Origin of the sequence: Segetibacter koreensis DSM 18137 (assembly GCF_000374045.1) — a bacterium.
Classification (GTDB): domain Bacteria; phylum Bacteroidota; class Bacteroidia; order Chitinophagales; family Chitinophagaceae; genus Segetibacter; species Segetibacter koreensis.
This window is the reverse complement of sequence record NZ_KB893335.1, coordinates 1-51,855: the sequence shown is the minus strand read 5'-3', so window position 1 is coordinate 51,855 and position 51,855 is coordinate 1. Positions and strand designations below refer to the sequence as shown.

Sequence of the window (51,855 nt, the reverse complement as noted above, 5' to 3'; positions counted from 1 at the left end):
ACTATTAGTTATGAGTCGTAAGGTTTGTGCATTTAGTGATCCCATTTTTTCTGTTCCCTTCAATACATCTCCAGACTTAGACCATTTATCAAGAGCGACAGAGTCAGTCACAAATCGTTGCCATATGCCTGCCTTTCGAANGTATAACCCTCTTCCTGCCGCTGCCGGTGAGGATAGGTAAATTAACATACCGTCAGGTGGGGTGAGCGTGTTAATAGTTGCAGTATCAGTTAATCGAGGTAGCAAAAAACCTTGTCTGTCACTTTCCAATTCCAGGATGGAGGACTTGTTTATTTGTGTTGGGTTAGAGCCGATCTTTAATTGGGAAAAAGCAGAACTGGCCGTTAAAACAGAAGCAATGACAAGAAATATTTTAATTGCATGAACTGAATAAAGTTTTTTCATGAGATATTGTATTTTCTAATTTTTGTATAAACGTTTGAAAAGAAAGAATAGTATCTAAAAATCACCAGACGCAAAAGTTAAATGCAAATCGCTCTTCATTTATTTCAGGCCTTGTCAATATTACATAAATAGTTATAATGAAAACTTAGCAGAAGCAGAGTAAACCTCTTTGGGGTACTATTAAAACTTCGGCGGTTGGAGTATTTTGAAGAGGACAGGGGACATGTAATTAAAACCGAATGACTGATGCAATATTTTGCTCCACTGGTCTATATTCTTTCTACCCCTTACTTATGATCTTTTTCATCGCATTTATGAAAATAATATTTTGCACCATTTTCAGTACAAGGAAAACTATTTGAATATTTGTTATTACACTTAATTTAGTCCTTCCTTTGCGAGTCAAATATTCTTAACCCAACTATAGCTAGTCAATGATGGATTTTAGAGCGTATGAAGCAACACCAGGTATAAGCGTGATCGTACTTCCTGATGCACCTGTTTATACTCACGTTGCTGTAAGTAATGACTTTATCAAAGCGTTTGGAATGAATCGAAAGGATGTAATTAAAAAGGGACACTTTACAGTCTTTCCAAAAAACCCTGAAGATCTAAACTTCAATGGTGAAGAAAACCTGCAGGCTTCATTTGAATATATCATTGCCAATAAGACATCGCACGAGATAGCGGTGCAGCGATATGATACCCCTAACCCGGATGGTACTTTTTGTAAAAAGTATTAGAAGATTAACAACGCACCGATCTTAAGTGATGAAGGTGATGTACAATATATCATTCATTCAGCAATAGATATTACCGACTATGTAAAGGCAGAAAAAGAGATAGCAACAACAAAAGGTATCGAAAAAGCTTATAATCTTTTTATGAGTGCACCTGTTGCGGTTTGTATTGTAGGAGGTCCCGATTATGTAGTTGAACTTGCAAACAAAGATATGCTCCTATTTTTGGGCAGAACATCTTCAATAGTGGGTAAACCAATCATTGACGCACTACCAGAAGCTGGCCTTCAGGGCTTGATCGGAATACTGGATGAGGTACGCAATACAGGCCAGCCGTACCATGTTGGTAATTTTCCTGCAGTTATACTTATTGACGGAGTAAGGGAACTTCGCTACTTTGATCTTGTATTTAAACCTCATTTTCTTAGCCCGGAAGACGTGGTGCCCGCCAGTATTTTTTGCGTAGCTCATAATGTAACTGTGCAGTTCCATTACCAAAAGAATATAGAAGAAAGTGAGCATCGTTTTCGCACCTTTATTGAGGAAGCTGCTGTAGCTACCGGCTTATATCTGGGTAGAGAACTGCAAATACAGCATGCAAATGACATTATGCTAAGTTATTGGGGCAAAGACAATACAATAATAGGGATGCCGATAGGTGAAGCCTTACCAGAATTAAAGGGGCAACCGTTCCTTGGTTTGATAGATGAGGTTTATTTAACAGGGATACCTTACACCGGTATCGAAGAGGAAGCATTTTTGCGTGTAGATGGAAGGTTGCAACCCTTCTATTTCAATTTTACTTATAAAGCCTTGCGTAACAAAGAGGGCAACATTTACGGTATTCACCATACGGCTATAGATGTAACAAAAGAGGTTAGGTCTCGAAAGAAGGTAGAAGAAAGTGAGCAAGATCTGCGTAATATGGTTTTGCAGGCACCGATCGGTGTTTGTGTAATAGACGCTACGAGCTTAATCGCTCAAATAGCAAACGATCGCTTTATTGAAATATCTGGCAAGACGATGGATGAGATTGTAGGAAAGTTTTTTTGGGATGCTTTTGCCGAAGCGCGTATACATTATGAAGACGCTCTTAATAAGGTAATAAACGAAGGTGTTACTTATCGTGCTGATGATGCCGAATTAATGTTGATTCGGCATGGGAAAGAGGAAATGGTATACATTAGCTTCGCTTATGAACCGATGAAAAACAACCAAGGCATTGTGAAAAAAGTAGCTGTATGGGTTCTTGACAACACGGCAAAGGTAATGGCTCGTAGAAAGGTAGAAGAAAGCGAGAACAATTTTCGAAATATGATTCTGCAATCACCGGTTGCAATGGGTATCTTAAAAGGACCTGAGTTCGTTGTTGAAATTGCTAATGAGCGCATGTTTGAATTATGGGGCAGAAGCAAGGAAGAACTACTTCATAAATCTATATTTAGAGGATTGCCAGAAGCTACCAACCAGGGGTATGAGGAATTGTTAAGGGGCGTGTTTACTACAGGTAAAACCTTTTCTGCGCTTGGTATTCCCGTTAACTTACCACGCAGTGAAAGAGTTGAAACAGTCTATATAAACGTGCTATACGAAGCTTTTGCAGAAAGTGAAGGCAACATATCTGGCGTTATGGTGGCAGCAACCGATGTTACTGAACAGGTCGTGTCGAAAATGAAGGTGGAAGAGAGTAACCAGGAATTTAAGTTTGTAACGGATTTTATGCCTCAAATAATTTGGGCAACCAAAGCTGATGGTTATCATGATTTTTATAACAAGCAATGGTACGATTACACAGGTTTAACGGATGAGCAATCCAAAGATGGGGGCTGGAATACTGCAGTGCATCCTGATGATCAGGAGAGGGCGTGGGATGTTTGGCTACATAGTTTAAAAACGGGTAGTCCATACGAAATTGAATATCGTTTTAAGCGCTTTGACGGTCAGTATAGGTGGTTTCTAGGAAGGGCATTGCCGTTAAAAGACGAAGCGGGTGCTATTTTAAAATGGTACGGCACTTGTACGGATATAGATGATCAAAAGAAAGGGTCTGAATTGTTAGAAGAGAAGGTGAAAGAGCGAACCATTGAGTTGGAGGACCAAAAAAACCTGTTGGATAATATTTTAAAAAATTCCTCTAATGGTATTTCCGTTACCGAAATGATAAGGAATGAAAGAGGCGAAATATATGATGCCAATACAATTCTTGCCAACGCCTCTGCTGTAAAATATGTTGGTCTGCCTGAAGACATTTATTTATCTAAAACAGCAGTTGAACTAGATCCCAATATTTTAAATTCCTCTTACGGCCAAACGTGTTTAAAAACATTAGCAACAGGTGAACCTTCGCTTATTCAATATTATATGGAGGTAACAGACAGATGGCTGGAGCTCACTCTTTCTAAAATGGATAATGATCACCTAATTCACATATTTACAGACGTCACCTCAGTAAAGGAATCTCAGTTGCAATTAGAAAGAACTATGAATGAACTTAAGCGTTCTAATGCTAACCTGGAAGAGTTTGCCTATGCTGCCTCACATGACCTTAAAGAACCTATCAGGAAGATTCGAACTTTTTCAGAAAGGTTAAAAAAGAATTTGCAAGGGAGATTATTGGATGATGACCAACATTACTTTGAGCGGATGGAGAAAGCAACTGAACGAATGAAAAATTTGATCGATGATCTTTTAGAATATTCGCACGTTTCCACCTCAATTAATTATTTAGATGAAGTTGACCTTAATAAAAAAGTGACACAGGTTTTGGAAGATCTTGAATTGGAAGTTGCTGAGAAAAAAGCTCGGGTAATGGTAGGTGCTTTACCTGTTATTAAAGGACACAAAAGACAAATGCAGCAGCTATTTCAAAATTTAATTACCAATGCTCTTAAGTTCAGTAAGCGTAATGTTAGTCCGCAAATAAGTATTTATTCTGCTGTTGTAAGCGGAGAAAATATCAATTCGTCTGATCGGCTCGAGGAGTCCAAAAACAAGTTGTATAACCTGATCGAAATTTCAGACAATGGAATAGGGTTTGAACAAGAGTACGCCGATAAGATTTTTAAAATGTTTCAACGCTTGCATGGTAAGACAGAGTATGAAGGCACCGGTATTGGCCTCGCTATTGTGCGGAAGGTAGTAGAAAACCATAAAGGATTTATTGAAGCTGTAAGTCAACCTGGCAAAGGAGCAACCTTTAAAGTTTTTTTACCTATTGAGTAAATTGTTTTTTGTTAATGCTTTTAATCAATACAAGTAAGATCAAAAATCTTTAGTTAAGCCTCTGGCATTGTTAACTACGGCTTTTTTATTTCTTTCTTCTCTTACATTTTTGTTATGGACTTGCAATATAACAACCTTATAGTTGCTTATATTATATCTTGAAAGTTATTAAGAAATGGATATTAAATTCCTAACACGCTTCATACGGCTTCATTTTTAAATTGCTCATAATGTCTATCTATCTATCTATCTATCTACTGGATGCATATTATTAAATGAACTATTTCGATTTTATTTACTTTTTTTCTGATATTAACTCTCATCCCATAAGTCGTCTACAAAAACTGGTGGTAATATTTATTTGGAATTATATCAACTTTTTATTTTAAGGTTTTTAGAGAAATGCACCGTGCTTCTCTTGATAGTTTTTAATTTTTTATTGTAGCCAACGAGCTGTGGCGGCTCTTCTGCATTTGTTATCAATGAATAAGAAATAAATTCAAAAAAAATAATAATCTCTAAATCCGTTTAACAAAATTTTACGTTAGTAAAGTTATGGCGCTTAGTTCATCGTTTCAAAGCCGGCTTACTTCGCTGATACTGCCCCTATAATTCAAATTTCTTCTATGAAAAATCTCGCATGTCATCAGACTTTAAATTAATTATTTAAAACTTTTCTAAAATGAAGAACAAAACCTTATTGCCTCACAGGCATAAATGGTTATTGGCATTGTTGTGCCTACCGGTTTTTTCTGCTATTCTCATGTCTTCCAGTCATAGGGAGGCACCCATGATTGCCAATGATCCCCAGGCGGACAACACAGACTTATATGCTTTCCGAAGCCCGACAAATCCCAACAAGGTAGTAATTATTGCTAACTATATTCCACTCCAGTCGCCACAAGGCGGTCCTAATTTTTATCATTTCGGCGAAGACGTACGTTATGAAATTCACATAGACAATAATCCGGCAACAAAAGGCGATGATATTATTTATCGTTTTCTGTTTAGTACCGCAAATTCAAGAAGAGACCCAAATACTTTTTTCAATATACGATTGGGAAAAGAAAACCTACGGACAAGATATACAGTTGACAGAAGTATGGATGGTGGTAAATCATGGCTAAGAGTACTGTATGACGGCATTGTGCCTCCTCCCAACATTGGACCTCGTTCTATCAGTTCGCCGGTCGGTTTAAATGCACCAAGCTATGATTCATTAATGTATAAAAACATTCAGGATGATGGTGATGGTGAACGCATTTTTGCCGGTCCTGTTGATGATCCTTTTTTTGTTGACCTTGGAGGCATTTTTGATCTTGGTGATGCGCCCCGGCAAATGGGTCGCCCTGTAGATGGATTAAAATGTATGAACGTTTCTACTATTGCAATGGAAATTGATATTTCGAGGTTACAAAAAGATCATAAGAAGGCTTCTCAGGCTAAAAATATACTTGATCCTGATTTTGTTATTGGTGTGTGGGCCAGTGCAAGCCGCCAAAGAATTAAAACCTTGAATAACGCTACAGATCATATTTCAAAAAACTTTGAATCATATTCAGGAGACTGGGTGCAGGTATCAAGATTAGGTATGCCTTTAACTAATGAAGCGGTTGTTCCTATCGCTTATAAAGATTATTGGAATCGCTTAACTCCTTATGATGACCTCTCTGAATTAAAGGAATTTGGCAATTTTTTTTACAATCCCGAGCTAGCCCTTTATATGGATGACTCCCAGTTTGGAGGTGCAATCCCTGCGTTTAAACCATTGCGAATTCAAAGAAAATCTTTAGGACAATTTGATTTTGGAAATGGTGGAAATGGTCTATACGGATTGAAAGGAAGCGCCGCTCTTAACGGAACAGCGCTGGCTGAAAATGCTTTTGGCAGTCTGCTTTTGCCTGCATCCAAGTCTCCTCGATCAGTCGACCTATGGCCTATTTTTCATACCGGTGTTCCTAATTTACCTCCTTATCAGTTAGCAACGGGCAAAGGTGGCAATCCTTTAGCGGCAGGCAAGCCATTTATTAGTAATTTCCTGCCTAATGGTGGTGACATGTTACGCCTTAATATGGCTGTTCCTGTAACGAAAAGAGATGATCCTGATTTTAGTTCTTTGGGTTTAATCCAGGCTGCAGTATTAGGATTAACAGATAAAAGGTTTAATGGATCTTCAAAAATTCAATTTATTCCAAATATGGATGGCTTTCCTAACGGAAGGAGGCTGGAAGATGATGTAACCCGTATAGAGTTGCAGGCTGTCAGTGGAATAGTGCTCGCTGCAATAGGGTTGTGGTACGACGATTTTGACGGAACTAATCCTGTTACAAAAAACCTGCTAAGTGTGTACAACTATACCACGGGTATTGAAAAAAATGACACAGCTTTTAAATCAAAATTTCCGTTTGAACAAACGCCGTGGGCAGGTACGCACGTGTGCAGTTGCAGCGAAGATAACAATCAGAAGGAGGAAAAAAGAACAATGGGATCATTTCCGGTAGCACAAAAATTAGGTATAGCAACGCCGGAGGTTTCGGCTATTTCTTCACCAAATCCTGTCGTTAACACCAGTACATTAAAATATAGAGTCGATGCACCTTCGCAGGTAAAAATCCTGCTGTATGATGTATCTGGAAAGGCATTGAAAATTTTGGCAGATAAAAAGCAGGATGCCGGAACTTATACCCTTCAATGGAATGCCTCATCTTTAACAAAAGGAACTTATTACATAGCTATTAGTAAAAACGGATCAGTTACTCAAACACTATCACTCGTTAAAGCTAAATAACGTCCTTATTAGCAAGCCTATGGTTTCTAATCCTTAGGCTTGCTATCCTTTCATTAATTATCAATAAAACATTAGGTATGAATAAGAAGATTATTTATCGTGTTACATTGCTTTTGTTTTTGATTGCCATTGTTTTTATAATAGTAAGATCTAACAAAGAGCAAGGCATCAGTTATGAATTAAAAGAAAGAAAAGGAAATCTTGCAAAAAGTAATGAATACATACTAACCCGTGCCTCGGCAGACCGCTTACAACTGGCGATAAAGGAAAATCCTGAAGATAAAAAATCTTTACTTGGCTTAGCTGCATTATATATACAGGAAGCAAGAATTACCGGTGATCATGTTTATTACGACATGGCTGCTCTGCAACAAGTAAACAATGTTTTGAAAATAGAACCTGAGAATTTTGAGGCTCTGACTTACAAGGCCCTTGTTTATTTATCACAGCACCATTTTGCGGAGGGGCTTGAAGTTGCGGAAAAAGCAAGAGAAATCAACCCTTACAATGCATTCATTTACGGTCTTTTGGTAGATGCCAATGTTGAAATGGGAAATTATAAAAAAGCAGTAGAAAACTCCGATAGTATGGTCTCTATCAGACCCGATATAAGATCTTACTCCAGAATTTCCTATCTGCGTGAAATTTATGGAGACAACCCTGGAGCAATTGAGGCTATGAAACTTGCCGTAGGAGCCGGCATGCAAGGCGAGGAGGGAACTGAATGGGCACGGGTTCAGTTAGGGCATTTATACGAAAATACAGGCGACATCAGGAGTGCAGAAATGCATTATACAATTGCACTTGACGAAAGACCTGATTATGCGTATGCAATAGCAGGAATGGCACGGATTGCCACAGCTAAAAAAGATTATACAAAAGCAATACATTATTATTTAAAAGCTTATTCCCTCGTAGAGGATAATGTTTTTAACGAAGAATTGGTTGACGTTTACCGTCTTGCCGGGCAAAATGAGAAGGCAGAGGCACTTGCACGATCAGTCATTGAAAATATGAATAGAGCCTCTAAAGCAGAATTGACTAACGGAAATATAGGTCATTATTCAGATAGGGAATTAGCTTATGCTTATTTAAAAGTAAATGATAATGATAAAGCTTTAGCGCATGCGCTTGCGGAGTACAACCGCCGTCCAAATAACATTGATGTAAATGAAACGGTTGCGTGGGTGTATTATAATCAAAACAAAGCAGGTAAAGCAATACCATATATAAAAGAAGCTTTAAAAACGAACTGTAAAAATCCTACGTTGCTAGCGCATGCCGCCTTGATTTTTGCCAGGGCAGGGGATAAGGTATTAGCTAAAAATTATCTTGAACAAGTATCTTCTTCAAAGGCTTATATAAGTGCTTCTTTACAAACAGAAACTTTACATGTCATACAAGACCTCTTAATAGCAAAAAGATAATGAAGCAGAAAAATTCCACATTACTGCCTTTTTTACTATTGTTATTCTTTCTTATAGGAAATACTTCGAGCGTATTTGCTCATACAATTAATTATGCGCTTGAAAAAGCTCCGATACAGAATGCAATATTATACTATCTTAAGTTAGGTTTTACTCATATCATTCCTAAAGGATTTGATCATATTTTGTTTGTTATCGGCCTTTGTTTGCTCAGCAATAAAATAAAAGTTATTCTATGGCAAGCTACAGCATTTACTGTTGCTCATTCAATTACCCTTGCTCTCAGTATGAAAAGCATAATTATTGCTCCAAGTGCTGTTGTGGAACCGATCATTTCCCTTTCTATATTATTTGTTGCGGTAGAAAACATGTTGCTTACAGAACTTAAACCGTGGCGTATAATACTAGTGTTCATGTTCGGATTGATTCATGGAATGGGGTTTGCCAGCTCTCTAAATGAAATAGGATTACCTCGTAATAAATTTCTCACTTCCATACTTTCTTTTAACGTTGGTGTAGAACTGGGTCAAATAAGTATAATCCTGGCTGTTTTTTTACTAATACTGTTTCCCTTAAGCAAGAAACAGCATTATAGAAAATGGATAGTTATTCCTCTTTCCATACTTATTGGTTCAATTGCATTCTACTGGACAGTGCAAAGAGTATTTTTCATTTAAACTTAATAGGACAGGAGATAGTAGCGGATCAAAATGATTTTTACACTCGGCAGTTCTTCTGCCATCTTTGCTGCCAACCTTGCTTCAGTCAGCATATCAACGTCTTTTAGCGGAATTGTAGGAAAAGATATTTTCGGAAAATTTGTTCTTTTAGAAAGGAATTTTTTTGCCGTTTTATTTTTCAGTACAAATCTAGTTATGCTACTTTTTTATTAACAAGCCTACAACCTTAAAATCCTATCGGTTACAAAGAGTACTATGAGAAATATCAAAATTTCACATGATGGATATCATTAATGCGTATAGCGGGGAAGCATACTTTTGATTGAGTCTATAAATTATATAGACAGATAATCATCAGTTATGAAAAATTCTATTTTATTCATTACAATCATTTTTTCTTCTTTAAAACTTTGCTATACACAACCTACTGCACTTAACTCGTCACTTAAGAGTAATGAGTTTACCATAGTTACTTCGGAAGCCGCTTCTCCTTCCAGCTTGCCCAATGTCAACTACCACTTGACTGCAAGAGCCTGGAAGGCCCTGAATATTTCAAGAGATGCTTATCTAACCAAGGTTGAAGGGGTAGTTCGTGAGATTGCGAAACTGCAAAATTCGAGTGGAGCTATTATAGATTCATATGCTCATCGCGAAACTCAGTATTCTACGCCTTATTTCGCTTATGCTGTGGGTGCTTTGATATCAACAGGCCGGGCTGTGGATTTACTAAGTGCAGGAGTAGCAGCAATGAATAGTGCTACCTCTGATCTCGCAGGGGGAACTGCCTCGGTACCTGATGGCCACGGCGAATTTTTCATCGCCCCTCTTAGCAGTGCCATCACTTTTTATGCTCCTCATGTTTCTGCTGCTCAGTTGCAAATATGGAAAACAAGAATGGCGAAACCTATAGCAGGCATTCTTAGTGCGCGGACTCAGAATTGGAGAACGTATGCTATGAAAGGTGAATGGAGCCGGGCTGTAAATGGGTATGTAAATAAAGATACTGCCATTAATTGGATAGAAAATAGTTGGATTAATACTCAAAGATTTCGCTTCCTTAGTAATTTATGGAACTTTTATCACGACGATACCACAAATCCAAATACATGGGCCTATGAGTCCGTTGGAAGGAGTAATTTATTAGCCATGATTGCTGATGGATACAGCGGACCCTCCAGAAATGAAATGTTGACGTTATTAAAAAGGGGAACCCAATCCAGTCTTTTATTTCAAGAGCCCTCAGGCCAGATAGCCACGGGTGGCAGAAGTGGCGATCATACCTGGAATGATATACTATTAGCTAGCGGTTATGAAACAATGGCTGAAACGACGAATAAGGAAGGAAACGCTCGTTTAGCCGGCCAATATCGTCATGCTGCTGCTCTTGCATTTCAAAGTGTAGAAAGATGGAGACAGTCTAATGGAACTTACTTTGTGACTAAAAACCATTTTAACCCTGCAAGCAGGATAGGATATGCAACCTACAGCTATTTTAGTACCTACAATGGTAACATGATGTATCACATGGCAGAGAATTATCTGAGGCATAAAAGTTCAATAACAGAACAGCCAGCCCCTAATGAAATAGGTGGTTATACAATTGTAACAGATAATGAATTAGCAACAGCAGTCGCTAATGCAGGAGGAATGCACATGCAAGTAAGCCTAAGGGGGTCGAGTGGAGTACAATATGAACGATATTGGTCTACCCTGGGAGTTCTCCGTTTTTCTAGGCCCGGTTGGGATTCTCGCCTTGGCCCTTCAGATGGTGTAAGAGAAACAGTAAATAAATTGGGTGTTTCTTTTGCTCCTACCTTTTTAGAAAATGGCAACTGGTTGCGCCTCGCAAGTATACCGGAGCGTTATGAAGCTTTTTTTACAACCCAGTTTACTCACCCATTACTAGTCCGTTGCAGGGTAGTATATAAAGCTAAGAGTGGTAAAACAGGACCAACTTTTACCAATGATTTTATTATTACTCCAGATGGCATTCTCTCAACACTTACATCTACCAATACAAATTTTGGTATCACCTGGCCTATACTAACTTTTGATGGGGCCACCAACCTTAATACAAGTGTTACATCACATATTGCAAGTACTTCATTTCCGGGACAGGGAGATCAACAAAATTTTATTGCATTGCATTCTTCGCCGGCTATTACTGCCACAGATGCCGTTAATAGAAGTCCTTATGGTGACTTGCGACCTGTAAGAATGATTTCCGGGAGCACGAATAACGTGACATTTATTTATCCCCGCAGCGCTGCAGACCCTTCTGCAGAGACCGTAAGAAAGAGCTTTACGCGTGTAAGAGGTGATTTTTCAACAGTACTGGGAAGTGTAAAGGGAAATATTTATGTCGGAAGAACAGCAGCAGGAGGAGTTGGAACATCTATAGATATAAATAATGATGGAAAGCCGGAAGCTACTTTCAATATTTCCAACGGGTTTGTTATGCAATTAGCAGTTGGTGAAATAAAAAAAATTGAAACTGACAGAGATGTAACCGCAGTAATCTATGGAAAAACTCTTAACCTCAAAGCTTATACTCCGGTGTCTGTCACTAACCCTGCAACAGTGAATATCGCCAAAGTAATTGCAAGTTCAGATGATGGCAATGTTGCTTCCAATACTTTAGATAAGGATTATAATACCCGCTGGTCTGCGTTAGGAAACAACCAATGGATAAGATATTTTTTTGATCCGATAACAACGGTTAATACAATAAACATTGCCTGGTATAAAGGCAATGAAAGACAATATTCGTTTGATATTCAAACATCTGTAGACAGTGTTCATTGGACAACCGTTTTTACCGGCAAGAGTAGCGGTAAAACAACAGCTTTTGAAACATATAGTATAACCGCCACCCCTGCCCGTTATGTAAGAGTGGTAGGTCATGGTAATAATCTAAACTCATGGAATGCTGTTACAGAAGTAGAAATCTTAAAAGATACAGCACAAACAACGTTTGACCCGAAGATGGCTTTGAATAACGTGATGGGGCATTTGGAGCGAGCGCAACAATTTGCTAATAAAACTTCATATCCACGTTCTACAAACCCTGACGGAACCATTAAAAGGGTTACTGCAAGTGACTGGACAAGTGGGTTTTTCCCGGGATCGCTGTGGCTAATGTACGAAAATACCAGGAACGAAATCTGGAGAACAAGAGCAGAGCAATGGACAGCAGGACTGACCAGCCAGCAATATAATACTTCAACTCATGATGTTGGATTTATACTCTATTCGAGTTTTGGCGCAGGATACAGGTTGACAGGCAACGAAAAATACAAAGCAATCTTGCTGCAGGGAGCAAAATCTTTAGCTTCCCGTTATAATCCTAAAGTCGGCTGTATAAAATCGTGGAATAATTATCATTTCCCGGTAATTATAGACAATATGATGAATCTTGAAATCTTGTTTTGGGCTACCAGGGTTAGTGGAGATTTCTCTTATTATAGAATTGCAGTAAACCATGCGCTGACAACTATGGCTAATCATTTCAGACCCGACAATAGTTCTTATCACCTGGTAGATTATGATCCATCTACCGGAAAAGTGCTTTCTAAAATTACTGTTCAGGGGTTAAATGATTCGTCAGACTGGGCACGGGGACAGGCTTGGGGCTTGTATGGCTTTACGATGTGTTACCGTGAAACAAAAGACATCAGGTTTCTTAACATGGCTAAGAAAATAGCTGATTTCTACACTTCGCATCCTAAAATGCCTAAAGATTTAGTTCCCTTTTGGGATTTTGATGCCTCTGACTATCGTGATGTATCTGCTGCATCTATTGCAAGCTCCGCTTTACTAGAACTGAGCCAGTACGTGCCGGAAAAACAAACTGCTTATTATAATTATGGCATAAATATTCTAAAATCGATTTCTTCATCAGCTTACACTGCTTCCATTGGGACTAATAATGACTTTGTATTGAAACATGGAGTAGGAAGCAAACCTAAAAATTACGAGGTGAATTCTCCTCTTTGCTATGCAGATTACTATTTCTTACAGGCCTTACTTCGGTATAAAAAACCAGCACCAATGCTTACAGCAGCGAGCGGAAACGGGCAAATAATTTTAAAATGGGATTCTTCTACAGGAGCAACTTTTTACAGCATCGAAAGAAGTACGGTGAGAGGGGGGCCATATACGGTTATTGGCTCTAAAATCACTACAACCAGCTTTGTTAACGCTGGCCTAAATCCTGGCAAAATTTACTATTACAGAGTAACATCGTGGAATGAAGTTGGACAAGGGGAAACGTCAGGCGAGGCTAGTGCAACAACCAATGCTCCTCCAATAGTTAGCATTATAAGTCCTGCTAATAATGCCACTTATACTGCGCCTGCAATTATCACTATAAATGTCCGTTCGGAAGATAAGGATGGTGCAATCAGGAATGTTAAGTTTTATAATGGTACAACGTATATTAAATCTGTTGCTACAAATCCTTATACGTATACCCTTAATGATTTAGCAGCAGGCAATTACTCCTTTACTGCTAAAGCAACTGATAACGCTGGCGCTGAAACTATATCTGCAACGCTTACAATAAAAGTAATGCCCGCAAATACAACACCAGTAAATAGAAAGCCTATCAATTTGGACGGCCAAAGTGTTATTAGTAATACTGCCGGTATAACACTTGCTCCTAATCCCGCAAATAATACTATAAACATTTATACAGGAAGTTTGCAACAAAATAAGCCTCTAACTCTATTAATTATATCAACCTCGGGAGTTTTGCTTCAAACTATTCAATCAAACAATTCACCTGCAAGAGTTATACAGCTTGACGTATCATCAGTAACAAGCGGAGTATATACAATAAAAATAATGAGTGGAGATAAGGTTGTGTATAAGCGATTTGTAAAATTGTGACCGTTTCAGCAATCTTTTTCATAAATCTTTAAGTCTTATCATTGATTTACATAAGATATTGGTAATGGTCTGGGATTTCTATCTCAGCCATTTTCTTTTGATGATCTGGATATATCCCATTTGGCGGAATTGTAAAAAACAACTGCACAGTTAGAAAGTGATTTATAATAAGATTGTTACAAGCGATAAAACAAGTTTAGATATCCGCAGCTAAAAGATAAATGCGTTGCTGATTTAGAAAACCCTACTAAATTAAAGAGTAGTCGTTGGTTGGTAGCAGCGGATCTGCGGGAAGTTTGTATGGAGACGAGGAATGCGAAAAAAATCACATTACAACTGTTTATATTTTTATGAGTGATCCGCTCATACACATTTGTTATTACTCTTATATAAATATTAAAATAAGAAATGTAAAAAAGGTTAGTAGATTTTTTAAAAACGTTTTTGGTTGAGAAGGAATAACCTGTATATTTGCAGCCCAAATCCTGATAACAACAGGGATAATTTTTGGCTGCGTAGCTCAACTGAATAGAGCATCTGACTACGGATCAGAAGGTTTAAGGTTTGAATCCTTACGCGGTCACCAGATAGCAATTCAAAACATATTAAAAGCCAGCTAAATCATTGATGTGCTGGCTTTTGTGTTTTTAGCCGTGTCAAAACTATTCAAATAATATCAAACTGCTGGTGCCCTATTCGGATACCTATTTCTAAAAATTAAATTTAGGTATCGAATCGCACTCAAAATCTTACCAGCAGTGCGTTTCAGCTTATTAAATTCAAAACTTTTAAAGCGTCTTTTTTAATCGTTTTTGACTAAAAAAGATACCAAAAATTGAAACGTATGATACAGAAACACACATTTTCGCTACTCTCTTATCTAAGACGAGACAAAGCGAACAAGGATGGCCAAGCCCCGGTTTATTTACGAATAACACTTGATGGCAAACGAGCGGAGCTTTCTACCAAAACGTTTGTAGATCCTCTCAAATGGAATGCAGCTAAGGGCAGAGTAAAAAGTCCCTTTCAAGAGAGTAAAAGACTTAATCAAACAATTGAAACATTTGAGCATCGTGCAAGAGAAGTTTACAACGGATTGATTGAAAAAGGCAAAATCCTGAGTGCAGACGATATTAAAAATGAATTGTTAGGTTCCTTGCACAAGCAAAGAACGCTTGTTTTATCTTTTTCAGAATACCTGGCGGAAATGGAGGCAAGAGTTAATATAGATTTCTCAATTGGAACCATTAAAAACTGGAGAGTGACTTTAGGGCATTTAAAAGAATTCCTGGTAAAAAAATATCGGCGTTTAGATATTTCTTTTAAAGAATTAGACGAAAACTTTTTAAGGGAGTTTGATAGCTATGCACGAAGAAACTGGGGATGTGGTACAAATGCTATCATCAAACATATTCAACGAATTAGAAAAATTGCAACAAGAGCGGTAAGTAAAAACTGGCTTGACAAAGACCCATTTATAGCATTTGAGGCAACAGCGGAAAAGACCCACAGAACTTTTCTAAGGCCGGTAGAATTGGATGCTATTGAAAAGAAAATTTTTGAATTAGAGCGGCTTGAAAAAGTGAAGGATATTTTTATTTTTTCTTGTTATACCGGCTTAGCATATGTTGACGTAGAAAAACTGACTCCTGATAATTTAGTAGTTGGGATTGACGGTAAAAAATGGATTTATACTTTCCGCGAAAAGACAAATGAAAAATCGAACATTCCCTTGTTACCAAAAGCCCTTCAAATTATTGAAAAGTATAAAAACGATCAGCAAAGTATAAACAGAGGTAAACTTCTGCCTGTTATCAGTAATATTAAAACTAATGCTTATTTAAAAGAAATTGCTGATGTATGTGGAATTAGGAAAAATCTTACATTTCATATGGCTCGCCATACGTTTGCTACAACGATAACGCTTACTAATGGCGTACCAATAGAAACGGTAAGCAATATGTTAGGTCATTCAAAAATTACAACCACTCAAATTTATGCGAAGGTGCTTGAGAATAAAGTGAGCGCGGATATGGGTACGTTAGAGCGTAAGTTGTCTGGCTTATCATACGAGTAAGGGACGGCTGGTGTGTAACAACTTTGATAAATTAAGTAACGGTAGATGTAATAGAACATGCGGTGCGAACTATGTTACAAAATGCATTGTTCCCCCTGATCAAACAATTATCAGAGCAAATAGTAGATCGCCACATACTAATTAACCAGCCTGACCAGGTTATCATTATATGTCATACCGCCAAGGAAAAAAGATATTATTGACGGAGCTGTGCAACTAGGGGAAGGCACCTTAACCTTAGATGAAGACACTATTAAGGTAAATACCGGAGATGTCGTTTTTGTTCCTAGGGACACTTGGCATGGGTTGGACAATACCGGCAACGAAAATCTGCAAATGGTTTTCCAGTATTCACCGGCCGGTTTCGAAGAATATTTTATAGAGAATGGTACGCTCACTGGAATGGCAACTAAGGAAAGAACGGCGGAAGAATATGCAGCAACAGAGAAAAAGTATGGAATGATTTATAAAGACAAATAAACAATAGCTCGAACGCACAACATAGCGTTTGTAAAAGAGCTGAAGTGCTAAATTGAACAGCAAAACTTTAATAAACTGCAAAGCGAGAGTGAAACTGACGAATTCCAAATGCCACTCCTTCACAAACGCGTTTACCGTTATGCGCAACCTGAATTCAAACAGGTTCTAATGGCGGAGGGCTTGAATCGGCTAAAATTTAAATCTCTTTTGTGAACGAGAAGACAAATCTGACTGTGATAAGAGCTTAAAAACGATTCGAGAAAACCAATGATGTACATTCTAAAGATTAATAAGTTTATATTTTACTTATACTCTCTTGTAACACTTGTTATTATTATTCTGCTAAACCTACAAAAAATATCATATGGCGCAGACTCTACAGATTCCATTATGACTATCATATTTTTATTAATTGGATTTGGAGTAATGCTCTTGCAATGGTTATTTGCGAAGACAAAAAAGGTTTTGAAGATTGTACTTCTGTTAATAGCAGCAACAGTATTGCCTTAACAAAGGAGTAAAGTTTGTAGGAACTGAATATCAGCAAAAGTATCCTGATTTGAAGGTGGGGACCGATATACAGGTTGATGATAATAGATACATTGTCATCGAACCTGCGTCATCCCGGGCAATTTCTCGAGAAGCATTACCTTGATCCAATTCCTTTACAACAAGTTCAATTATCTAATGGTGCGCTCGCGCAAAACCCAGGGTGGTCAGCAATTGTTGAATAAAAATTATCAATATAAGATTGATGGCAAGTTAAAGGGGGATATGAATGGAGCCCGGCAATCCTTCGAATCAATTACAGAGAAATGGCTTCAGATACATCCACAGGTAGTTGTCGAAAGAGACAAAGTGCTTCGTAACCTTGGTATGCAAACCATTCCTGAACGGGAACAATGGTTGTCAAAAGTTGCTGCCTTGAAAGATGAATGGATAATTGAAAGAAGCGTGCAATTGCTAATTGATAAGGGTGAAGTGCAGAAAGCCAAAGATGTATTATTATCAACATATTTTCAAAAAGTGCATCAAACCTACGCGCGAACAGGACTGTGGAAACAAATTACAGAGAAGTTAAATATTCCTTTCATTCCTATACCGGCTCAATTGGGAGAAGATCGGTTGGCTAATTTCGGAGCGTACCGCGAATATGAATAATGATTTAACCATCTATTATTGTCATTGAATAAATACGTTGGTGTCCGTTCAGAAAAAAAATTAACTGGTTTGTTTAACTCCATGCCACTTGCTGCTGCCCCATTCATTTTTTTCATTCCTCCATTCTCCGTGATGGCTGACTGCATTACTGTAAAGTGTACAGTAAGAGATTGTCCCTTTTCGCCTTTCCCATTGCTTTGACTATAAGGAGTAGCAGTGAGGGTATGACTACCCAAGGTTAAAGTCATTGGGAAATAATTGCCGGCTATATCTCCACCTAAAGCATAAGGAGGTCCGTTCTCTATATGAGTCTTTCCGTCTAGATTTAACATTACACTTCCAACTTGATGAGGACGCACATTTGCCCTGATATTAACATTTGGGGTCGGAAGGGTATTAAGATCGATGATAGCACCGTCATGAATGGTCTGATAGGCGGAAATGTCTTCTTCATTATCTGCATTGACAAGGGTAAAGCTGCTAACAAGGAAAGGAGTAACTTCAAAGTGTATGGTGAGCGGTGTGCCAGCTACTCCATTAAGATACGGGGTAGCAGTGAGAGTATAATTACCAGCAGCAGGGGTCCAATTGTTGTAATTCCCCCTGTCATCATTGAACAATGCATACGGGGATGCGTTTTCGGTATGCTGCCGTTCTTCTATTCCGATAAGAGTAAAATTTACACTATCTACTTTATAAGGAGTGGTATTAGCCCTAACATTTAGATGAAGAGTGTAGAGGGAAGCTAAATTGATAGTTAACCCGTCTTTAAGTTCCTCGATGTCTTTATCATTTCCTGCGTCAATCAAAGTGTAAGTATTGATAAGAGAAGAAGGAGTTGCCTCTAGGTTATATGCTGCTATCAAGCCTCGTTGATTTCTTGGTAGTCCATTTGTACAAGGTCCTCCTACATACGCCCTTTTTTTGTTACTTATAAGAGTAGTAACCTCAAAATTATCAACTGAAAATTTGGTAGTAATTTTTCCATAATTGCCAAAACTACTATCTAAGGAGCCATTAGGATTGTAACGAGCGAGAGTAACGGCTTTATTGCTTATACCAGCCACCGTCATCTTTCCATCATTTTGAAGAGCCAAAGAATTGGTAGCCTTTATAAATCCAACCTTTCCTGCTAACTCGGTAATTAATTTTCCGTCTTTCCCAAACGTACGATCTAGAGAACCGTCTGTATTATAACTAGCAAGGGCGTAACTATAATTATGAGATCTGAAATCATAAACATAGCCTCCCTGTACTATTTTGCCATTTGTCTGAATGGCGAGGGAGAAAGCACCGTCATTACTTACTCCAAAATCAGTAACCGACTTACCGCCGTTCCCAAAAGCCTTATCAAGAGATCCATCAGGATTATAGCGGGCAAGCACAAAATCCCCATAGGTGCTATCAAAGTAAACGTTTCCTCCTACCACAAGTTTGCCATCGTCTTGAATTGCTATTGAAGTGGCAGAAGAGCTACCTCCTCCAAAATCAGTAATTACCTTGCCATTGTTACCAAAGGTATTATCTAAAGAACCATCCTTATTGTAACGAACAAGAGTAAACTTGCCTTCATAGCCCGTATATCCTGCCACTATTAGTTTTCCATCCCCTTGAATAGCTATTGCAAAAGCAATATCTGTGTATCCAAAATCAGTAAGAACCTTACCAGTAATGCCAAAACTACTATCTAAGGAGCCATCGGGATTATAGCGGACAAGAGCAATATCAGCACCAGTCTGAGTATTTGGATTACGACTGCCTACTACTACTATTTTACCATCTTCCTGTATAGCTGCATAAGTAACATTGCCATCACCTCCAATGTCAGTAACGACCTTGCCTCCCTTTCCAAAAGAAGAATCTAAGGAGCCATCAAAATTGTAACGGGCAAGGGCAAAATCAGAATATTCGCTATGGGGAGTTTGACTATTTCCTGCTACTACCAGTTTCCCATCTTTTTGATTGGCTAAAATTTTAATTGTAAAGATACCTGTTGGGTAATAACTAATTAGCTTTCCGTTATTTCCAAATGTAGTATCTAAAGTGCCATTAGCAAGGTAGCGCGCAAGGGCTAAATCAGAGTTGATATTATAGGCAGTATCTGTTGGATTATAGGCAGTACCTATGGCAACTATTTTTCCATCCTTCTGAATAGCGAGGGAATTTGCAGCATCGGCATTACTTAGAAAATCAGTACTTACTTTACCGTCTGTACCGAAAGTGTTATCTAATGTTCCATCATAATTAAAACGAGCGAACATAAAGTTAGTGTGGGGATTGTCAGGCAGGTCGGCCCCCATTGCCACTAGTATTTTTGCGTCTTTTGCAATAGCAATAGAACTAGCTCTATCAATAGATCCAAAATCTTCTATTACTTTGCCGCCTTTTCCAAAGGAGTCATCCAGAGAACCGTCGCTATTATACCGAGCCAAAATGAGATTGCGGTTTACATGATCCAGATCCTCATTGCCTCCTGCTACTACTAGTTTTTCATCATCTTCTATGACAACAGCGCTAGCCCAGCCAAAACCTCCAAAATCCGTCGTCACCTGACCCTTATTCCCAAAGCTGGAATCAAGCGAACCGTTTGGATTGTACCGAGCTAATACAAAATCAGAACCGCTTATATCAGGTTCTTCTTTAGACCCTGCCACTACTAGTTTTTCATTATCTTGAATGACAGTCCCGGAAGCCCAACTTGAGCCTCCTAAATCTGTTATCACCTTGCCGCCATTTCCAAAACTTTTATCCCGGGAGCCATTACGATTGTAACGAGCCAATGCAAAACACGTCTTATAATTATTACTCGCATCTTGAGTCCAACCGGTTACTACTATTTTTCCATCGCCTTGAATAGCTATTGAAGTAGAGCGATCAAAACCTCCAAAATTTGTGCTTACTTTTCCACCAGTTCCGAAGCCAAGATCTAAAGTGCCATTAGCATAATAGCGAGCAACATCAAAAGATTCTCCAAGCACTACTATTTTCCCATTAGTTTGCTGTATTGCTGTTATCGGATTTATCCGAAAGGGCTCAGAAAAACCTTCTGAACCAAAGGTTTTGTCTAAAATTCCGGTAGAATTATAACGGGCCATTAGAGTATAGCCGTTCTGCATAAATATCACGATATAACTACCGTCAGTTTGCAACAACACTTGTCTGCCGTTTTCACTTTCATAGTTACCTCTTCGAAAATCAAGGTAAGTGCGCCCTTTATTACCGAACGAGCGATCAAGAAAGCGATCCTGTCCAAAACTACCTAGTAAAGCAAGTAAGCTTGTAAGAAGCAAAAACTGCCGTTTCATATATTAAGAATATTAGTGAATGATTTGAGTGAAGAAGCAGGAGAACACTCCGGTTCAGCATTCCCGTTAAATCTCGAACTACTTTCTTTTTCCTGGCCAACTCCGTTAAAAGACAGTGGTTCGTAGAAGTGATTTAATCAAAGAAAGCTATTAAGCTATTAACAGGATTGCCAAGAATGGAAAATTATAACCAAGTTCTGGCGAAGAAGTTAATTGCGAAAGGACGACGGTTAACTGACTGTATGACTTATATCAGCAAAATCGGGTCCTGTCGCAACTGTGATTTGTATATTTAGTTGTAAGCAGATTTGTGTGATGTTAAGGGTCATAGTTTCCCTAAAAATGTTATTCTACAAGCGGTATATTTTAAATTAAGATTCAGTTTAAGTTATCACGATGTGGAAGAGTTATTATCTATTAGAGGAGTAAGGGTAGATCATGCTACAATACAAAGATGGGTATATAAGTTTACTCGATTGATTGAAGTTGAATTAAAAAAGAAGAAAATTGGTTGGTAATAGCTGGAGGATGGATGAAACTTATATTAAGGTGAAAGGAGAGTGGATGTAGTTGTATAGAGCTGTTGATAAGGAAGGAAAGACAGTTGATTTTCTATTAACCAGGAGAAGAAGTAAACTGGCAGCACATAAATTCCACGGAAACCAATTAGTAATAATGGCTGTCCCAAAGTGGTTAATATCGATAAGAGTGTAGCTAATAAGGAGGCTATCAAAACTTACAATAAGAGGCGTTTAAAGAAAATCAAAATCCAGCAGAACAAGTATTTAAATAATAGGGTAGAGGCAGATCATCGATTTATACAATGGCGAAGGTTTTTAGTATTAGGATTCAAAAATTTCGAATCAGCACAAAGGACATTGGTAGGTATAGAAATGATAAGGATGATTAAGAAGGAACAAGTAACTTTTCCTAGGTGTACTTATTTCAAAACATTTTGTTCTCGGGCAGCATAATTATCAGGGAAAAGGATAATACATACTTTTATTTTTACAGACGCGACAAAGCCAATTTTAGTAACATCTAGGTTGCCAATTATTTACTTAGTCTCAAATCTTCCTTTTCCACCCACAAATCGACGGTAAAGTTTGAGTTAATTTATAAAATTATTCAATGACTTTTATCTATAAGTAATGATTACCAACTCATGATTTGGCTACTTACCCTGTATAGATTATAGCAGTAAATTCATTATGACAGCAATCATTTTTTAGTATTACCCCCATCATTGCCGTTATTGTTTTCAACTTTTAGGTTTGTACTACAATTCAATATTTAACTCTTATACTGCATTTTTTATGAAAAAGACAATTTTAGCAACTATGGTAGTTTGTTCTTCGATAACTGTTTTTTCTCAAAGTACTCCCTCAAAAGTTAGCCACGATGGGTTTTATTTATCAATGGCCGCAGGGCCCGCTTTTGGCAACATCAACGGGGATGATAATACCGGGAAGGATTATAAGGTTAAAGGTGAAGCATTCGGCCTGGATGTGCAGATTGGCGGAGCCATAAAACCTAACCTTATATTGCATGCCACACTTCAAAACAAAACATTAGTCGGCCCTAAAATAAATGGGGTAAAAATGGATAATGATCACACTTTCCAGGAATTGTTTTACGGTGCAGGACTTACAAAATATACCGCTGATAACTTCTTTTTTACAGGAAATGTAGGATTAGGAAATTTTTTGCAAACAGAATCTGCCAATAATTCTAATTCTGGCGGAACAACAACTGATCCTGGTTTTTCCTTCAATATTAAAGCAGGGAAAGAGTGGATGGTGTCTAAAAAATGGGGACTCGGAGGGGCTTTATTTTATGGCAGAACCTCCTTAAAAAATTCAGGCGCAGGATATTCGGAAAAGTGGAACAGTAACAGGTTTGGCCTTTATTTCCAGGCAACATTATGTAGATCAAAATAATAAAATAAACCTTTAATAAAGCAAACCTTTAGTTAGGTGTATCGGCCTGGTTTTCCTGCTGTAACGCTGTTCCCATCATTGCTTGGATTGAAGGAGGAGGCCAACAATTCTTACTGAAGACCTAGCGGCCGAATGGATAAGCGCCGGGCTTTCAGAAGACGTATCACAAATCGCTACCTACCAAACTGCCATGTAAAGAAATGCACGCACACAGCCTGCAGAAAGATTTTATGAAGTCAGAAGATCCGTTGAAAGAAACCACTTATTCTTATATAAACGCACTAGTTTTCGAAGATGCGGTTTAAGATCAGTTTAAACTTTGACGGCAAGTTTTACGAAATGCAGGTAAAGCAAGTATACCAAGGTGATACTATTGACCCGCTCGAGGTGTCGGGAGGTGGCAAGGTGGTAGTAGTTCACACGAACAACCATTATTTTTAAAAAAATTAACTCACGCACAAGTGCTGATTGGAAAATCATTAGCGGTGAAGTAAGAAACGGAGTAGGTTTTGCGCTGGCAATACGCGAGATAGAAAGGCACTTCAAAAACGAAGAACAGGATAAAGGGTAATTATAATTACTAATACTCAATGATGAAAGAAGTGCAATCGTACAAAGCTTTGGTTGGCGAGATAGGGGCGTTGCTGTTGGATGCAAGAAAGAATGCCCGCAGGGCAGTGAATACTATTTTAGTAAACACTGACTGGCAATTGGAAAACATATTATTGAATTTGAACAGGGTGGAAAAGAAAAAGCGACATACGCCGCAGAACTACTGGAGCGTTTGTCAAAAGAGCTGACGCTACCATATACCAAGGTTTGAGCCGCTCTAATCTTTTCCTGATTCGGCAGTTCTATCTCAAATTCCCAAAAATCCGGACACTGTCTGGAAATTATCCTGGAGCCACTATGCAGATATCCTAAAACCGGACAAAGGACTGGAATAAGTTTCTACGTGCGACAATGCGAAAAAGAAAACTGGAGTGTACGAGAATTAAAACGCCAGATGAAGGGCATGCTTTTTCACCACTTGGCCTTAAGCAAGGATAAAGAAGGTATTTTGAAAATAGCCGAAAAGGGCATAGAGATGCAAAAACCAGAAGACATCATCAAAGACCCCTACGTGTTTGAATTTTTAGGCATACCCAGAAAAGCACTTCAGTATTTTGGTCACAATGTAGAAACACTACAAGTAGGCGTACATATACATTCGTTTTTTGGCGAGAATAGCAGGCAAATTGAAGACGAGTACTATCCAACCTATGCAGCTCAGATGAACCGCATTGGCAAGCAGAGGGGAGGGCCAGCATACACAAAGCAACAGTTTGAACAAGGGCGTTCATCACAAGGCCATCTCATTATTGGCGATGCTAATGAAGCTGTCGATAAAATACTTCACATGCAAGAGATGTTTGGCCTCACCCGCTTTTCCGCCCAGATGGATGTTGGTGGACCATCACATGAATCAATGATGAAATCTATTGAAATCTTTGGGACGAAGATTGCACCTAAGGTGAGAGAAGCTTTGGGAATTAGGGCAACAGAGCAAGTTTAAGGGACGGATTTTGTTTTGGGAAGTAAAGAACACTAATTTGCATTTATTATAATTCAGGGACAAGATTTGAAATAAGTAGTCAAGACGCAAAAACTATTTCCCCAACAGCTTAACATTAATACTATGGATGAATACTTATGCATTAATGATGTTTTTACAGCTGAGCAAAAGCGTGGATTTGAAAATTTGCCGGTAAAGGGTGAAACTTACACTTTGAAAGAAGAGGTTAAATCTACTATTGATAATAAGATAGGTTTAGTATTTTACGAGCTTCCAAACCCTAGCCACCCAAACGCACAAGAGTATTCTTTTAGACCAAGTAGATTTGTGAAAGTTGATAAAACAAAACGACAAACTGAATTAGTTGAAGAAAAGGAACTTGTCTATGTTGAAAAGAGCAAATGACTTTAAGGCAGACCATAATGTTTATTCCAAAAGGTGAAACCGAAGTTGTAAAAATTGAAATCTATGTTTACGAGGATAGTTCAGGCGACAACGGCTTTTGGAACATAGATACAAATAAGGTAGCATTAACGCCTTCACTTTATTCTCAATTCCGAAGCCTTGATACTCAGGCAGCACAAGGAAAGTTTTTTAACCAGCTAAGAAAAGTTAGTTCAACGTCGTTAAGCTAGAGTTTTCAATTTAGTAGAAGCGCTGCGTTCTGCTATATCATTACCTGCCATTCATTGCAAGTTGTCTGCCGCTCATTCTCCTATGCCAGAAGTAATAAGACAAAGTTCCTGGTAGTATCCATATTGCCATTGTAAGCATCATTGGGTCAAACTTACCTGAAGAAGCAATGCCAGAATAAATAGCACCAGCAAGGTCAAAAAACAAACCTGCGTATGCCCATTCTTTTATTCTGTCTAAATTTGGAATTAGTATAACCATAGAACCAATCAACTTTGCAACGCTGAGAAATTGTATAAAATAAACCGGATAACCGAGGAAGTCGTGCATTAATTGAATTGCCTGTTGCGAAGGTTTAATACCGCCAACAGCAGAGAATATCATTAACGCTGCGAAAAGGATAGTACATATCCAATAAGTAAGGTTTGTAGATTTTGTTGTCATTGTTTTGGCTAATTTTAAAATTGTCGTGTAATTTGTTTTACCAATTTAGTACATGTAGTACCTATCACAAAAATAATCGTGCAAATAAGAATTGTATAGGTGGCATTACGACATCTTAAGGTATAAATGCGACAAGTAAAAGCAAGGAGTAGCTACATTTTGCTGTGCCGTCATTGAAGTTTTTTTAGGCTTTAAAGAAAGGCACCATTCAAAAGAAATACTGGTTGACAACTATGCAGAACTACCTGCCCATTGTTACCATTTAATTGAACTTGGTATGCCTTATATTACATGGTACCAGGTTCAAAAAGAAAACTTTGCTAAAGCGATAAGAGATGCAGGCGCTGTTTTCAATAAATTTGGTGTTACACCTGTACTCAATCCCGATTATCTTGCCCTTGTTGGCGATAGCACGGATGGATATCCCAGCATCTCGGGTGTTGGCAAGCGGAGTGCAACCAGGCTGTTGAACAGATATGGGCCAATCGAAAATTTCCCGCCAGAGGTACTGGGACAACAACGTGAAAAAGCATTGCTGTTCAAACGCCTTGCTACGTTGAGAATGGATGAACCGGTATTCACCGATGTTAATGAGCTAAAATGGCGGTTTGTTTGCGTTAGGTGACCACGATCTTGCGCATGCAGCGATCACCCTGCGGTAATATGTCTTATCCAAGGCATCTTTTGATTTGATAGCAGCAAGTTGTTTATAGGAATCTCTGTTGGGTCCAAACTCCTTTAAAAAAGCAAGCAAATCCGGACTCAAGGCATATACACAACTGAACACATCCGGATAGAGCATGGCAATTTTTAACGCGCCGTATCCACCCATTGAATGGCCCCCAATTGCACGTGCGTCGCGAGTTGCGATTGTTCTGAAATTTTTATCCATATAGGCAACCAGTTCTTTAGCTTCAAACTCACTCCAGTTGCCGGTGAGGGAAGAATTACTGTAAAAGCTCCCTGAGTATAAAGTGTTATTGTCTGCGATGACCAATATGTAAGGTCCGATTTTACTTTTTGCAATTGACATGTCGAGAATGCTTTTCATATTGGTCGCAATACTGTCTGTACCCATAAAACCATGCAGGTAATAGATGACAGGATAACGGTGCTTTGAGTTTGCATAACCTGCAGGAAGATAAACCGAAATAGCCCTGTCAGGATTTTCGCCGCCCTTGTTTTGCAGATAAACTGAATGGATAATGCTTGTAACAACAGAGCCGGTAGTAGTTTGGGCAACAGTGATGTTAATAAAGATCAGTACACATACAACAGAAAATATTGTTTTCACATCACGAGCACTATACAATAAATGAAAGATACTTATTAACTGTTCAGCAACCTCCGGCGTTAGTAAAAATATGAAAAGAAAGAGTAAGTAGTCCGCAGATTTTATAGCTGCGCCCGATAGGGAAGCTTCCACTAAGAAGGACCTTAATTTAATATCAACATCTGCAAGACCGTTAAAGTCATTCGTTCAGCTACGGGAGAAGAACGTACCCTCACTGAGGGAATTAAATGGTATGACTGTATTTGAAACAGTGAAGACTAAACATTACAGCAACAAATGTGAAGGACTAAACAGAGCAAAAGCCATGCAAGTTTTGTCCAGTTAATCCCGGACGTTCTAACTTATGTGCGGGTAGTCTTATTCCTGCAAGGTCTTTAGGTGCCCTAATTAGACAAAAATTCCCCCTTTTCACTTGCAATTGCAAGGTAAAATTTGTATTTTACTACTGGTAATTCTCCTGAATATTCATTCGTTTCCAATGCTTTCCTTATCCTTGTTTGTATCAAGTTTCGGACTCCTGTTAATATACAGAATGTTAACACAAATTTTTCTTAATGAGAAATCTAAACACAATGAAACATTTACATAATATATCTGCTTATGGCAGCTATTGCTTTTTTCGGTTAAGACTTTTTACATGTTTCCTTGTTGCTGCTATTTTGTTTACCGGTTGCAAAAAGGAATTAGGTTACTCCTACGAAAAGAGCGGCAGAAAAAGCACCAATTTAGTTACCGCCGCTTTAACTCAATCCGAAATTCTTGAAGCGGAACTGGCTGTTTTAAGTGGAGCAGTAAAAGCGTCCGGTCAAACTGGTTATACAGGCTCCGGGTACGCTGATTTCGTAAATACTACTGGTGATTTTATCGAATTCACAGTTAATACTTCTGCTGCCGGTCCTTTTTTGCTAAAATTCAGGTTTGCAAATGGAGCAACGACTGATCGGCCTTTGCAACTGAAAATAAATGGAGCCGTAGTTGCAACTACGCTTGCCTTTCCTCCAACTGGCGCCTGGTCAACATGGGCTCTTTCTTCGACATATGCAAACTTAATTAGCGGAGCAAACAAAATACGACTCACTACTATTGGTTATAACGGACCCAACGTCGATAACCTTAACTTTAGTAGTAATGGTTTAAAGCACCTTCTTTACATGGTAGACAATGGCTTCAACCAACTCATCTTTCTTAATCAAAAGGACCCTTCCAAAAACTGGAAAATTTCTATTCCTACTGGTTCCCGAGACTTGCAGTTGGTCGCAAACAACAAGATATTGGTCAGCCATGGCAACGGCGCGGCGGAATACGACCGCACTACTGGTGCCAGGGGTTGGTCCATCAGTACATATTCTGGGGTTTCCACCGCGCAGCGATTGCGTAACGGTAACACATTGTTGGGCTGGTCAAGGGTGGCTTCTGGCAGTACTCCTGCCAAAGTGGTACTATCCGAAGTGACCAGCGCAGGGCGGGAAGTCGCAAGGGTGACTATAAATAATATTACAACCTTTCGTCTTGCTCGCCGGTTACCTAATGGCCACACATTGATCACGGGCGACTTTAACAACGACTTAAAGTATAAAGTGTTCGAGGTCGATGGGGCTGGCACGGTTGTGTGGCAGCAGTTGCTTTACGGTGGTAAGGGCTACGTCGCCAACCGCCTTACCAATGGCAACACGCGAGCAACGATGTGCCCTGTTGGCAACTTGTACCAGCCGGGGAAGGATGACAACAAGCTGCTGGAGTTCGGTTCGACCGGCGCGGTTGTCAAATACTGGGGCGGCATGACTAAACACCCGGCAGCGCGACTGCGAAAGTTTTCAGGCTATAGCGTTGTTCCTGCTAACGGCAATATCCTCATTGCTAATTGGCTTGGTGACGGCAATACTGGCACAGGTCCTCATGCTGTAGAATTCGATGCCTACAATCGCCTGGTTTGGTCTTGGACGGACTTTTCGTACGCCCAAACCGTTACCAACGTTCTTGTAATTGAGTAGGGCTTAAGGACCTAATGATGAGTATGGCATTTTTGATGTTTTTCCTGACAATGGTGCCCGTTTAAAACACCTCACTGGCCGTATTCCTCAGGAATTAACCAAACATGCGCTTTCGTTGCTTGGCAGTTTCCCGGATATGGATTTGCTGAAGGTTACCGCGGAGAATTTTAATCCTTAATTAAATCAAAAACAATCGTACAGCTTCGGTCGATAACGGCTATTTCATCAGAGGTCTGAGGCGGATCTCTTTATTGCTTCTCGTTCGGAGAATAGTTTTCTTTTCAACCGGGATGGAGAATTTACCTCTTTATTCAAGTTCAAAATTAAAGGCTTGCTCGCAGATTTCATGATGAAAAGAGTGGCCGGGATGATAATGGACACTTTAAGTTCAACTATAAAAAGCAAGCATAAGCACGTATTGACCTGTAAAATTTCTATTGGTAACATTTTAATTAAAACGATTCACTCATGAGTACAAACAGTAATCAACTTGAAAAAGTTTTTTCAGACGATACCTACCAGCTAACAGGTGTGGCGGTATCAAAAGACGGACGTGTGTTTACCTGTTATCCCCTATGGCCTGGCCCACATAAGTGGAGCGTGGTCGAAATCGTTGGACCTGATACATGCAAACCATTTCCCGACGAACAGTGGAACAGCTGGAAAGACGGTGACGACGGAAAGAACAAATGGGTTTGTGCGCAGGCCGTGTATGTTGACAATGAGAATTACCTCTGGGTTGTTGACCCTGCATGCCCTTTTATGGAACAGGTGTATGACAATAGTTATAAGCTGGTAAAGTTCAACCTTGCCACTAACAGCATTGAAGAAGTGTACAGGTTTGATGGGATACTAAGTAACAAAAGTTATATTAACGATGTTCGCGTTGATACGCAAAGAAAAGTAGCCTATTTAACCAATATGAACGAAGGTGGAATTGTGGTGGTTAATCTTGAAAACGGAACAATCATACAGTTGCTCGGCAATCATTATTCGGTGAAGCACGACCCATCCTTTAAGCTGATAGTGGATGGGAAAGAATTTAAAAAACAGGGCCAACCGGTGCACCTTCATTCGGATGGGATCGCGCTGTCACCCGACGGTGAATTGCTTTATTACAAACCACTCACCGATAATAAACTGTACCGCATAAGAACCAAGTTTTTACGTAATGAAGAATTAACGGAAGATAAAGTGGAGGCTGCGGTAGAAGATTTGGGAACGTTCGCTGTTACTGATGGGATGATCTTTGACCCCACCGGCAACCTTTACCAGGGTGATTACCAGAACTACAAAATGGTAAAAATAACGCCTGAACTTAAACAGGAAGATTTAGTAGCAGACGAAAGGCTGATTTGGCCCGATAGTTATTCCATTTCGGCCGACGGCTTTTTATACATCAGTTGCTCGCAGATCAATAAGCAACCCGATTACAATGAAGGCGAAAATAAAAGAACAACACCTTATGCCATTTACCGGATGAAGTTGCCTGCCACATAAAACGAGCCGCGACAAAACCAGAGTGCGACGCAACCAAGGCTAAATTGTAGCACAAAAGCTAAGTACATAAAAGCTCTACTTACCACAAATCCGAAGGAACGAACTGCGGTTAGGCCTTGTAGTACGTTGGTGAATTGCTGATGTCAGCATTGAGCCCGGTGCTACAACTGTACTTGATATACCTGCCAACTTCAACACCTTCTTACCGGTTTTAGACGGAAGCGTGGTGATTTGTGAAGATGAAAAACAGTTGAACAAGTACCAGGTGGGATGGTTAGATATTGCAAACGATGATGCTGCAAATGAGCTGAAGTTAACAGCAGGTAACAACGGAGCTTGGGCTGTATAGCGGTAAACCAACCAGCGACTCCATTGTTTCACATGGTCCCTTCATTGCAGATAGTTCACAGGACATGATGCGTTTTTATAGTGAATACAAGCAGGGGAAAATGAAACATATTTCAACGGTAGGCGAAAGCCAAAGATCGAGTTGGTAGGCATAAAACAAAAGCAATAAAGCAGAGCAAGTATCTTCGCAAAATTAAAAATCATTAGTATGGAATTAGGGGTTGGAATGTTTGGAGATCTGCACATAAATAGTAAGGGTGAGGTGCAGCCTGCACAGCAGCGGATGCAGGAATTAATAGAAGAGATCAAATTGATGGATGAGGTAGGCCTTGATTTTTTTGGCATAGGTGAGCATCACCGTCCCGATTATGCAGTCTCAACGCCTGAGATTTTATTGGCTGCAGCAGCAACCGTAACAAAGAACATTAAACTGGGAAGCGCTGTTTCTGTATTAAGTTCGTCTGATCCCGTGCGGTTGTACCAGAGTTTTGCTACGGTTGACCTGATTAGCAATGGGCGAGCTGAACTGATGGTAGGTCGCGGAAGTTTTACCGAGTCCTTTCCATTATTTGGTTACGACCTGCAACATTACAACGAGTTGTTTGAGGAGAAACTGGAGCTGCTCTTGCAGATCAATAAGCAGCCCAATGTAACATGGAAAGGCAAGTTCCGGCCGGCATTGGAGAACCAGCAGGTACTACCACGTGCAGTGAATGACGCATTAGATATTTGGGTGGCTGTTGGCGGCACACCGGAGTCGGTAGTTAGAGCGGCAAAGTTTAACCTGCCTGTAATTTTTGCTATTATTGGCGGAAACCCCTCACAATTCAAGCCGCTATTCGACTATTACAGAAAAGCACTTCAGCATTTTGGTCACAGTGTTGAAACACTACAAGTAGGTGTACATATACATTCGTTTTTTGGCGAGAATAGCAGGCAAATCGCAGACGAGTACTATCCAACATATGCAGCGCAAATGAACCGCATTGGAAGGCAAAGAGGATGGCCAGCATACACAAAGCAACAGTTTGAACAGGGGCGCTCACCACAAGGTCATCTTATCATTGGCGATGCTAATGAAGCTATCGATAAAATACTTCACATGTTTGAGATGTTTGGCCTTACCCGCTTCTCAGCACACATGGATGTTGGTGGACCGTCACATCAAACAATGATGAAATCTATCGAAATCTTTGGGACGAAGATTGCACCAAAGGTGAGAGAGGCGGTGCGGAAGTAGGGAAAAGCGTACCATTTTTGTTACTGATGTGCCAATTATCTTTCTTTTCAAAAACATTTTAGGCTTTGAATTAAAGTTTTTCAAAGCCTCGCATACACTTATTTAGTCGTTATTCTACCCCGAAATCACTTTAGCAAAGCTTAACTGTTATGCATCCAGTAAGCTTGTTTGTGTCTCACGAAGCTCCACTTCATCTTCTCCCTCATTCCCACAACTTCTTTATGCAAGAAAACGTTATCAACGCTATCACTTCCAAAAGTAATTTCTGTTTCTACGCTTTTTGTTCATAATCAGGAATGATTGTTGTTTTATGCGTGTCATTCGCTTTTCTCCGCCACGCTACCATTTTGCCTAACATGTTCATCAGCATTTTAATACAACTCGCAATTGCTTCTACGCCCACTCTTTTTAATATTCATTTGAATTAGCTCCTACGTCAACATCTTCTGCAAGGTTAAAGGCGCTAACTTTTCTCTCCTGTTTAAAATTTGAACAGGATTGTTTGAGCTACCTCTAGTATCTAATTTCGTCTTCCTATTAAAGTGTTTCAAATAGTTGCTTGATTATTAAGATTAAGAACGTAAATAAAATTGAGACTAATTGACATTAAACAATCTGAAGGTCGAAGCACTAAAACTATTTTAAAAACATGAATTAGCGTAGTGGACTATATAAAATTTTGAAATAAAAAATGAGGTGTAATGGAAAGAGCATTCAGAAAAACAGTAGAGGATACTTATCCTAGGAAAATCTTCGCTCATCAACTTATAACTGTTGATGATTTAGTGGAATTTAAAAAACAATTATTAGAAGAGTTGTTGAGGGTACTAAAGCCAGCACCAGGTATAACAACAAAAAAGTGGCTGAAGTCTCATGAAGTGAGACGACTTTTAAAAATTTCTCCTGGCACTTTACAGACTCTTAAAACTTCGGGTGTCATTCCTTATACTAAAATAGGCGGAGTGCATTATTACGACTACGAAGAAATACAACAACTACTCGAAGCAGGAAAGACCAACAGGCAGTAATAAACTCTGTTTGAAATTCATTGACCCTAGCTCGAGTTACATTCATCTTCTTTTTCACCCGCAAAATCAACTATAGAAATAGTTTGTAAAATCGCCGTATCAGAGGCTTTAAAATAAGGTTTTCTTTCAAGCAGATATCACTGAAACGGCTAGTAAAATAATAGGCGAAAAACATCGTGTCACCAAACCATTACTGTGCTGCCACCTGCAAAAAAATGATTGTCGAAGGCATTGCAAAGTAGTTATTGCGGCGACGTTCCATACAGTTTTAGTGGTAAAATTTATACGGCAATCGGCTTTAAAAATATAGCAGGAGGATATAAATTAAGGAACCAATGTTTTAAGGGAAGCAGCTAGCCAAAGTGGATTACATACGTGGATAAAAAGGCCAATAATATCAGTGTTTTTGGGGTCTTTTTTTGATTACTTGAGCTATCACGATTACATCAATAACATCCTCGTTCAATGACAAATTTTCTTATGCTAAACTCACTTTTATTCCTTGACAGGAGCTTGTTATTAATGGAAAAACATAACCAGGTTGCCTGCGCGTCCACGAAGATAACGATGTTAAAAAAATGCACTATGGGTGGCTAAAAAGAGATCAGCAAAATTTCCTGCTAAAAGCAAATTCTATGCAGTCTATAAAGATCTAAATGAATGTATTGTCAAACTATGCAAGGATCAAAAACGGGTTACCGGCAGCTTAGGTACTTACAATGTCTAAAGAAAAGCAAGCGGTGTTTTTGTTGCACAAAAACCCTGGCTTGCTTCTGCATCCCGTTGGTCGCATAAGAAAAAAGCATGATTATGGAAAGTGAAGCAGAACAAATGAAACACGGTGGAGGACGGCCAAAGCAAGCCATAAAAAAAGATACGGTAACGGGTGTGCGGTTCTCGAAAGTTGAACATTTTGTTGTAAAACAGAAGGCTGCTAAAGCAGGATTAGGGATTAGCGTCTACATACGACAAATGGCTTTAAATGGACAAGTCGTTGCAAGGCTGACTAATGAAGAAAGGCAATTAATTAGGACTGCCCTAGGAATTGCAAATAACTTAAACCAGCTAACAATAAAAGCACACAAGGAAGGATTGTTGAAAGCATTGTTAGTTTTTGAAACTTATAGAAACCAGTTTGACGAACTCTTACAACGGTTTAAAAAATGATTAGCAAGGTTATTACAGGTAGCTCTTTTAGCGGAGTATGTCCATATGTTTGTGCCGATCAAACCAGGGCTATAGTACTATATGTGGAAGGTGTTCGCGGACATGACTGCAAACTTATGGCATCAGATTTTGAAGAGCAGCAAGCCCTAAGACCCTCACTACATAAGGCCGTTTTTCATGCCATACTCAGCTTCTACCCTGGGGAAAAGATTCATGATGAAAAGATGGCTCAGATTGCCCGAGAATACCTGAAAAAATTAGGCATAATAGATACTCAAGTTGCCATCACAAAACATTGCGATAAAGAGCATCCACACGTGCATGTGATTGCAAATTTGGTAAACAATCAAGGGAAAACAATTAAAGACAACTGGATAGGATTAAAAGGCAAAAAAGTAGCCCAACAACTAACTAAACAATATGGATTAAAAGAAGCAGTTACTAAAAATTTAGACCTAATTCATCTTGATAGATTAAATGAAAAAGAAGCAAACAGATACGCCGTTTTCAAGGCTATTTCTGCAACAAAAGCAAGATGCACGGATCTGAATGACTTGAAGAATCAATTGCAAAAACAGGGTATAGAGACACTATTTAAATACAAGGGACAGACAACCGAACTGCAAGGGATTAGTTTCAAGATTGGCGAATACAAGTACAAAGGCAGTGAAGTGGACAGAAACTTTTCGATCAAGAATTTGCAGAGAACATTAGAGCAACAAGTGAAACAAACACCTCGACACTCACCTTTTTATGCTAATAATACTCCAGGGAAAGTTAAAAACGAAGTTCAGTATTCGAAGGAGAATAGTCTAATAAACGCACTGACTCAGCCCGACACTAAATATGAGCAGGTACCTAATCAACTTCTAATCAGGAAACGCAAAAAGAAATCAAAAAGCCTCCATTTATAACTTAAAAATGAATTGAGATGAGTGAGATAGTATTGCAGGCAATTGTAGACAAACTTGAGGCCATTGAGACTGCTTTATTAAAGCACCAACCTCTAACATTAGATGATGAAGCACGCCAGGCTGTATTGAATGAACTAAAGGGGTTCCGAAATGAGTTAAAAAATACTTCGCAAGGTGTCCAGATAAGCAACGAACGCGCAAATGAGATTTTATTGCGGCTTGATTCATCTCTGTCAAAAAAAGATGCGCCGATAAAAACTGAGGTTACGTACCATTTGCATTTACATAAAAGCTTATGGCTTGCTTTAGCATTATTTATCAGTTCTGTCTTACTGTTAATGGGATGGATTAATACCTGCAACGATAAAAAGCAATCTGAAGCAAACGACATCAAATACAGGGCACTGAAAATTACCGCAGGTAAGAATCTGTCGAGGATATTTTACTACATGGACAGCTCTTACAATTTCAATCCTGATTCCGTAAAAATTACAACAATACAGCAAGAAGATCGCATCGCTGAACAATTCAAACTGCTTCGACTTGCGGGTGAAAAAGAAAGAGAGGCCGAAGAGCTGAAAGCAAAAGCGAAGGAAAGCAGATAAAAATTGCGAGTCGTTGGTCAACAATTCTTGGGGTGTAATATAGCCACTACGAGTATAAAACTTTTACGAATAGAAAATGCAATCAGCCAGTCATTAAAATGGATGCAAGGGAGATTTAATTTATCAAAAGTTGAGTTAATACAAAGTCTAAGGGCAAAATTTATTTTCTAAAAATGCTTCGTACCGATTAAACCATCCTACCCCCTGCGCCCTGGGTACTAAAAGCTTCAATATATTTACAAGAAGGGCTAATGTTGCAAATACGTTCTTTGTATAATTAATCTGCATTATACTTCTTGCGATCAAAGCATAATCATCATGCATAGAAATAGCACCGCCGGTTCGGCTACTTTCAATTAATTCAGCGATCTTATCATTATTAAAAGGCCTGCTAGTAGATGGTACTCGTCACTATCATCAACAATCGATAATTTCAAAGGATTTTGTTTTGCAAAAGCTATCAGCTTATTGATCGTCCTGTTGGCTATTTTCTAACTGTAACAGCATAGGGAAAGATACAAATATGTGTTCGGGTTAATTAAATAACATCAAATCAATAGCGGGAACAGCTGCTTCTCGTACAAACCGTGACATTCTTAAACTCATGGAGCAAGGCATTCTACTTAGTTTTTATCAATCCACTACCCACATAAATAATATCCTTCAAAGCACTTTTGTCTTTGCAATATTCAATCACATTGCTGAGGCCGAAACTATTTCAATTTACCGCCGGTCTCGTTCGCAGGTAATAGGAGAAAGTATATGCACCACTAGCTACTCTATATTCCAAAATAATTAGTGCAATTTCAATTAAAACGTACATTTGACACTACAAGTGTGGGAGTAAACGACATCTAAAATAAATAGCTGGAAACCTTAACTTCTAACGACCATTTTTAACCAACTTTTGCCCTATATGAAAAGATTCGTTGTTCTCATATTACTACTAGCTTCGGTATATGACGCTGAAAGCCAAATTTCTTCCGGCACGGTGATTACGAGGATCCTTAACTCCACTTACTTAAAAAATACCTCGGGAGAAAATCCCAACAGGAAAATCTCGGTATACCTGCCGCCGGGTTACGAACAGTCGAAAAAACGTTATCCTGTTATTTACTATCTACACGGGTTCGGCGGCACCGATAGCATTGCGCCTAACATGAAAAGCATTCTTGATTTGGGCATTGCAAGAAACAAAATCCGTCCTTACATTTTAGTTATCGCCGACAACTACACTGCGCTTGGTGGAAGTTTTTATAGTAATTCGTCATCAATAGGCAACTGGAGCGATTTTGAGGCAAAGGAGTTAGTCGCTTACGTTGATAAAAATTTCAAAACTATTGCAAACCGAAATTCACGGGGTATAGGTGGTCATTCCATGGGCGGCTACGGTGCATTGAAAATCGCAATGCTTTACCCTGATGTTTTTAGTTGCGTGTATGCCCTTAGCCCCGGGTTACTTGCTTTTGTAAAAGAGTTCGGGCCTAATAGTGACTCTTATAAACAACTCGCTGCTATTAAAACCAAGGCTGATTTAGACAAATCTTATTACCCTAAAGTCATTGCAGCTTGCGCGTCAGCGTGGTCTCCTAATCCTAACAAGCCGCCGTTTTACATAGACCTTCCTTTTAATTACATTGGCGATAGCCTCGTGGTAGATACGGTAGTTTACAAAAAATGGCAAGCTAACATGCCATTGTACATGGTAGACCAATATGCATCGAATCTAAAAAAATTAAAAGCGATAAAATTGGATTGGGGTAGAAACGACTCGCCGCGCTTTCCTGTGCAATGTGGTATGTTCAGCCAGGCATTAGAGAACCACGGGATAGAGCATTATGCTGAAGAATACATAGGAACGCATGTAAATAAGATCTGGACAACAGATGGAAGGGTACTTAACGAGATGCTTCCCTTCTTTGCTGACTATTTGGAGTTTGAATAAATCATTAAAAACGGTAACTCAATTTATATGAGAAAGTCTCTGGTATACTTAACTATTCTCCTGTTTCTGACTATAAAAACGTTTGCAGCAACTGTTGACACAATTGCAATTCGAAGCAATGTTATGAATAAAACGTATAAGGCAGTTATTGTTTTGCCCGCTTCGTATGCATCTAATACCACAACTTATCCCGTACTGTACTTACTACATGGCGGCTATGGACATTTTGACGACTGGATAAGAAAGACTCCCGAAAAAACTTTGATCCAGAGACTGGCGGATCAATATAACATGATTGTTGTGATGCCCGAAGGTGAAGTCTTCAGTTATTACCTTAATAGCCCTGTAAATAAGGAAAGTCAGTTTGAAACCTATATCAGTAAAGAAGTGGTGGAGAAGATCGACAACACGTACCATACCATAAAAGACAGAAAGGGAAGAGCCATTACCGGCTTATCCATGGGTGGTTATGGTGCATTGTGTTTATCTGCACGTCATCCTGATTTGTTCTGCGCGGCTGGCAGTATGAGCGGAGCCTTAAACCCTGACATGCAGGCCTGGAAGATGGCGCCGGATATGGAAAAAGGTATCAGAAAAGAATTCGAAAAAATTTTAGGACCGCTTGAGACAAACCGACAGGCATATGCTGATGCGTCTGTAATAAACATGGCCGACAAAATAAAAGCTGCAAACATCAAACTGATTTTTGATGATGGCACTGAAGATTTTTTAATTGAAGCTAACCGTGAGTTGCATAGAAGGCTAGTCTTTAATAGCACCCCCCATGATTATTCAGAACGACCTGGTTCGCATACATGGGATTATTGGCAGAATTCGCTGCCATTCCATGCTTTGTTTTTCTCAAAGGTTTTTAAAGAAAATGGATCGTATGTAAACTAACTTCCTGCTTATGCTTGCAGTTTATGGCGTAGTTACTATCATTATTTTTCTCGTCGTTATCATGACAAAGCGTTTGTCTGTGATAACAGCTTTGGTGTTAGTTCCTGTTATTATTGCTTTTGTTGCCGGTTTTAGTTATAAAGAAATCGGAGCCATGTCTTTGGCTGGTATAAAGCAAGTTGCGCCTACCGGAATTCTTTTAATGTTTGCGGTCTTATATTTTTCAGTGATGCTCGATGTCGGTTTGTTTGATCCGGTTATTGCCATCATTGTGCGTTCTGTAAAGGGCGACCCACTAAAGGTTATTGTAGGTACAGCTGTACTTACCATGCTTGTTCATTTAGATGGTGATGGCACGGCTACTTTTATGATCGTGCTTTCTACTTTTTTGCCCATCTATAAACGACTAGGAATTAACAGGCTGATACTAGCTGGCATTGTAGCCCTGAGCGTAGGACCTATGCACCTGGTGCCGTGGTCAGGTACATCAGTAAGAGCAATGTCAACGCTAAATACAGACGCGGTACACATGTTTAATCCAAATATTCCTGCAATGTTGGGTGGCTTGGTTTGGGTGTTGTTTGTAGCCTACATTTTTGGAAAGAGGGAAAGAAAACGTATTGGCATCATTCAATTTGATTATGAGCACAGGGAAAATCTAACCGAAGATCAAAAAGCTTTGCGTAGACCTAAATTGATTCTCATTAATGCTATATTAACCATATCGCTTATTACTGCACTGTTAATAGGCGTGGTGCCTGCACCGGTTTTATTTGTTATTGCGGCTGTTGTTGCACTAATGATTAATTACAACAAACTCCCGGATCAGCAAAAGGTACTAAAAGCACATGCTTCGAATATTTTTTTAGTGTCTAGTTTAATATTTGCTGCCGGTGTGTATTCAGGTATTCTTACAGAATCAAAAATGATAGCAGCGATGGCATCAGGTTTGGTTAATTTGATTCCGAAAGAACATGCTTCGTTCATACCTGTTCTTACGGCTATTATCAGTATGCCAGCAAGTATACTATTTACGCCTGATGCTTATTATTTTGGTGTAGTGCCAGTACTTAGTCATACCTGTTCGCAGCTTGGGGTGGATCCACTTGAAATTGGCAGGGCTTCTCTATTAGGACAAATGACAGTAGGCTTTCCTTTGAGTCCGCTTACTGCCTCTACTTTTTTATTAATAGGTTTGGCAGAAGTAGAATTAGGTGACCATCAAAAGTTTATTTTTAAGTGGGCATGGGGCACTACAATCGTAATGACGATCATTGCACTCTTAACAGGATCTATTCACATATAAGCTACCTATCCACTTCTTAAAATGATAACTTTAAATTCCGTATATGAGAACAAAAATTACTTGCTCCGTTATTGTTACCATTGCATTGTTATTGTCGACAGCAAAGATGTATGCACAGAATGCTGCAAAAAGTAGGCACCTGCCTATTATTGATGTACATGTACATGCAATGAAGGTCAATCCTGCCTTTGCTGCAGATATGTGCCCCTGGTTTTTAAGCAATATGCCGGGAGGCGATCCCAACCAGCCGCCGCCCTCTTTTATAAATACAGATTGTGCTACACCCCTTAAGGCAGCAAAGTCAGATAAAGAATTCCAGGACTCATTGATTGCTACTATGAAGCGGTTGAATATGACAATTATTGCCAGTGGTGATGCGTCTATTATTCGCCGCTGGCAAAAAGCAGCGGAGCCGGGCAGGGTCATTCCTTCCCTTACCCTCAGCGCTTCAAAAGAAATGACAGTAATGGCATTCACGGATTCGCTTTCATCCGGTTTTTATAAAGTAATGGGCGAAGTCGCACCACAGTACCAGGGCATGTCCCCGAGTGACACCTCACTCGATGCCTACTTTGGGGCTGCAGAAAAATTGAATATACCAGTAGGCATTCATTTGGGTACTGGGGGGAAATGGTATGGCAAATATTTCCTCGCCAAAATACCGTGCCTCTATGGGAAATCCATTATTGTTGGAAGACTTACTTGCACGCCATCCAAAACTTAAAGTATGGGTGATGCATGCAGGATATCCAATGATCGATGAAATGATTGCACTGATGGGTGCAAACGCTTATGTATATGTAGACGTCGCTGGTATGATTTGGAGTTATCCCCTTGCAGAAGTAAACGATTACATTAAAAGACTGGTACAGGCTGGTTTTGAAAAAAGAATTATGTATGGCACTGATCTTATGATATGGCCGAAGCTTCTTGAAACTTCCATCGGGGTAATTGAAAATGCGAACTATCTTTCTTTCGATCAAAAACGCGATATCTTTTTCAACAACGCTGTTCGTTTTTTTCGCCTGGATGAAAATAAGTTGAAATGATCTACTAGTGTTTTAAACACTTCCTTAGTTGATAAGTAGACAACGAAACTGCTGCACTTATCAGCCATTGTTATATTTTTTCTATAGCGATTTCTAATGCCAGAGCTGTTCCTAGAAAGGGTTGATTTAAAAAAAATAAAGATGAAGCAAAAAGTAAGAATTGGTTGCGGCGCCGGGTTTTCAGGTGATAGAATCGAGCCGGCTGCCGTTCTTGTTGAAAAAGGTAATCTCGATTACTTAGTGCTCGAATGCCTGGCAGAACGAACGATTGGATTGGCACAAAAACGAAAAGCTGCAGACCCGACAAAAGGCTATGATCCAATGCTTGAAAGAAGGATTGAACTTTTGTTGCCCTTACTTAAAAAACACAACGTAAAGCTGTTAACGAATATGGGTGCCGCCAATCCGATCGCAGCAGCAGACAAGGTAATCGAGATAGCAAAACAATTAGGTTTATCGGTGAAAGTGGCAGCAGTAACTGGTGACGATATATTGCACATGCTTACCGGAGAAGAAACAGCGATGGAAACCGGAAAGGCGTTGTCTCAATCAGGTGAAATACTTTCTGCTAATGCCTATTTAGGAGCTGATGCAATTTTGCCGGCCCTGCAAACAGGGGCTGATATTATCATTACAGGTAGAGTTGCGGATCCGTCTCTGGTTGTTGCCCCTCTCGTAAAAGAACTTGGTTGGTCACTAGACAATACAGAAATTATAGGAAAAGCAACGGTCATCGGACACTTAATGGAATGCGCAGGACAAATTACCGGGGGGTACTTTGCTGACCCAGTAAAAAAGCCGGTTGAAGGTATGGATAGATTAGGGCATCCATTTGTAGATGTAGGAGCGGATGGTAAGGCTACCATCAGCAAGGTAGAAGACACCGGAGGCATCATCAATCTGGCTACTACAAAAGAGCAGTTGCTATATGAAGTCACCAACCCGCACGAGTATATTACTCCTGACGTCGTAGCTGATTTTACAACTGTTGGCGTGCAGCTCGAAGGAATCGACTGTGTAAGCGTAAATGGTGGAGGTGGTAAACAAAAACCTGTTACACTAAAAGTGAGTGTAGGTTACAAAGCGGGCTTTGTTGGTGAAGGGGAAATTTCGTACGCTGGTATGTACGCGCTGGAACGGGCGCAACTTGCTGGTGAAACTATTCGAAAGCGAATTCAAGCTAGGTTCGCTGATCTGCGCCTTGACTATATTGGTTGCACTTCTGTGCATCCTCCTTCGCTTGGGGAAAATAGTCATCCTTATGAAGTCCGGTTGAGAGTAGCGGGAAAAGCTGCAACAGCGGCCCAAGCAGCACTGATTGGTGAAGAGGTGGAAGCACTTTATACGAATGGTCCAGCAGGAGGCGGCGGTGTTCGTAAATATGTTAATGAAGTAGTAGGTATTGTCTCCACACTTATCGATCGCAACCGAATTAAAGCAACCGTAACAGTAAAATCAACATGAAACAAAAGCTCTACGAAATAGCCCATAGCCGGGCCGGTGACAAGGGAAATACACTTACATTGTCGTTAATTCCTTATGATGAAAAAGATTTCGAACTCCTATGCAGGGAGGTAACTGCAGAAAAAGTAAAAGAGCATTTGAGAGAAATTGTTCGTGGCGACATCATCCGATATGATCTGCCCAATATAGCTGCTTTACAATTTGTTTGTCAGCAGGCACTGGGCGGTGGCGTAACTACATCATTGGTTATGGATACACACGGCAAAACCCTAAGTTACGCGTTGCTGGAAATGGAGATTGAGGTCTAAAAGCTACACCACTTAAGGAACATATTCTTCAGCACAGTATAGAAATATAAATAATATGCTATTTCGTCTCAACGAAGTTGACCACATCCCAATAGGCTTTCTTCGGTTGACGGTTCATATCAAACAACAACGGATAATTTTTTCTGCCCCTGCCATCGAGCCAGCTGTAGCTGTCACTGACATTCCAGAATGTTACTCCCGATATCTTGCCTTTGTTCTCCCGGAGAACATCAAACACCATCTTGTACTTGTCCCGTTGCTGCTGCTCCATGTCGCCAGTGAAGGTTGCAGCTGCCTGATTTTGATTCTGAATAAGCTGACCACCCTGACGGCCTGCATACACTGAAACATCCATTTCTGTTACCTGAACTTGCAAACCAAGTGAGGAAAACATTTGTATAGATTTTTCCAATTCTTCCCGGGATGGGTTATTGAGTGACCAGTGACCTTGCAAACCCACTCCATGGATAGCAACACCAGCCTCCTTCAACTTTCTGACCGTCTGGTAAATCTTCTCCCGTTTCTTTGGATTTTCTGTGTTGTAATCGTTATAGAAGAGAACTGCTTTTGGGTCAGCAGCGTGTGCATATTCAAACGCTTTGGCAATAAAATCTTCGCCACAGATTTTATACCATGCCGATTGCCGGTAGAAAACTGAGTCTCTGTCGTCGATTGCTTCGTTCACAACGTCCCATCCATAGATAACATCTTTGTATCGATTTACTACCGTTGTTATGTGTTCCTTCAATCGTTGCAGTAAAACTTGTTTTGAAACGGTATCGCCTTTTTCATTTACAAACATCCATGACGGAGCCTGGGAATGCCAACACAGATTATGACCACGCAACCTCATTCCATGTTTTTTTGCAAATGTGGCAATAGAGTCTGCATCTTTCCAGTAATATTCATGCTCCCTGGGATGGATAGGCCCCATCTTCATTGCGTTCTCGGCAGTCAGACTGTTGAACTGAGAAAGGATTAATGCAGAGTCATCGCCATGCAGCATTCGGGGAGCAACCGCAACACCAATTGGAAAATAATCCTGATAATAATCTTTTAATCCTTTGGCGCTGGTAATATTTGACCGAATTGGTTTTTGGCTGTAGGAAGAGGAACAAAGGAGCAATAAAACAGCCGCGATTAACCATCCTTTTTGTGCATTCATTATTTGAGAATTTTTAAACAGCCAATTTATCTTCATTTTATTTCGAATGTTAAATCTAATTTAAACACTAAAAAACTTTATTGAAAAATGCTATCATTCATTTTCGGCAAGGGGTCCTCCGCACTGTCTCCGGTTAGAGCAATCTTTGAACGGGGAGGCGTGTAAATTAATGCTTCCCGTTTTGTGCCCATGGTTTTTGGATCATACATAACGGTGTCAATTTTTCCGCAAGGAATTTCTGCTTTTAACACATTAAAACCTGTCGGAGTTTATTGACACGTTGCGAACTGGCTGACAAAATACATAGTAGTGAGATAGCCACTGAGAGAATTTATTGCGTCATGTTTGGTGCTTTTTAATTGTACTTTATTAAATACGTCAATGTGCTTGTGGTTTGATGACCTGGTATTTGCCGCTTAAATGCATCAGGCTGAATAAATACAATAAACCATCGTAATATGGGTCGAAATAACCGTCTTCATACGGTTGTAGTTTGGCATTCCAAAGTGCATGTACAAAATCCAGGCTATTCTTTTCCTTGCTGACAAGTGAGGCTGTTGCCGCCGTACCTACTAACCCGAGCGAGTGTCTTAGCTTTTTAAATCCGCCAGCCTGCAGAATTGTATCAGGACGGGAGCCGTCCAGGTTAAACTGGTCCTCAAAAGTGTCAATGCCCTTCGACAGTAGAAAATTTTGAAAGTGTTTAGCGTAATCCTCTTGCCAACTTCTGTCCTTACCAAACCAATTATAGTCCATCGCAATGTTCATAGGCACACGCCATGAGTCGAACCGGAAGCCTACCGGCATCCATGGTGTAGGATGTGGTGCGCCACTGAACTCAGTATAATCGGCATTCAGCCCTGTTACTGCATTGCAAGCTCTATGCAAGAAAGATCGGGAAGTATCTGCACAATCCATGTAAAATTGTTCATGACCGTCTTCAGCGTATTTAGCCCAAATTTCATAAAAGGCGGGTAAGTGATAAGAAGGATCCGTCCAGTTGTGCATATCTCCTTCAGGAACAAAGGTTATTTGTTTGTGCTGCGTGTTGATGAGGTTGAAAACGTTTCCGGTACCATCTTTCTTCCAGGCCGCATCCAGTATGCGTCTGGCTTCGCCATAATAATTAATTCCGATGTTATTGCCCCAGCGGTTCGAAGCAAACAAAAGATCGGTTACAAAATACAGCTCACCATCAGAAGCCGAGCCTTCAGAGTTCTTCTTCATTGTTTGCGGATTGATGCTCCAGGCGAAGTAAGCCTCTCTTGGTCCTTCCTGGTGTTGCAGGTACTTTTTCGACCAGCGCCAGATGCGGTCAAAAACATCCTTCTTATTTAATTGAACTGCTATCATCATTCCATAAGAAAGTCCTTCAGTACGGGCATCGTGGTTTTTTACGTCGGAGACATAAGCCATCGAATCACCCACCTCGAAGTAGACCTTGTGTGGTCCCTCAAAGACGTCAGAATAAGCCTGGGCTACTTTCTTATCAATCTCAGCCTGGCTGTACCCCGCCTCGTGCAAAAGGTTTCGATAGGTGCCGGAATAGAACGCTGCTTTCTTTGTGGTTTTTTTGCTTTGCTTATTGTTTTGATTAAACGCCTGAAGAGGCAATAAAAAAACAACTATAATCACCAGCAATAGGCTACTCTTACATTTCTTCATTATAGATTACGCGATTTAATTTTCTTTTATATTTCTGAATGTCATTCCCTTATTTGAATATTTCTTGAAAGGCAGTAAAGAGATACTGTTACAGGAGGTAAGGGCCGGCTAAAAAATAACCGTACTGTTCTTCATTCCAATGATTTTACTCTTTAAACAACGTTGGCGCAAGCACAGACGAACGAAGGTCTTAAGACTCATTGGCTGTAATTTAATTTAATATTGATTTTGATTGATAAGGGATGGACAATTAATATATCAACAATGGCTTAACCATTCAACTCGCCAGGAATTCATCTACTTCAAATCCCAATAAATTACATAACGCTGATGATGTATTTTATAATACGGTATCATACTGATCTCTTTTCCATTCGCAGTACTACTGGTTACAAAAGTTAATGATTCAGCATTGTTAGCCGGCTTCAGCCATTCTGTTACCGTGCGTCCTCCGGTATTTAATTGATGAACGAGATTATCAGGCACAGGGTAGTTATTAAGATCGTTCTGATCTTTGGCATAAGGAGCCGGTGCTTCAATACCTTCCTTTCCCATCGCCCCGGCCAAAACAATAGGCCCGTAGGCAATGGCAGCTTTGTTAGGATTGTCGGGTGTGCCTACCAATCGTAACGACATTGGAAAAGTAATACCGATTTTATCCCCTTCCTTCCATTTCCTGTTTAATACAATATAACTGCCGGGCTTCTGATTAACCTTAACATTCTTTCCGTTAATTGCAATGGTTGCTCCGTTGACAGCCCATGAAGGATAACGGATGTATAGTGCGACATCTGTTGGTGCTTCCATCGTTAATGTTGTGGTAGCATCTTCAGGGTAGCGTGTTTCCTGGCGGATCTTAACTTTTTTGTCCTTCCAATTTAACTCTGAAGGAATAAAAAGATTTACAAACACCCCGTTGTCATCATGATAATAAATGCCTTCTCCATACTTTGCATGGTTCTCGAAGCCGGTGCCAACACAACACCAGAAAGAACTATCTGCAGTACTGTACACCTTAAATGAACCTGGCTTGAAAGGCATAAAATAAGACACCATCGATGTTTGTGGATCTTGTGTAGCCAGTATGTGATTGTATAAAGCCTGCTCGTAATAATCAGCATATTGCTCATTTGCGGACCACGTAAAGAGGTGCTTAGTGAGCTTTAGCATATTGTACGTGTTGCAGGATTCAGTAGTCCGAACGCCCAGATGCTGAGACAACTTGCCGGGTTCAAAAAAATGCTCATTATCACTGTTGCCTCCCGTTGCATAGGTATGATTGTCAATGACTGTTTGCCAAAAGAAGTTTGCTATATCTTTTTGTTTTTCAGTTCCGGTCAATTCATATCCACGGGCTTCACCTATAATTTTCGGGATCTGTGTATTTGCATGTAGTTTATTCAGCTTGTCTTCTTTTTTTGCAAGTGGTTCTAGAACGTTCTGGTCGTAAAAAATTTCAGACAGGGCTTTATCCTCTTTATTGCCAGTAATGGCATACAGGTTATACGCAGATTCACTCATGCCACCAAACTCATTTCTTTCCATTATAGCCAACCGCTCCTTGCTTAAAGGCGAAAGTTTTTTGTAAGCCCAGGAGGACATTTTATTTACAACATCCAATGCCTGCTGATTTCCCGTGTAAAGGTACATATCTATCATACCTGCCATAATCTTGTGTATAGTATACCATGGTGCCCATACCGGCTTGCCCGCAATACAACGGTCAACGAAGTATTGTGGAAAAGCACTTAAATAACCATCCTGGTTTAGCACTGTTTGCACTTCAGCCAGGGCAGTAACCAGACTATCTCCTTTCCTTCTGAAAGCTTCGTCGTTGGTGGAAGCATACATCAAAGCAAGTCCAGATAAGATGTGTCCCATGCTATGCCCCCGCAGTTCACAATCCAATGCCTCCCAGCCGCCCAAGGGTTTAGCATTGGTTTCAACGCCGGCGTTTACACGAAAGCTATGTAGCAGTCTCTTACTCTCCAGTGCAAGCAACCACTGTGCATCCCGATCCCTGTTTTCCGTAAAAGGGCTTTTTAATAAGGTGACATCCTGCAGATCGAAACTATATGCTTTGACCGGTACCTGCTCTTGTACTTTCTCTTTCCCCTCATACTGACCGGGGTATTGAGCAGACGAAACGATAGAACTACATATAAAACCAACAATTGAAATATAACGTTTAATATTTTTCATATGATTAATTAATCGTTGTGTGGAAGTAGGTGTTTAAGTGTCAGTCTAACAAATATAGCGTAATATATAAATTCGCCAGATATCCCCCAACTTTTTCACCAATAGTAAAAACTGTTTTTTTCAATAAACGTAGTAATTCGACTTTCTGATTGTTACCTGCATTGTTTGATATTGAAGAATGCGTTGCATTTGACCTTATTACTCCCAGTCATTGATGGGTCACTACTGTCGCCCGCGGCTGCGAACATTTTTCGTTATCTTCCCCCGTGTCTCCTTTCATAAACAAAAATTTTTGCAGCAGGTGATTTTGAAAGGGATTTTTCTAACTAAATTTGATTTAATTTGTAGGTGCCTTAATAGGATACCTACAACGACAAGTTCTTTTGAAACCCTTGCTGGATAAGCATTTGAAAATACAGTTTGAATCCTAACGCGGTCACTTGAAAATCAAGCACTTATAAAATTATCTTTGTAAGTGCTTTTTTATTTGCACCCATATTTGCACCATAAAATCCTCAACATGGCACGATTCCAACCGGTTGTTTGTAAGATTTGCCTTTGAATGTCAGTATCCTTTCTTTATTTCCATTTCCTATGGCACGACGATGAGTAGAAAGGTGACGAATATATAGTTAAGAGGAAACGTTCTTCAATTCATTGTTCGTTCTGCTCATTTTTGTGGAAATGATCTTATCACACCTGGCAGTTGCTGATCGTAGTTCTAATCCTGCTTACAGACCTTGATGTAACCGTATTTCATCCGTTCGCTTAACCTATGTGGCTATAAAAAAATATTAATAGTTGTATTAAGTTAGTTTAATAAGATATTTAAAAGAAACGTATGCAATAGATGTTTTTTATGATTAGATTAATTAAAATAGTTTTCTATAAACCTTTAAAGCGTAATTTTTAATTTTCGTAGTAGGAGAGGAGTTTTTAAAAAAAGCGACCGTTGTTTTATAACGTTGTTGAAATAGATTATTACCCCGCCTCGTACAAAATACACGGCAAGTTTCTATTTAACAACTAAGAGTAAATTTTAAATTTGAAATTCTTAACTAAGGAGAAAGCAATATTAAGAAGATGCACAGCGTAGATAATAGTAGATAATAATTAAAAAGCCGCAATTAAGGGGCTACAGACGGAAGACCAAAAGTGTTTAAAACATATTATCATCTGTAAAATTAAACACAGGGTTAACGGTAATTGCTTCTAATTCGGTTTCGTCTTTCATGACAATTATTGAGGCTATTAACATAGTAAAATAAGTTCTTTTCGTAGATAATTTTAATAAATTAAGGTGCAGTATATTTTAAATACGTCCACACGAGAGCAGCGTAAGTAGATGGCAAACCGGTTAAACTAAATGCCTTGATGTACTTTTTTTCTATTCGGTAAATTTTAACCTCGATAAATATATTGTCAATATCATAATTCATAGTTAACAGTTCATCTTTATTCTCGGACACTTTTCCAGCATCGCACAATAAAAACTTTTGTTTCGCATCATCGTAGTTGTTAAAATCTTCTACTGTTATACCGCGCATTTGTTTATACGAATGGTACAATCGTGCCAAAATATTAACTCGTTGAAGTACATCTAGGTGGGGAGTTACCGTTCTCAGAAAAACAGGAATAACTGTTGAAGCTTCTACTTACAATTGGAAAAATGTCATCACACTTACACAAGATTAAGTTGTATGAGGCCGCCTTTTAGTATTTGTTCTTTTTAATGCCCGCAGGAAACCCTAAAGAACCAAAAAAGCCCATTGTATAAACAGGCTAAAAAAATTTCTACAGCTGCAACAGGAAACATTAGATGTAATAGCGTCTATCCTCTAACACTGTCTTTTTCATTTTCTAAAATTAATTGGTGCACTTGGTGGTAAATCTTTTTAATCCACTCAGGCAACTCGTCCATATCCGGTTTCCATTCGCCAGTATCTCCTTTCCTGAAAAAATATTTCATACCGTTGCTATCGGGCTCTTTATTTATGACGCAATAACGTAAGGGGTATAAGATTCTGTTGAACTCAATGGAACTACCGTCGATTGTCTTTATAAAGGTAATTTGCATTCTTAGACTAGTTTTATGCCAATAAAAATATAATATTACCCCGATGTCAAGTCATTAAACTTTCTTAATACCTTTAAAAGATTTGGTAAAATTCGATACCATATAATTTAAACTTGTTATAGAAAAATTAAACAATAAAAATTATAATCGGTATTAACATTATAAATAATATACATAGTAATAAGGTAGCGCAGTAAGCGCGTGAGTTCTGATAATTGGAAATTCTATTGAAACATGTTTACACAAAAAGCAATGTTTACTCGAATCCCTCATTTAAATTGCCTCTGTAGACATTTTATAAAAACAACGACACGCTATCATGAATAAGCTACAATCGTACAAAGGTTTGGTTGGAGAGATTGCACGAACCACTATGAATGGATTGAACTTCAAACACAATAAAACATGAAATAAAGATTTATAATTATGGCTGATACAAAAAAAATAAGTTTTGATACTGCGATACTGCAAATTGGAAACAATACAGGCATTTGCGTTCCTAATGAAGTTGTCGAAGAATTGGGAGCAGGGAAAAAGCCGCCGGTGGAAGTTACGTTAAATGATGATTATACATACAGAAATACCGTTGCCGTCATGAGCGGAAAATTTATGATTGGTGTAAGTGCAGATATCCGTAGCAAGACAGGTATTAAAGGGGGCGATAAAGTAAAGGTAACATTAGAGCTTGACACAAAACCTCGAGAGGTAGAAGTTCCGGCCTACTTTCAACAATTACTGAATGAAAACCCCACAGCCAAACAATTTTTTGAAGCACTTTCCTACAGCAACCAACAACGATATGTTTTGCCCATCGAACAAGCAAAAACAGAAGAAACCCGGCAAAGAAGAATGGAAAAGGCCATCCTTGATTTAAGTGAAGGCAAAAAATAACCAATTTTGAACTTTCGGGAAACTACTACTTCACCTTCGGTGTCGAAGTACCCTAACTTGATAGCCTCTCGATTTCTTTACATGGGGAAGGGATATGGGATGAAAGATAGGATTTGCAGTATCACCCACTCCTTGTATTTTTAATCTTTTTTTCAGCTTTCCTGTTTCGGATTAATTTAGTTTTGAGTGGAAAAAAACCGAACAAAAGTGGTAAAGTCAGGACCAATTGTGATTATAGAAGATGATATAGACGCCCAAGAGATTATTACAGATGTAATAAAGGAACTGGACATATCGAACGAAATTGTTTTTTTGATACATGCTCCACAGCTTTCAGTTATCTAAAATCAACAGCAAATGAATAATAAGCTTCTGAAGTAATAACAATGTGATCCAAACTTTGATGCCGAGAGGAGCACCGGCTTCTTTTATCTTCCTGGTCAACTCTTCATCTTGTCTGGAGGGCTTTAGGTTTCCTGATGGTGATTATGAGAAAGTACGACCCCGCATGCATTGCTTTTTAATGCAGCTATAAAAATGAGTTTAGGATCTGCTACTGTGCCGCTAACTCCACCCGTTCAGATGTCATATCTTTATTCTGGCTTCAGTAATTTTATTGCCGCCACAGCTTAAATGCTTGTACGTTCTCGGTAATCCCTCCTTTTTCGGCTCCTCCAAAAATGATTTCCGAAGCTAACGTTTGACTGGTGCATCAGCATAATTATTATATTGCCTTGCTCTATTGTAAGGCCGATTAAAGACTGTTGCGTAATAGCACGGGCGTAATCCTGGTTGGAATGTAAAAAGCCTTTCTGCTACAACAAAAAGGCTTTGAGATGATTTCAGTGGTGAGTCCCCAGTTGGACATCCCGATCAGAATATTTACATGTCAAAGATACATTCCCTTAGAGCATTTTTAAACTAAAAAAGAATGCTTGTGAAGAAAAATGTTTCAATGGAAATTATTAATCCTAATGCCGCCGGTATTGATGTAGGTAGCCGCTCACATTTTGTAGCGATAGGACAGGCCAAAGATGATGTAAGGGAAT

Annotated in this window: 42 protein-coding genes, 1 tRNA gene and 2 pseudogenes; 34 read left to right on the top strand and 11 right to left on the bottom strand. The window is 39.3% G+C overall.

The features are described from left to right. The first annotated feature begins 839 nt into the window (after positions 1 to 839). The 10 genes from B154_RS0116320 (at position 840) to B154_RS0116255 (ending at position 17,870) form a co-directional block, all read left to right on the top strand. A complete protein-coding gene (locus B154_RS0116320) occupies positions 840 to 1,148 on the top strand; it encodes a hypothetical protein (protein WP_157580819.1) in 309 nt (102 codons plus the stop codon). Between the two features lie 141 nt (positions 1,149 to 1,289). Further along, positions 1,290 to 4,367 carry a PAS domain-containing protein gene (locus tag B154_RS0116315; protein WP_018615333.1) on the top strand — a complete coding sequence of 1,026 codons (3,078 nt, stop codon included), beginning with the start codon at positions 1,290 to 1,292 and terminating at the stop codon, positions 4,365 to 4,367. 682 nt (positions 4,368 to 5,049) lie between these two features. After that, positions 5,050 to 7,155 carry a DUF4331 family protein gene (locus tag B154_RS0116310; protein ID WP_018615332.1) on the top strand — a complete coding sequence of 702 codons (2,106 nt, stop codon included), beginning with the start codon at positions 5,050 to 5,052 and terminating at the stop codon, positions 7,153 to 7,155. Positions 7,156 to 7,232: 77 nt separating this feature from the next. After that, entirely contained in the window at positions 7,233 to 8,582 is a 1,350-nt protein-coding gene (locus B154_RS28860) for a tetratricopeptide repeat protein (protein WP_018615331.1), read from the top strand. Further along, positions 8,582 to 9,259, top strand: a complete 678-nt coding sequence (locus tag B154_RS0116300) for a HupE/UreJ family protein (RefSeq protein WP_018615330.1) — start codon at positions 8,582 to 8,584, stop codon at positions 9,257 to 9,259. Before B154_RS28860 ends, B154_RS0116300 begins: the two co-directional genes overlap by 1 nt. Before the next feature lie 363 nt (positions 9,260 to 9,622). Then, positions 9,623 to 14,152, top strand: coding sequence for an Ig-like domain-containing protein (locus tag B154_RS32490; protein ID WP_018615328.1), 4,530 nt, complete (start codon positions 9,623 to 9,625; stop codon positions 14,150 to 14,152). Between the two features lie 509 nt (positions 14,153 to 14,661). Continuing rightward, positions 14,662 to 14,738: transfer RNA gene (locus B154_RS0116275), tRNA-Arg, on the top strand. A gap of 258 nt (positions 14,739 to 14,996) precedes the next feature. Further along, entirely contained in the window at positions 14,997 to 16,229 is a 1,233-nt protein-coding gene (locus tag B154_RS0116270; protein ID WP_018615326.1) for a site-specific integrase, read from the top strand. 210 nt (positions 16,230 to 16,439) lie between these two features. After that, entirely contained in the window at positions 16,440 to 16,709 is a 270-nt protein-coding gene (locus tag B154_RS0116265) for a cupin domain-containing protein (protein ID WP_018615325.1), read from the top strand. A gap of 687 nt (positions 16,710 to 17,396) precedes the next feature. Further along, positions 17,397 to 17,870, top strand: a complete 474-nt coding sequence (locus B154_RS0116255) for a hypothetical protein (RefSeq protein WP_018615323.1) — start codon at positions 17,397 to 17,399, stop codon at positions 17,868 to 17,870. Here the strand turns inward: B154_RS0116255 and B154_RS30805 are convergent. Beyond that, the gene (locus tag B154_RS30805) at positions 17,816 to 21,175 is read right to left on the bottom strand and encodes an NHL repeat-containing protein (RefSeq protein ID WP_018615322.1); all 3,360 of its coding nucleotides are present in this window, start codon (positions 21,173 to 21,175) and stop codon (positions 17,816 to 17,818) included. The genes B154_RS0116255 and B154_RS30805 overlap by 55 nt on opposite strands. Before the next feature lie 308 nt (positions 21,176 to 21,483). Here B154_RS30805 and B154_RS30225 point away from each other — a divergent pair. The 7 genes and pseudogenes from B154_RS30225 to B154_RS0116210 all read left to right on the top strand — a co-directional run bounded on the left by B154_RS30225 (position 21,484) and on the right by B154_RS0116210 (position 25,305). After that, positions 21,484 to 22,149 (top strand): annotated as a pseudogene (locus B154_RS30225) (IS6 family transposase). A gap of 342 nt (positions 22,150 to 22,491) precedes the next feature. Continuing rightward, a complete protein-coding gene (locus B154_RS0116240) occupies positions 22,492 to 23,115 on the top strand; it encodes a hypothetical protein (RefSeq protein WP_083934977.1) in 624 nt (207 codons plus the stop codon). A gap of 294 nt (positions 23,116 to 23,409) precedes the next feature. Then, positions 23,410 to 23,556 carry a hypothetical protein gene (locus tag B154_RS32485; protein ID WP_018615318.1) on the top strand — a complete coding sequence of 49 codons (147 nt, stop codon included), beginning with the start codon at positions 23,410 to 23,412 and terminating at the stop codon, positions 23,554 to 23,556. A 149-nt stretch (positions 23,557 to 23,705) separates the two neighbouring features. After that, positions 23,706 to 23,915, top strand: coding sequence for a DUF1016 N-terminal domain-containing protein (locus B154_RS0116225; protein WP_018615317.1), 210 nt, complete (start codon positions 23,706 to 23,708; stop codon positions 23,913 to 23,915). A gap of 206 nt (positions 23,916 to 24,121) precedes the next feature. Then, positions 24,122 to 24,670 carry a hypothetical protein gene (locus tag B154_RS28835; RefSeq protein ID WP_018615316.1) on the top strand — a complete coding sequence of 183 codons (549 nt, stop codon included), beginning with the start codon at positions 24,122 to 24,124 and terminating at the stop codon, positions 24,668 to 24,670. A gap of 123 nt (positions 24,671 to 24,793) precedes the next feature. Beyond that, a complete protein-coding gene (locus B154_RS0116215) occupies positions 24,794 to 25,075 on the top strand; it encodes a hypothetical protein (RefSeq protein ID WP_018615314.1) in 282 nt (93 codons plus the stop codon). Further along, entirely contained in the window at positions 25,072 to 25,305 is a 234-nt protein-coding gene (locus tag B154_RS0116210; RefSeq protein ID WP_018615313.1) for a hypothetical protein, read from the top strand. Before B154_RS0116215 ends, B154_RS0116210 begins: the two co-directional genes overlap by 4 nt. 40 nt (positions 25,306 to 25,345) lie before the next feature. Here the strand turns inward: B154_RS0116210 and B154_RS28830 are convergent, their stop codons facing one another. Beyond that, the gene (locus B154_RS28830) at positions 25,346 to 25,747 is read right to left on the bottom strand and encodes a DoxX family protein (RefSeq protein ID WP_018615312.1); all 402 of its coding nucleotides are present in this window, start codon (positions 25,745 to 25,747) and stop codon (positions 25,346 to 25,348) included. Between the two features lie 277 nt (positions 25,748 to 26,024). Between B154_RS28830 and B154_RS0116200 the strand changes: the two genes are divergently transcribed. Further along, a complete protein-coding gene (locus tag B154_RS0116200; RefSeq protein WP_018615311.1) occupies positions 26,025 to 26,372 on the top strand; it encodes a 5'-3' exonuclease H3TH domain-containing protein in 348 nt (115 codons plus the stop codon). Here B154_RS0116200 and B154_RS28825 read toward each other — a convergent pair. Next, positions 26,343 to 27,173, bottom strand: a complete 831-nt coding sequence (locus B154_RS28825; RefSeq protein ID WP_018615310.1) for an alpha/beta hydrolase — start codon at positions 27,171 to 27,173, stop codon at positions 26,343 to 26,345. The two genes, B154_RS0116200 and B154_RS28825, sit on opposite strands and share 30 nt — an antisense overlap. Positions 27,174 to 27,613: 440 nt before the next feature. Between B154_RS28825 and B154_RS0116190 the strand changes: the two genes are divergently transcribed. Then, positions 27,614 to 29,032, top strand: a complete 1,419-nt coding sequence (locus B154_RS0116190; protein ID WP_018615309.1) for a carbohydrate-binding protein — start codon at positions 27,614 to 27,616, stop codon at positions 29,030 to 29,032. A gap of 468 nt (positions 29,033 to 29,500) precedes the next feature. Next, a complete protein-coding gene (locus tag B154_RS0116185) occupies positions 29,501 to 30,532 on the top strand; it encodes an L-dopachrome tautomerase-related protein (RefSeq protein WP_018615308.1) in 1,032 nt (343 codons plus the stop codon). 75 nt (positions 30,533 to 30,607) lie between these two features. On the opposite strand, the gene B154_RS33430 is transcribed toward B154_RS0116185, so the two are convergent. After that, a complete protein-coding gene (locus B154_RS33430) occupies positions 30,608 to 30,913 on the bottom strand; it encodes a hypothetical protein (RefSeq protein ID WP_245542610.1) in 306 nt (101 codons plus the stop codon). 175 nt (positions 30,914 to 31,088) lie between these two features. Here B154_RS33430 and B154_RS0116175 point away from each other — a divergent pair, with 175 nt between their 5' ends. Then, positions 31,089 to 32,120, top strand: a complete 1,032-nt coding sequence (locus B154_RS0116175; RefSeq protein ID WP_018615306.1) for an LLM class flavin-dependent oxidoreductase — start codon at positions 31,089 to 31,091, stop codon at positions 32,118 to 32,120. Between the two features lie 271 nt (positions 32,121 to 32,391). On the opposite strand, the gene B154_RS33640 is transcribed toward B154_RS0116175, so the two are convergent. Next, positions 32,392 to 32,523 carry a hypothetical protein gene (locus B154_RS33640; protein WP_018615304.1) on the bottom strand — a complete coding sequence of 44 codons (132 nt, stop codon included), beginning with the start codon at positions 32,521 to 32,523 and terminating at the stop codon, positions 32,392 to 32,394. A 298-nt stretch (positions 32,524 to 32,821) separates the two neighbouring features. On the opposite strand from B154_RS33640, the gene B154_RS0116165 reads away from it, so the two are divergent. From B154_RS0116165 to B154_RS0116110, 11 genes are all read left to right on the top strand, one after another. Continuing rightward, complete coding sequence (locus B154_RS0116165; RefSeq protein ID WP_018615302.1) at positions 32,822 to 33,148, top strand: helix-turn-helix domain-containing protein; 327 nt, start codon at positions 32,822 to 32,824, stop codon at positions 33,146 to 33,148. A gap of 810 nt (positions 33,149 to 33,958) precedes the next feature. After that, positions 33,959 to 34,315: a plasmid mobilization protein gene (locus B154_RS28820; protein WP_018615297.1), complete on the top strand. Its 357-nt coding sequence runs from the start codon at positions 33,959 to 33,961 to the stop codon at positions 34,313 to 34,315. Beyond that, positions 34,312 to 35,229, top strand: a complete 918-nt coding sequence (locus B154_RS28815) for a relaxase/mobilization nuclease domain-containing protein (RefSeq protein WP_018615295.1) — start codon at positions 34,312 to 34,314, stop codon at positions 35,227 to 35,229. Before B154_RS28820 ends, B154_RS28815 begins: the two co-directional genes overlap by 4 nt. A gap of 17 nt (positions 35,230 to 35,246) precedes the next feature. After that, on the top strand, positions 35,247 to 35,834 hold the full coding sequence (locus tag B154_RS0116145; RefSeq protein WP_018615293.1) for a hypothetical protein: 588 nt from the start codon (positions 35,247 to 35,249) through the stop codon (positions 35,832 to 35,834). 916 nt (positions 35,835 to 36,750) lie between these two features. Next, entirely contained in the window at positions 36,751 to 37,779 is a 1,029-nt protein-coding gene (locus tag B154_RS0116135; RefSeq protein WP_018615290.1) for an alpha/beta hydrolase, read from the top strand. 27 nt (positions 37,780 to 37,806) lie between these two features. Next, a complete protein-coding gene (locus tag B154_RS0116130; RefSeq protein ID WP_018615289.1) occupies positions 37,807 to 38,679 on the top strand; it encodes an alpha/beta hydrolase in 873 nt (290 codons plus the stop codon). Between the two features lie 10 nt (positions 38,680 to 38,689). Further along, a complete protein-coding gene (locus B154_RS0116125; RefSeq protein ID WP_018615288.1) occupies positions 38,690 to 39,985 on the top strand; it encodes a CitMHS family transporter in 1,296 nt (431 codons plus the stop codon). Positions 39,986 to 40,028: 43 nt separating this feature from the next. Continuing rightward, positions 40,029 to 40,709: a hypothetical protein gene (locus tag B154_RS30220; RefSeq protein WP_211217509.1), complete on the top strand. Its 681-nt coding sequence runs from the start codon at positions 40,029 to 40,031 to the stop codon at positions 40,707 to 40,709. After that, the gene (locus tag B154_RS33120; protein WP_211217508.1) at positions 40,657 to 41,034 is read left to right on the top strand and encodes an amidohydrolase family protein; all 378 of its coding nucleotides are present in this window, start codon (positions 40,657 to 40,659) and stop codon (positions 41,032 to 41,034) included. Before B154_RS30220 ends, B154_RS33120 begins: the two co-directional genes overlap by 53 nt. Before the next feature lie 141 nt (positions 41,035 to 41,175). Continuing rightward, positions 41,176 to 42,498, top strand: a complete 1,323-nt coding sequence (locus B154_RS0116115) for an acyclic terpene utilization AtuA family protein (protein ID WP_018615287.1) — start codon at positions 41,176 to 41,178, stop codon at positions 42,496 to 42,498. Continuing rightward, positions 42,495 to 42,806, top strand: coding sequence for an AtuA-related protein (locus B154_RS0116110; protein ID WP_018615286.1), 312 nt, complete (start codon positions 42,495 to 42,497; stop codon positions 42,804 to 42,806). Before B154_RS0116115 ends, B154_RS0116110 begins: the two co-directional genes overlap by 4 nt. A 58-nt stretch (positions 42,807 to 42,864) precedes the next feature. Here the strand turns inward: B154_RS0116110 and B154_RS0116105 are convergent, their stop codons facing one another. The 5 genes from B154_RS0116105 to B154_RS0116075 form a co-directional block, all read right to left on the bottom strand. Then, on the bottom strand, positions 42,865 to 43,971 hold the full coding sequence (locus tag B154_RS0116105) for an endo-1,4-beta-xylanase (protein WP_018615285.1): 1,107 nt from the start codon (positions 43,969 to 43,971) through the stop codon (positions 42,865 to 42,867). Between the two features lie 378 nt (positions 43,972 to 44,349). After that, the gene (locus B154_RS0116095) at positions 44,350 to 45,636 is read right to left on the bottom strand and encodes a family 8 glycosyl hydrolase (protein ID WP_018615283.1); all 1,287 of its coding nucleotides are present in this window, start codon (positions 45,634 to 45,636) and stop codon (positions 44,350 to 44,352) included. A gap of 297 nt (positions 45,637 to 45,933) precedes the next feature. Further along, complete coding sequence (locus B154_RS0116090) at positions 45,934 to 47,838, bottom strand: glycoside hydrolase family 127 protein (protein ID WP_018615282.1); 1,905 nt, start codon at positions 47,836 to 47,838, stop codon at positions 45,934 to 45,936. A gap of 1,295 nt (positions 47,839 to 49,133) precedes the next feature. Then, complete coding sequence (locus B154_RS0116080) at positions 49,134 to 49,385, bottom strand: hypothetical protein (RefSeq protein ID WP_018615280.1); 252 nt, start codon at positions 49,383 to 49,385, stop codon at positions 49,134 to 49,136. A 284-nt stretch (positions 49,386 to 49,669) separates the two neighbouring features. Then, positions 49,670 to 49,915, bottom strand: coding sequence for a hypothetical protein (locus B154_RS0116075; RefSeq protein WP_018615279.1), 246 nt, complete (start codon positions 49,913 to 49,915; stop codon positions 49,670 to 49,672). Positions 49,916 to 50,341: 426 nt separating this feature from the next. Between B154_RS0116075 and B154_RS0116070 the strand changes: the two genes are divergently transcribed. Together B154_RS0116070 and B154_RS32480 are read left to right on the top strand one after the other, a co-directional pair. Next, positions 50,342 to 50,806, top strand: a complete 465-nt coding sequence (locus B154_RS0116070) for a YdeI/OmpD-associated family protein (RefSeq protein ID WP_018615278.1) — start codon at positions 50,342 to 50,344, stop codon at positions 50,804 to 50,806. Positions 50,807 to 50,992: 186 nt separating this feature from the next. Beyond that, positions 50,993 to 51,151 (top strand): hypothetical protein, encoded by a 159-nt coding sequence (locus tag B154_RS32480; protein ID WP_157580817.1) that lies wholly within the window; start codon positions 50,993 to 50,995, stop codon positions 51,149 to 51,151. Here B154_RS32480 and B154_RS31895 read toward each other — a convergent pair. Next, a pseudogene (locus tag B154_RS31895) lies at positions 51,140 to 51,339 on the bottom strand (JAB domain-containing protein). The gene B154_RS32480 and the pseudogene B154_RS31895 sit on opposite strands and share 12 nt — an antisense overlap. Positions 51,340 to 51,855: the final 516 nt, after the last annotated feature.

Coding starts and splice junctions, on each gene's coding strand:
- B154_RS0116320 (WP_157580819.1), top strand. CDS start 840: ATGATGGATTTTAGAGCGTATGAAGCAACACCAGGTATAAGCGTGATC.
- B154_RS0116315 (WP_018615333.1), top strand. CDS start 1,290: ATGAGTGCACCTGTTGCGGTTTGTATTGTAGGAGGTCCCGATTATGTA.
- B154_RS0116310 (WP_018615332.1), top strand. CDS start 5,050: ATGAAGAACAAAACCTTATTGCCTCACAGGCATAAATGGTTATTGGCA.
- B154_RS28860 (WP_018615331.1), top strand. CDS start 7,233: ATGAATAAGAAGATTATTTATCGTGTTACATTGCTTTTGTTTTTGATT.
- B154_RS0116300 (WP_018615330.1), top strand. CDS start 8,582: ATGAAGCAGAAAAATTCCACATTACTGCCTTTTTTACTATTGTTATTC.
- B154_RS32490 (WP_018615328.1), top strand. CDS start 9,623: ATGAAAAATTCTATTTTATTCATTACAATCATTTTTTCTTCTTTAAAA.
- B154_RS0116270 (WP_018615326.1), top strand. CDS start 14,997: ATGATACAGAAACACACATTTTCGCTACTCTCTTATCTAAGACGAGAC.
- B154_RS0116255 (WP_018615323.1), top strand. CDS start 17,397: ATGGTGCGCTCGCGCAAAACCCAGGGTGGTCAGCAATTGTTGAATAAA.
- B154_RS30805 (WP_018615322.1), bottom strand. CDS start 21,175: ATGAAACGGCAGTTTTTGCTTCTTACAAGCTTACTTGCTTTACTAGGT.
- B154_RS0116240 (WP_083934977.1), top strand. CDS start 22,492: ATGAAAAAGACAATTTTAGCAACTATGGTAGTTTGTTCTTCGATAACT.
- B154_RS32485 (WP_018615318.1), top strand. CDS start 23,410: ATGCGGTTTAAGATCAGTTTAAACTTTGACGGCAAGTTTTACGAAATG.
- B154_RS0116225 (WP_018615317.1), top strand. CDS start 23,706: ATGATGAAAGAAGTGCAATCGTACAAAGCTTTGGTTGGCGAGATAGGG.
- B154_RS28835 (WP_018615316.1), top strand. CDS start 24,122: ATGAAGGGCATGCTTTTTCACCACTTGGCCTTAAGCAAGGATAAAGAA.
- B154_RS0116215 (WP_018615314.1), top strand. CDS start 24,794: ATGGATGAATACTTATGCATTAATGATGTTTTTACAGCTGAGCAAAAG.
- B154_RS0116210 (WP_018615313.1), top strand. CDS start 25,072: ATGACTTTAAGGCAGACCATAATGTTTATTCCAAAAGGTGAAACCGAA.
- B154_RS28830 (WP_018615312.1), bottom strand. CDS start 25,747: ATGACAACAAAATCTACAAACCTTACTTATTGGATATGTACTATCCTT.
- B154_RS0116200 (WP_018615311.1), top strand. CDS start 26,025: ATGCCTTATATTACATGGTACCAGGTTCAAAAAGAAAACTTTGCTAAA.
- B154_RS0116190 (WP_018615309.1), top strand. CDS start 27,614: ATGAAACATTTACATAATATATCTGCTTATGGCAGCTATTGCTTTTTT.
- B154_RS0116185 (WP_018615308.1), top strand. CDS start 29,501: ATGAGTACAAACAGTAATCAACTTGAAAAAGTTTTTTCAGACGATACC.
- B154_RS0116175 (WP_018615306.1), top strand. CDS start 31,089: ATGGAATTAGGGGTTGGAATGTTTGGAGATCTGCACATAAATAGTAAG.
- B154_RS0116165 (WP_018615302.1), top strand. CDS start 32,822: ATGGAAAGAGCATTCAGAAAAACAGTAGAGGATACTTATCCTAGGAAA.
- B154_RS28820 (WP_018615297.1), top strand. CDS start 33,959: ATGGAAAGTGAAGCAGAACAAATGAAACACGGTGGAGGACGGCCAAAG.
- B154_RS28815 (WP_018615295.1), top strand. CDS start 34,312: ATGATTAGCAAGGTTATTACAGGTAGCTCTTTTAGCGGAGTATGTCCA.
- B154_RS0116145 (WP_018615293.1), top strand. CDS start 35,247: ATGAGTGAGATAGTATTGCAGGCAATTGTAGACAAACTTGAGGCCATT.
- B154_RS0116135 (WP_018615290.1), top strand. CDS start 36,751: ATGAAAAGATTCGTTGTTCTCATATTACTACTAGCTTCGGTATATGAC.
- B154_RS0116130 (WP_018615289.1), top strand. CDS start 37,807: ATGAGAAAGTCTCTGGTATACTTAACTATTCTCCTGTTTCTGACTATA.
- B154_RS0116125 (WP_018615288.1), top strand. CDS start 38,690: ATGCTTGCAGTTTATGGCGTAGTTACTATCATTATTTTTCTCGTCGTT.
- B154_RS30220 (WP_211217509.1), top strand. CDS start 40,029: ATGAGAACAAAAATTACTTGCTCCGTTATTGTTACCATTGCATTGTTA.
- B154_RS33120 (WP_211217508.1), top strand. CDS start 40,657: ATGGGAAATCCATTATTGTTGGAAGACTTACTTGCACGCCATCCAAAA.
- B154_RS0116115 (WP_018615287.1), top strand. CDS start 41,176: ATGAAGCAAAAAGTAAGAATTGGTTGCGGCGCCGGGTTTTCAGGTGAT.
- B154_RS0116110 (WP_018615286.1), top strand. CDS start 42,495: ATGAAACAAAAGCTCTACGAAATAGCCCATAGCCGGGCCGGTGACAAG.
- B154_RS0116105 (WP_018615285.1), bottom strand. CDS start 43,971: ATGAATGCACAAAAAGGATGGTTAATCGCGGCTGTTTTATTGCTCCTT.
- B154_RS0116095 (WP_018615283.1), bottom strand. CDS start 45,636: ATGAAGAAATGTAAGAGTAGCCTATTGCTGGTGATTATAGTTGTTTTT.
- B154_RS0116090 (WP_018615282.1), bottom strand. CDS start 47,838: ATGAAAAATATTAAACGTTATATTTCAATTGTTGGTTTTATATGTAGT.
- B154_RS0116080 (WP_018615280.1), bottom strand. CDS start 49,385: ATGCGCGGTATAACAGTAGAAGATTTTAACAACTACGATGATGCGAAA.
- B154_RS0116075 (WP_018615279.1), bottom strand. CDS start 49,915: ATGCAAATTACCTTTATAAAGACAATCGACGGTAGTTCCATTGAGTTC.
- B154_RS0116070 (WP_018615278.1), top strand. CDS start 50,342: ATGGCTGATACAAAAAAAATAAGTTTTGATACTGCGATACTGCAAATT.